Consider the following 55,909-nt stretch of genomic DNA (forward strand, 5'->3'; position numbering starts at 1 on the left):
GCCAGCGCGGGTCGCCGCAACGATTTGCAATATGCTCTGAACTACTTAAAGTAAAATCGCCATTAGCTGCATCAGCAAAACGCGGCGCTACCTTGATTGCAGTTCCAGAGTGGTCACGACCGGCATCGTCACTAGTATCATAATCAAGGAACCCACCGGGAACAGCACTATAATAATAGGTGTTATATCCAAGTGTATAGTTCACGTTTCCATAATTTCCGGCGTTACATATACGTCTGAAAACACCTTCAGTTCCTGTTGAAGAACTTACAACGCAATCTGCAAAAATAGTATTCTGCATCTCCAAAGTAAATACTGCACTATTACTACCTATTACATTATTAAAGAAACGATTGTTACCGATACGGTAAAAAGTACAATTATTCATTTTTCTAAGTGATGAGCTCCAACCGGAACCACTAAAGTTCGACGGAGTACGTCCTCTCATTTGCACCAAATAACCATTTCCGGCAACTGGATAGTAAATCGTACTATTCGTAAAAGATAAATCCTTAATCCAACCTTGCCCATTAAACGCAATAAAAGTAGTGCTGCCATCTTTGATACTGACCAGGCAATCATCAACAGACAAAGCTGCCAAAGCATACCCATTGTTACAATAATATAAAGGCACAGGCATATGGGTCAAATTACAAGATTGGAAAACATAAGGTTGCTGCACTATACCCGCTTCCGCTGCGTTGAACATAATCAAACCTCTACTATTAGAAGCGGTATATGTACTTTCGTCAAAATCGAAATCAATGAACTTGACCTTAAGTCCTGCTCCGTGATTTATAAAAGAAGCATTTCCTTTCATGGTTACCTTCGCATGGTTTACTTTGTCGCCACGGATAGTCAGTGTTGTCGTACCCAAATCAATGTTGCCGTCCATCTCATAGTTACCGCCTGCCACCAACTCATAAGCAACCTCTTCTTCACCTTCTTCAAGAGGAGCAATAGGATTCTCATCAAAATAAGTCGTCAGATTCGTACCGGACGGGATTATTTCACGCAATGGCACCAAAGTATTATAAGGCATCTCTGTAGCTGCAACGGCGTCACTATTATTATACTTGTCATTCCCCAATGTTTTAACTACCACTTTATACCTCGTATCCGCGGTAATATCACGGGTAATCTTACATTTGTCCACAATCTCATTTTCCGGACCAATAACAACCGGATTATCCGGATCATCCACATTATAGAACGTCACCTGATATCCTCCGGCTCCAAGTACTACCGGCCATGTAACTTCAAGAGACGTAATGTCTACATTTCTCGTAAAAGTCCAACCTTCGGTTGAGGGTGATTCTAAGGTTACTCCCTGAACTCCCGGTGAAAAGGTTCTATCATCTTTGTATCCATCGACACAAGAACTAAAAAGAAGCATAGCCGCTCCAAAAGCCAGACCAGTCCTTTTTACCCGTAAGAATAAATGTTTACTCTTCATAGATTAAATTTTAATTTAAACAAAATAATATAATTACATCTTCAAGATCTATTGTCTTATTCTCTCTCTTAATCATATTTGCTACATCATATTTCCTCCTATCGTTATTATAATTTTATCTGATTCATATAAAGGACGGACAGATATATTTAATGTAATCCACCAAAAATCTGCTGGTTAATACCATAACGGAAATAATGAATTTAATAGAAAAAGAATGGTTACAGGCTTGATCCGGGACGTTTTTAAAAACAAAAAAAATCCGAACTTAATATATAAGTCCGGATTCTTAATATGATAAAAATTCCAATCTAATAACAAAGTGCACTACTGTTGGAACACCTCTTTCAAATACTTTATGTTCGTTCCGTAATTCTTCTTCACATTCCGCACGTCCGCTTTATCTCGTGAACGTTCCACAACCAGCCATCCGCTCCATCCCATCTTATCGAGTGTCTTTTTTACCTTATCCATATCTAGTCTCTTATTAAAAGGCAGAGTTACCCCATCGGTATCTGTACAGTGAATCTGGCAGATTCTCTTTTTCCCCAGAATCTTGAGCTCTTTACACAAATCTCTTCCATTCTCTAATGCATTCTGGAATTTAAAATAGATTTTAATACCGGGGGAATTAATTTCTTTCAGTAATTTTACATCTCCTTTAGCGTCCAACTGAGTTTCAATACCAATAACAACTCCTTCAGAAGCAGCCATATCCCCTACTGTTTTCAAACGCTTCACCACTTCTGCACGCAGTTCCGGTTTCGCTTCCCAACCTACCTTTATTCCACCTAACGGAAGAAAAGCGACTTTGGCATTCATCACTTTCATTGCATTCAAGCAATCCTGTACCAGTTCCTTATAATTGGTACGTTCCAGGAAAGACTGTCCATAGAATCCGGACATAGCCACAGAAGGAACTTCCAATTGGAACTTCCGGGCAGTTTCACGAAACAATTGCTGAAAATGAGGTTCGCGCAGTTTGTTATCAAACATTTCCCTTTTACCAAGACCGCCCATGTCCAGTTCCACACCATCACCATTCAACTCATGTACCAACTGGAACGAACCTATCTTCTGACGCTTCAAAATCATCCAGTCACATACGGCAATCTTATAACGTTGTTCTTTTTGCTGCGATGCAGCAACAGCCAACAAAGGAAAACATTCCATCAATATCAGTATCCAAAGGATATGTCCGAATAAATTCTTTTTCATTTTAATTCTATTATATACTATTTGTATAGTAGACGAATAAAGGAAGGTTTTGTAATCGCTTATGTAACAGAGAATAAATAAAAGAAGAAAGAGCAGATAAACAAGAAAACAGTATTATGACGGTATCCGACCCGGATAGTGACGCTATTCCATCCATATAGTGACGCTATATCGCGCGTATACCGTCACTCTTTTTATGGGGGATAACAGCAAAGATAAATGTAAAAAAATGGGCTGCCGGACTCTGAAAAGTCCGACAGCCCTGTCAACCCAAAAACGATACCTATGAAACACTGTGTGTTACTTCAAATCAAAAAATATGCGTTGACCATGAACAAGTTCATCATGTGTGATATGATATTTATTGAACTTCTTTCCATTCAATAACACCTTATTAATATATAGAGTTCCCGGTTGAGTACGATTAGTCTCAATCACCAATTCTTTTTCTTTATACCATTTCGGGTCCAGACGGATAATTACCTTATCAAATACCGGAGTCGTCAATGTATATTCAGGCAGTCCCGGGCAATCCGGATAGAAACCAATCATGTTGAAGATAGCCCATGAGGACATTGTTCCTGTGTCATCATTCCCGGGAATACCGTCCGGTTTCGTTGTGAAATACTTGTCCAACAGGCGTTGTGTCTCTTTCTGCGTACGCCATTCTTCACCTTTAAAGTATGAGAATAAATGAGGATAGGCAATATCCGGTTCATTAGCCGGATCATAAAGGCCCTCATCGAAAACCATCTGTAACTTATCAATAAAAGGTTTCTTTCCGCCCATCAACTTGGCAAGCCCATATACATCATGAGGTACATAGAATGTATAGTTCCAGGCACTCCCTTCATGGAAACCGGGATTCGGTTCAAAATTCTCTCCTTGTCTCGGATTAAACGGACTATAGAAAGTACCGTCAGGAAGAATCGGACGGAATGTGCCGAACTCCTTGCTATAATAATGCTTGTAGCCTAAAGAACGCTTATAGAACATTTCCGCGTCTTTCTTTTTACCTAAAGCCTCAGCAAAGCGTGAAAGCGCAAAGTCTGCAATATAATATTCCAACGCATGGGATACGGAGTTGTCATATTGTTCACGAAGAGGTACGTATCCTTTTGACATATAATCATCATTATCCGGACGCATCAGGTTTTCCGCTCCCGGCAATGTGGCAGATTTGTACATGGCTTCATAAGCCAGATCAACGTCAAAGTCACGCAACCCTTTCATCCACGTGTCTACAATTACCGGAATACTGGGATCACCCTCCATTGTCAATGTCTCTCTTCCATATAATTCCCATTTAGGTAACCAACCGTGTTCCCGATACATATCAAGCATAGTACGAACCATTTCCATTTGACGTTCCGGATAAACAAGGGTCAACAATTGGTGAACATTACGATAGGTATCCCAAAGAGAGAATACAGTGTAACGGTCGCCCTTTGTTGTCATAATCTTATCACTTTCCATTGCCGGGTATTCTCCATTGACATCTTGCAGGATATTCGGATGAATCAGCAAATGATAAAGTGCCGTATAAAATACTGTTTTCTGTGCATCTGTTCCACCTTCTACAGTTATACGTGACAAGTCATCGTTCCATTTTGCACGCGCGTCAGCATGAATCTGCTCAAAATTCTTTCCCGCTTGTTCACGGTCTAAATTCAGCCGGGCATTCTCTATACTGACAAAAGAAACGCCCATCTGCACTTCCACTTGTTCACCCTCTTCCGTATCGAAAGAAAAATAAGTGCCGATATCATCACCTGCTATTTCTTTTCCATAACGGGTATACAGTTTGTACTTTCCCTGATCCGGATCCCATTCGGCTTCCACACCTGTCATCGGACGTTGTTTCTTCCAATATCCGGTCGCGGCAGGAGTCTTTTTTACCCGCATCACGAAATAAATAGGAAATACAGCTTGAGGATTATAGCAGAATGTACCAAGCAATTTTACGCCTTCCACTTCGCTATCGCTTACACGGCGAAGCATAGCACCGCTTTCATTTGTCAATCCTTCTCCTAAATTCAGCAATATATGGCTTTTACCTTTCGGAAAAGTAAAACGGGCGATACTTGTACGTGGAGTGGCAGACACTTCCGTCTTAACATTATACTTGGTCAGATAGTTAGAGTAATAACCCGGTGAAGCCTGTTCATCCTTGTATTTACTGCCGTATTCTTTATAATCCACATTCAATTCTCCGGTAGTAGGCATCAATAATAAAGAGCCTAACTCAGGACAACCGACTCCACTCAAATTTACATGAGCATATCCGGTAAAGAAACAGTTTGTATATTCATAAGGCGTAGACCACCATCGAGCGTCTTTGTCGTATGTATTCTCTGAAGACCCCATCACGTTGAAAGGAACCACAGACATCATACCATTCGGACAGATTGCACCTGGATTGGTAGTTCCGAAATTTGTAGTCCCAATAAAGGGATCTACATAATCTATCAAAAGATTCTTATTAGTGGGAGGGCTTCCCCCTTCTCCCGCATAAACGGGAAGAAGGGCGAAAGCAAGTGTGTAAGTTAATAAAATACGTTTCATACCTTTATTAAATGATACTTGTCCGTTTAGTAAAGTCGATAATCTCTTTAATGTATCCGAAAGCCATGCCTACAACGGTATCTGCAGCACCATAATAAACAACTACACGTTCGCCGTCTTGCAAAGCAGCACAGGGGAATACTACATTGGGCACATCGCCTTGAAGTTCGTAAGGAGCAGCCGGGCCAATCAGATATTCGCGGGTACGGTAAAGAACCTTTTCCGGATGGTCTTTATCAAGTATGGCAGAGCCCATTGCATAGCGGAAACCATTACAAGTAGTGATAACACCGTGATAGAAAAGCAACCAACCTTCATCTGTCAGGAAAGGTACTGAACCTGCACCGATTTTTGTACACTGCCAGGCGCTTTCCGGAAATGGAGTCACTTTCATTACACAACGATGTTCACCCCAATATTTCATGTCCGGGCTGTAGCTGATATATATATCACCAAATGGTGTATGGCCATTATCACTAGGACGGCTCAACATAGCATATTTGCCATCTATTTTTTGTGGGAAAAGTACGCCGTTACGATTGAAAGGCAAGAAAGCATTTTCACATTGGAAGAATTCCTTAAAATCAAAAGTATAAGCGATACCAATAGTAGGGCCATGATAGCCATTGCACCAAGTAACCCAATAACGGTCTTCAATCCATGTCACACGAGGGTCATATTTATATTCCGATTCAATCATCTCTGTGTTACCAGCCTTGAACTGAATAGGCTCGTGATTAATATCCCAATGAATACCATCCTTACTGAATCCGGCAAAGATATTCATCTGTACAGCTTTATTGTCACAACGGAATACGCCGGCAAAACCATCACCGAAAGGTACAACAGCACTATTGAAAATACTATTGGACGAAGGAATATGATAACGTCCGATAACCGGATTTTGTGAATAACGCCACATTACGTCCGTACATCCGACAGGACGATCTTCCCAAGGAATTTGAATCTTATTCATAATCAATGTTTTTTATATTATTTATTTTTTTGAATCGTCATACGTGAAAGGTATGAAGTAAGTAATCAGAAAAGCAGGAATAGTCGCAATCAGGACATAAATAAAGAAATTTCGGTATCCCAGTAAATCACTAAGATAACCACTGGCCATTCCCGGAAGCATTACTCCCAAGTTCATGATTCCCGATGCAAATGCATAATGCGACATCTGATGTTTTCCCGGAGCAATCTGTTGCATCATAAACAACGTCAGTCCGACAAAACCAAAACCATAACCGAAATATTCCATGGTTATACAAGTTCCTATCAGATACACGTTAGTAGGCTGTACAACTGCCAGGAAAGTATATGCGACAAACGGAAGATTAAATATACAACAAAGAGTGAACAGTGTCTTCTTTAATCCGAATCTGGAAACATAAATACCTGCCAGTAAAGAGCCGAGGACGAAAGCAGCAGAGCCAAAAACTCCATTTAACGTACCAATCTCCGTCAAGGATAACCCTAAACCGCCGACATCTCTTGAAGCGCGCAAGAACAACGGCGCAATCTTCATGATAAATCCTTCTGCCAGGCGATATAGAATAATAAAGCAGATATAATAGAAAATATGTTTCTTCGTAAAGAAGTCTGCAATCACCGCCATCAATTCCCTTCCGACCTCTGATGAAGTTTTCTTTGTTGTTGACGGAACTTGTGAAGAGGGTAAAACTTTTATATGGTAGATGCCAATCAGCACCATTATAGCTCCAATCACTGCAAAAATAATCATCCAGGCAGACGTATATGCCCCTTTGTTCGCATCAATAGAAGCTCCTTCTATTGCCCCGAAATGTTCGGCCAACGCACCTGCCATGGCAACCAATCCACCGTTAGCAACCAATTTGGCTACATTATAAAAAGCGCCCTGTACTCCTATGTATTTTGCCTGGTCTTCTTTATTCAATTCAGCCATGTAAACACCGTCACAGGCAATATCGTGCGTTGCCCCACTAAAAGCAATTATAGCCATTGTAGATATACTTATGGCAAAAAAGTAGTCAAAGAATAAAGAAAAGGCTACTACTCCAAACAATACTCCACTCAACAACTCTGTGACTAATACGAAGAATTTCTTCGTCCGATACATTTCAAGAAACGGACTCCATAAGAATTTAAATGTCCAAGGCGCCATAATAAGGGAAGTCCACAATGTGATTTGTGTGTCGGATATTCCCAGATCCTTAAACATGAATACGGAAACCAGATTAATGGCAATAAAGGGAAGCCCCATTGCAAAATAAGCGGTAGGAACCCAGCAAGCCGGGCTGATAGTGTTTCGTTGAGAAGCAGTTTTATTCTGTTGCATAAATCATAGTATATAGATGAAAAAATTCATTTTTCTAACCCATCTATATATAATACAACTAAAAGGGGAAAACTACTAACGTCTCCCCCCTACTTTTTTTATTTTATTATAACTTCATCTATAAAAAACCATGAAGGATGCCCTACACCATAATGCCAGGTCGGGCATTCTTTCGTACCTGTAACTTCTACTTTTACATAGCGTGTCTTTATAGGCGTCGCAGATTCTGTCTTAACTCCGCGGAATCCGACCTTGCCGGAACGTTCTTCAGGTAAATCGTTCGTTCCCCAAAATGTATATTGTTCTCCATCCGCCGAATAAGAATAGGTAACTTTCAAAGGAAAGAGAATCCAAGCCCCTATCTGATGTAAGAAATCTGTTTCTATACTATGAATCTCCTTTTCCTCTCCTAAATCCAGGATGAACGCACCATCAGTTCCTTCCCAGCCTACCCAACTGTCTACAAAAGTAGCTCCTCCAAACAGTCCGTCTACTAATGCCGTCTTTCCTATTTCTGCATATTTTCCGGTAGGCGGAATAATATAAGAAACTTTAGCTCCTAATGCCAAACTCCGTTCAGTCTGCGGCATATAGCGTTTACGGTATAGCTCGCAGTACTCTACCGGCGAATTAGAACGTTCATTTAATGTAGGAACATTAAACTCTTTCACTCTCTCTTCAAAAAGTGCCAACTTCCTGTCTATATCGGCCAAATCCTTTTCTGTTTCCGTGCGCGCTATCTCTAATTCAGAATATTGAAGCGGTAAACGGGCACGTTGCACTCTTTTCAAGAATGTATTATCCGCTTCAACTGCTTTTTCCGCCAAATCAAACAAATCATTATAACGACGAATCAAAGTCGGTTTCAACATTCCATATTTATGTGAGACAGGCGAATCATAAATCCATAATCTTTGTCCACTGCCAATCAGCGCGCCTTCCATCACCTTTATATATTGATAGAGATATGGTGCAGCTTCACCATAATAACCATGCAGAAAATGTTGCATTAATGAGTCAACATCAGCTTCCGGATTCCACATCAACTTCGATACCAGATAAGCACGTAATTCTGCAAAGTCTCCGCCCCTGCTTCCTGCAATCTGAGAGAAGTGCATGGTGGCGTGATTCTTCTTGAAAAGGCGGATATTATCCTGTAAGATATGGAAATTAGGGAATGGAGCCAGATAATTATCGAAATTTATGCCGTAATCCCAAACAAAGATATTATCAGTTATAGCCGACCAGCCTTCCATCGCTTTCACAAATTGCCTGCCTGAAGCATTTTCAGTCAGCGTCACTTCACGGTCACAATCAATGTCACAAAGCATTATATTCACATTGGGCAAAGGTTTCACGTGCTTCGGTGGATTCATTGTATATAAATAGGCCAATGTGGAGAACTCCTTATCCGGGAAACGGGCAGCCAATTTATTCAAGAAAGTTATTATACTTCCTGATAATGCCTCTTCCCTATCATCAATAGCCTTACATGCATCACAAGTACAATTCGTATAGTTACCATCATTCTGACTAACAGACATGATGTGTTTATCGGGATTCGCCTTGAAAATAGAATCAACACGTTGTGCCACAATCTCAAAAACTTCAGGATTGCTCAGACACCATTGACTGGCTTTTCCCGGATGACGTTTTCCTTTAAAATAAGAATAATATTCGGGATGCTCTTTCCCATAAACAGAAGAAGGCAATAATTTATCAAAAGTATGTACCCAGTAACCGGCAGCAAACACCTCATCAGGTTCTTCCAAGCGATTCCACCATTTATAGACGGAATCTGTACGGATGGCATAACACTGTGTCTGGCGATAACGGAAAGCCGGATTATCTGTTTTATTAATTAAAGGCAGAATTATCGTTTTTTGAGGAGTAAAAGAATATTCATTTTCTCCCCAGTAATCAACACCTAAGTATTGTTCTAATAGAGATACAATTCCATAAACAACACCGTTGTCCTTACCTGAAACTCTCAAGATACCATCTTTGGTGGAAATAGAGAATCCATCCTCTGTCACTTCTTGAGCAGTCTCTCCACCAATAAGGATATCTCCTTTTTGTGGAGTCTGATTTATGACAATAGGCAAAGTTTTACTTGTAATCTTTTGAAAGAAAGATTGAAAGAGATTAGCCGCTACCTTATTTACTTGGATGTCTTCTTTTAATATAATCTTTACTTTCGTTTTTCCGTCTTTTATTAAAAGCGTTTGGGCATATGCAAAGGACGTGCATATCCATGCACTCAAAAAGAACATTAGCGTTCTCAAAACCGGTTTTAGATTCATGTTTCTCATGATTATTGTTAATGGTGTTATATAAAGAATACAACTAGATGAACTACAAGACTAAACCAAAGCCTGTTCTTTTAATGCTTATTAAGAATTTAGAGGTTAACCTTCCTATATAATTAAAACAATCCTCAAACTCTGCATATTTCTTTACTATCAAGTACACAAAAAGTTCTCTTTATAACTTTGATAAAGAGAACTTTTATTCATTTAAGAAAGACTCGTAAAATCAATCTTACATTACCTAATTCTTATAACTACTCATTTTTCAATTCATAGACATTAAATTCTGTAATATCTGTTCGTCCGCTTGTAGCAATCGTAAGAATCTGATATTTCAAATAACGAGTAGTTATAGGAGAAATAAATGTAATATTCTGTGCAGAACCAGATGTAGCTAAAGTACTTAATGATTTCCAAGTAATGCCATCTGTAGACTGGAATATTTCTACTTCTCTGGGAGCATACGCATTCCCCCAATGGTTTGTTTTTATACCGGCTAATACTTTAGCTTCTCCCAAATCAACAGTAAACCAAAACCCTACATTATCACGGGCAATATCTGAATTTCCACCGTCAATCAACTTATCTCCTGAACCTTCAACCCCTTCTTCTACATTAATTATCCAACCTGAACGGTCACTAATAAGTTGGCCATTAGTAGGAATACCACCTTTTAAATTACTATAAGCAGCTTTATTTATAACAACTGGCAAGGTACTCAAGCTGTTGCTAATTACTGTGTTTTTATCATTGGTGGTTACATTGCCAATTGATACATTGAAAGAAAAACTTGTTTTCTCCATGACACTGGCAAATATCGCCGGTTCAACTGTTGCAGTGATTTCTTCAGAAATCATCTGACCTTCTTTAAGGGTTACTTGTGAGGAACTTAAAGTAATCTGGTTTGCATCAAGCCCTTCGGTTTCACTATTTACATTTAATGTGACAACCATATCAGTGGAGACTGCTTTCTGTGTTTTTACAGTAAAAACCATTTTAATTTCATCTCCCCCAACCCCATTCGCATCATGGGTTAGATTGAACTTCTTTACATCTCCTGACAAATAGTCATTTCTCTGTAAAGACACATACGTAGCATTCCACTCATTAAAAACTTCTTCGTCATCACGACAGGAAGAGATGAAAGGGACAAACAAGCCGAGTAGAGTTGCTATTGATAATGATTGAAATATATTTTTCATATACACATACAATTAAATTATTACTATTTCCATTCGGTAGCCTTATCCGTAGACAAAATACCGTCAATCCATGTAGGAGTAGCAGAAGTAGTTAAAGTATGCCCTTTACCGGTTGCATCTTCAAACACATTACCCTGTCCTTCATTGAAACGCCAATAGGCTTCCAATCCCACAGACTTAGGACTAACCTGAGTCATATTATTCTGAATCTGAGAAGCAGTACGAACTACAGACCAGATACGTGCCTCACTCATCAATATTTTACAGTTTCCCCATCTACTATAAGAATCATCACCTAAACTGAACCAATTTACATCGGAGAAAGTTGTTGCTCCTGTTGGGATACTCAGTACCCCCGAATCAACTCCGTTTATGTAAAGTCGATAGCTGGAACCATCACAAACCAATGCCAGATGTTGCCATTCGTTTGGCTTGAAAGAATTACTTGGATTCAAATAAAGTCGGTTGCGTCCTACAATCTGTACTAATGAGTGTGCCTTATAATTTTCATTATCACTTTGAGGGTCCTCAAAACGTAAAAGTATAAAGCTTGCATCATCTCCTCCGTTCTTAAATACTGCACGGTCACGGTCAGCTGTGTTAGCTACCTGGAAACGAACCTCTATCGTATATTGGGAATATGTTTCAGGGGATTCTGTGAATTTATTAGCTTTTAAACTAGGAGCACCAACGAACATCGGAGCTGAAAATTCGATAATACTTTCTGCCAAAATAACAAAAGTTCCAGTATTTTCCATCGGTGAAATACTTCCATCTTGTAACACCAGTTTAACAGGTAGTGCGTATGATTCTCCCGATTTCATCATTTCTTGGCTGAAAGCCTTCAAGGCAATAGAGAGAGCATCGGTCGCATATTGTCCGGCTTTCACTGTAATAGTCTCCGGTAATGTATAATAGCCTTCCGGCAACATTATATATCCTGTACCATTAATGTGATTATAAGCATCCAATACCGATTGGTCTGTGACCAATTTATAATGATTGTCTGTAGAAGAAATATTACTAAGGTGTACATTTAAAGTCGTAAAACTTTCTCCAGTAGCCTGTACTGTCACTTTCTGGCTTGTGCCCGAAAGCGCTTCTTCAATATAAGCGTGTGTATCCAAGGTATCATATTTCGCATCTCCGCAACTTACGATACTTCCTAATCCTGCTATTACTGCGAAGAAGCATAAGATTTTTATATAATTCATACGTTTCATAGTTTACATTAATTTTTAAGTAATGAATGTGATGAGGGATTCATGATTTGAATAGCATGACGTATATTTTTATATTCAGGTGAAGTTCCATACTCTGCTTCCATATGATAGGTTCCTGCACCACCTTTGCGGAAACCATTACTTGGTTGCCAGCGCGCCATTCCTTCGAGAGATTTCATTTTATTACCATAACGATCAGTGTAATCATATCCGCCGTTCATAGCAGCGTCGGTAGCCTCGAAATTCTCGGTCATGATGGTCATCTTTGTAATTTGTTCTTCAGACATGACACTACTATATGTTTGAACAAGCCCTGCACCTGCCACACCACCTGTAATAAGACGTTTGTCAAGTTTTGAATCACTACCAGGACTGCTGTCATTGTAAGCCTGAATGATAAAATAGTCAAAATATAGCCCGACTTCAGGTCTACCCGTTATGCTCTGTGGTTCACCGTCAATAACTAATAATTTGCCGGTTCCTGATTTCGGACCGAAATATTTGCCTAGCTCATCAACGAATGCAAACATTCTATCATCTTCGTCTACGATATTACCAGGATTACCGAAATTGGGTTCATAGTCGATATCAAACCCATCGTAACCATATTTGTTTACTGTATCGGCAATGGCACTTGCATATTTGCGAATGGATGCTTCAATTGCTTCCTTATTTGATTCATCGGAAGGCCATCCCCAAAAATCGTTTACAGCTTCTTTTTCGGATGAAAATCCCATATTTTCCCAATTATCACGAATATTCTGCGGAGTAATTTGATCGCCCACACTTCTGATAATAAAACACATAGTAAAACGAGTTCCTTTAATTTGTTGGCAAAATTGTAGATCTTTTTTTTGAGCTTCTGTTATGTTCGACCAATTTCCCCAAATAGAAACAATATCTACACTATCAGGAATACCGGCTAAAGAACTTTTCATAAAAGCACCTTCACCACTCCAACCACCGAACCAACCGAAAGCAACTTGATGATCAGTTTTTTTATAAGCCCTTAAAGCTGCATAATATTCATCTGACACGATTGATTCCGGAAAAGTTTTTGGTTCCGACTCCGTCCAATCACTACAACCTATCAAAGATGTTGTTGCCAATGATATGAGTACAATGTATAATAAATAAATTTTCTTCATAAAAGTCCTTTTTATGCATTATATAAATTAGTTCTTTTTCGCCCATTTCAGATCAGTGGCTTCATTATCAGCACCGCCAAGTTCTGCAACCCCTTGATCATAATTGGCTTTATTATTCTGCGCCTCTGTATAAGGGAAACTCAAACGACGCATACCACGCTGGCTGCTCACGCCACAGTCAGATAAATTGTCGATACAAGGATAAAGTTCCGGATAGCCTGTACGACGATATTCAGCCCATGCCTCGAGTCCCAGTGGATAATTGGCAATCCACTTTTGAGTAATGATACGCTGGAAATTCTTCCCATTTACATTGTCAACTTCGCTATCATCCCACTTCACACTAACGGTATTAGTAATCGTAGCAGTAGCGTTTTGTACAGCGTCACTTTCATGTGATACCACTGGAGCTTCATCTATCTTCAGATATTCGGTAGCTGAAACCTGATACTGCTCCATAGACAAATTGATGCCGTCTTCATAGTAAACTTTTGCCGTTTTAGTGCCTACATTCCAGCCACGCAATTTTCCTTCAGCACGTAAAAAAGCTGTTTCAGCAGCACAGAAAACCATTAATTTAGAAGTTGCCGTATAGGCAGGAATAGAGAAACCTGCTGCGTCTGCCTTTTTAAAATCAGCATCGCCTGTACGCATACCTACATATTGATCTGTTTTTCCGGTAAGAGTAGATTTATTAAAAAATTTCGACATACGCGGGTCATCATATGCGTTCATATAATCTACAATATTTGCATTCACCCGCAAATCTCCCCAACTGACAGCGGCCAGCTGATATGGATTACTTTGTGTTCCACAAGAAAGCATGGCATTGTCCGAATTACTTTCAATCAAGCCAGCTTTATGTATTACTGCAGCTTCAGCCGCTTCCTTAGCAATACCAGGCCATGTTCCGCTAATTCGCATTGCAACACGTAAGCGCATTGAATTTGCCAATTTCGCCCAACCGGAATAATTTCCCTCAAAAACAGGATCATTAGCTCCTAATGGTGCATTACCATTAGTCTCTACATAATAATTATACAGAACGTCAGCAGCATTGGCTAAATCACTTAATATATTTGTGTAGATCTGTTCCTGAGTATCATAAGAAACATAAAAATTACCTTTCTTCACTTGGCTATAAGGCATCGGTCCATAACAGTCTGCAACACGGAGCATTGTTATGGCACGTATCATGCAAGCAAAAGCATAATAATGTCCCGTAGAATTTGTCGCTTCTTGTATCTGAAAAAAGTTTCCATATATTTTTTCAAACGGAGTATTCCAGGGAGTAGCATTCCATGCATCACTTTGATTGAATGTACTAAAATTAGTTCCACTCCATGTGTTAGAACAACACAAGTAACCGCCTAACTGTCCCACCATCTGGTCTTGCATTTGAGAGTCATTCTGCTGAATATTCACAATTGTTTCAATCATAGATTTCATCAGAGTAGCCGGGTCAGCATCATGGATTTGATATTGATTCGTGTTATACTCTTCAAATTTATCAGTACAACTTCCTGCCAGCAACAAGAGAGCGGCACCGACCGTGATATTTCTTAAATATTTTCTCATAACATTAGCTTTTTCTTTTAGAATTGAACTTTCACATTAAAACCGAAGTTACGCAAGCTAGGTTGCATAAAGTAGTCTACATTCATATAATAGTTACTGGAAGTAGATGCAGACAATTCCGGATCAAACGGAGCTTTACAGTAAATCATCCATAGATTACGTCCTACGACACCCAAAGTAACATTTGCTACATTTTTAAACCACTTTCTTGGAAGTGTATAATTCAAGCTTAATTCTTGTAAACGTACATTGGTTGCACTATATAAGTAGTAACGACCATAACCACCTTCACCTGTACTGATAGTCTGATAATACTTCTGGGCATCAACCTTACCATTATTGATGGGCGTACCACCATTATCACGGACAGAAGCAGATACTTCAGACACTCCATAATAATCCAAAATACCTTGAGTAGCCGAGTAAGCTAATCCACCTACACGTGCGGACAACACAACCCCCAAGTCAATACCTTTGTAAGTGAAATGATTGATCCATCCTAAATTGAAGTCAGCATCCAGATTGCCGACTTTCACTGGAGTATTTGATGAAGTAATCCCCAGATTACCATTCTGGTCAACTTTTATATTACCATTATTATCCTTGGTCAGTTGGTTATATACATAGATATCGGTCATAGAACCGCCTTCTGTCAGAATAACACGGGGAGCTACATTTTCTTTACCTAACCAACCTACATTCATCTCGTCCATCTGAATAGCCTCTCCGGTCACCGGATTAACACTACCACTAGCTAACCGTTTCACCTTGTTGCGATTTAAAGTAAAAGTTGCATTAGAAGACCAACCGAAACCTGCCCATTTATCACTAAATCCTAAAGCCAGTTCAATACCTTGATTCTGCACATCACCTGCTTGAACTATTGCTTGTTTATAACCGGAAGATGACGGAATATCCACCTTAAATGTCTGATTCAATGTATTGGAACGGTAATAAGTAGCATCCAGGCTAAAGCGATTCTCCCAGAATTTCAAATTTAAACCAATTTCCCATGATTTTGTTTTTTCCGGTTTCATGTTTTCCATCGGATAAACGGTTGGATTTGCCCAATTATGTGTCTGGCTATTGTATTCATATCCGGGATTAGTAAGGAAGCGATCGAAAGAAGATGCTACCACTGTATAGGAACCACGTACTTTAGCATAAGTTATCAACTCCGGAAGTTCAACCATTTCTGACAGTAAAGCCGACAAACCAACTGATGGATAGAAGAATGATTTTTGTTTGGAGAAAGCTAATTTAGAATCCCAGTCATTTCGTCCTGTCAATGTTAAATACAACTGATTTTTCCAACTTAATTCTGCGCTGGCAAAAATGCTCTGAATTTCATCTTTATATCCGGTAGGATCCGGTTTGTAATTAGAAGAGAAATTTATATTATTAACCTGAAAGAAGTTCGGAATGACCAAGTCACCGGCAAAATACAATTGATCCATTGAAGTATGGTAAATGGAAGCCCCCACATTAGCAGTCAAATGGAAATCACCGAAAGTCTTGTCTATATTAGCCAAAACATCTGCATACAAAGAACGTTCTTGCCTCATGGCATCCTCGAAACCACCACTTACTCCACAAAATGTGGTTAATGTAGAAGCTGACTTCTCATTCTTGTTCCGATAGTCAGAGTTGTCCAGATTCACACGTCCTACGATGTTAATCCAATCTGTCACCTTCCATTTCAAAGAAGCGTTCAGCATATAACGTTTTTTATCGGAAGTACGGATTATACGGTTCTGTACCCAATACGGATTCTGTAATGACAAACTTGCGTCTCCATAAGGCCAATACTGTTCCATATAACCATAATTTGTGTTGTAACGTTCATACAAACGGATTTCATCAAAATTATCTCCGCGGGGAAATAAATACAATGCAGGAAGTGGATTATAATACTGCCCTTGGGAAACCATGTTTTTATTATTTTGAATAATATATTGCGCACCAATATCCAAAGTCAATCTGTCATTCAGGAAATTCGTAGTATTACGTGCTGTAAAATTATAACGATTATAAGAGTTGTTAGGAAGAATACCACCAGAATTAGTAGTAGAAACTGAAAGATAAGTCTGATTCTTTGAATTCCCGGTAGACAAAGCTACTGAGTTGATAACATTCGTACCAGTTTCAAAAAAATTAGATGGATCATATCTGCGGTCTGTCAGTTCTCCCCAACTAAACAATCCAGAGCTTGTACCATAGCGATTCTGCATATCAGGCATAATATATGCTTTGGAAAAAGTAGTGCTATTAGACACCGTAATCGTAGTTTTCTCAGTCTGCCCTTTTTTAGTAGTAATCAAAACCACCCCATTGGCAGCAGAAGAACCATAAAGAGCAGCTGCAGAAGGTCCGGTCATCATACTGATACTAGCAATATCGTCTGGATTTAAGTCTGCTACGGCATCCGACCCACCCATGTCACCAAATAATCCTTCACCACCGCTTTTACCTGTATTGAAGATAGGTACACCATCAATCACATATAATGCATTATTGTCTTTAGTTAATGATTTCATACCACGCATTACGACACGTGCTGCACCACCAGCGCCAGTAGCACCACTACTGATTTGAACCCCTGCCACCTTTCCAGCTAACGAATTCATAAAGTTAGCATCCTTTACAACTGTTATTTCGTCGCCTTTTACCTCTTGTACATTATAACTTAATGCCTTTGTTGCACGCTTGATACCCAAGGCAGTAACAACCACTTCATCCAGTGTTTGAGTATCTTCTCCCATTACTATTTTCAGAGGCTGTGCATTGGCCAGCGTGATTGCTTGGGAGAAATGTATCTTATTTGAATATTTTTTCTGAATAAATATGGTTTATTCCTTTTGTAACTGATAATAGATACTATGAAGGACACTTATCACTCTTGATTATTCACAAATCATTTTGTTGTTCTATATGAAAGGACAAGGGCTGTACATGCAATTTGCATGCATTATCTTAGTCTATAGATTGAACTCAGTTAATAATTGAGCGTTTCTGATTCTTTCTTCCTTTTCGAAGTAGGCTAAATAGTTCTCCGTAACAGCTAAATTTGAATGTCCCAAGCTTTCAGAAATATATGATGTTTTAGCACCGGCGCGTTTGAGTACTGTAGCAAATGAATGCCGTGCAGTATAGGTTGTCAGTTGTGCAATGCCCATACTTAAAGCTATCTTTTTGAGTCTTCTATTGCATTTAGTAACGATACGTCGTACCAATCTGATTCTTTCAAATGCATTTTCAGTTCCTTTAGCATATTTAAAAATATATGTCTGCGGAGTCAATTGTGGATTTCCCCATTTATGAATGATTCTCCACATTTCAGGAGTTATGGTCGCATGTATCTCTTTGTTATGTTTCGTCGTTCTGGATGTTTTGGAACGCACAAAGCATATTTCTCCATCTACAATATTCGAATATTGAAGGAATAATAAATCCATAAAATTAATTCCATTGCATAAATAAGAAAATACCCATAGGTCGCGGAATTCCTCTACTGTTTTTGTCCCGTCTTGATATGACATTATTTTTTTTATTTCTGGGAGGGTAAGTGCTAGTTTACGTCCGCAGCCTTCAGGAATTTCGTATCTATTTTTTCCGAAAGGAAAAGACGATTCTTTTAAAAATCCGTCACGTACCGCACGATTTAATATACATTTTAAAGCTCTAAAATAAATACTGATACTTGAATAGCTTTTGCCTTCTGAAAGCCAATAACGCTCGCAGTGTTTGAGCCAATCAACCGTTATCCTTTCCAACGGGATATATGTACCACCAAAATTCTCTAAACTTTTCAAAGCACTTTGATAATTTAAATAAGTACTAGCCTGCTCATTATCTTTCAATTCTTTCATCTTTAAGTAGAAGGCACTATGCAAATTCATATCTTTTATTTGCCTTCCTAGCTTTATATTCAAAGCTTCAATGCTAAATTCCCCTTTCTGTATCAATTCGTTAACTTGTTGTTTAATAGTAGAAAAGCTGCTTTCAATATCTGACCGTATTTCAGTTAATAACCTACTTTTAGCTTTTAGTAATCTTTCCCACTCTTCTTTTGACAGTTCCTTTCCGGTCGAGTAGTATTTTTGTTTTCTTCTAAATACTACTTGAACTTTAACAGGGAACAATCCACTCTTTTTGGCTCTTCTGGTATCTAATATGGTTAATACTGAAACTCCATCTCTTGAAAATTTGAACATAAAATAAATGTTTATATCTATACATTAATTTAAGCATATAAGAATTGTATGCAAAACGCATGCAAAGATAATAAATCAGCCTAATTATAATGAATACATAATACTCTATTTATCAAATATTTATGTGTAATATTTTCAATTAAGAATTTGATTTTTTTATTTTTCTCAAAAAAAATCTTATCTTCGTTTAGTAAGGTTGCAATATAAAATGTACTACTATTGAATAAGCGCTTATGAAAAAATGTTTTAAGTGTAACCTTTAAATTTAGTGATTATGAGAAACAGAGATACATGAAACCTTTGTATAGGAAGCGATAATATTACTTATCGTTTTATTAAATTTTATCTAAAAACTATTTCTAATTAATAAGAATAAGATGAAAGAAATTATAAAACACAAGTTTCCGTACTTGTTATTCTTCCTTTTGTTGTTTTCGTCTTTTGCTTCAGTTTATGGGCAAGAACGAACGGTCACTCTTAATCTATCAAAAGTACCCCTAAACACTGCATTGAAAGAAATTGAGAAGCAAACTTCAATGTCAGTAGTATATAACACAAATGATGTCGATATCAATCGCATCATATCTATCAAAGTATCAAAAGAGTCTTTGAATAATATAATGAATCAATTATTCAAAGGTATCAATACCAGTTTTTCAATAGTTGATAACCATATTGTACTTTCTGCTAAAAATATCAAAGTAGACCAACAGAAAAAAACACCAATTGCCGCAAGTGGTACTATAACAGATGCAAAAGGTGAACCGTTGATCGGAGTTAGTGTCTTAGTAAAAGGAACTTCAAATGGTACTATTACTGATATGGATGGAAATTTCAAAATACAGGCTGCAAAAGGTGATGTACTTGAAGTATCCTATATTGGTTATGCCTCCCAAGCAATCACGCTGGCCAATGCACAGCCTCTGAAAATAGTAATGGGAGAAGATACTCAAACACTGGATGAAGTGGTTGTTACTGCCTTGGGTATCAAGCGTTCTGAGAAAGCACTGAGCTATAACGTTCAGCAAGTGAAAGGTGACGACTTGACGGCAGTCAAAGATGCCAACTTTATGAACTCACTGAATGGTAAAGTTGCCGGTGTAAATATACAGCGTAGTGCATCCGGTGTAGGTGGTGGTACTCGTGTTGTGATGCGTGGTAACAAATCTATTGCAGGTCAAAACAATGTATTATATGTAGTAGATGGTGTTCCTATCGGAAATAAGGCCGATCGTTCCGGAGATGGTACAGGTTTCGGCGGAGCAACTTCCGGTGAAGGTATCGCTAACTTCAATCCGGACGATATCGAAAGCCTATCCGTATTGACAGGTCCGTCGGCTGCCGCATTGTATGGAGCCAATGCCGCTAATGGCGTTATCCTGATTAACACCAAGAAAGGCACCGAAGGTGCAATGCGTCTGAATGTATCTTCTTCTGTCGAGTTCGCAAATCCCTTTGTAATGCCGGAATTTCAAAATACGTATGGGAATCTGACAGGTGATTACTTCTCTTGGGGCGATAAAATGGAAAAACCGTCTTCATGGGAACCCAGAGACTTTTTTAATACCGGAGCTACATTCAACAATTCGTTTAATCTCTCGATGGGGACGGAAAAGAACCAGACCTATATCTCCGCATCGGCCGTCAACTCTACCGGCATGGTAGAAAATAACAAATATCATCGGTATAACGTAACATTCCGCAATACGGCTAAATTTCTAAAGGATAAACTGACTTTGGATGTATCCGCCAGTTATGTGCGCGAGTTCTACAACAACATGATATCCTTCGGTACATACTTTAATCCTATAGTAGGGGCATACCTCTATCCGAGAGGGATGAATTTTGAAAGTGAAAAATATTTTGAACGCTACAACAATGAGTTGGGGTATAATAAACAAAGCTGGCAACCGGGAGGCATGGGTATGGACGTGCAAAATCCTTATTGGATTGCTTATCGCAACTTGCGTCCTGAAGCAAAAGACCGCTATATGCTCTATGCCAATCTGAAATATGACATTACGGAGTACTTGAATGTCGCAGGTCGTGCCCGCATTGATAATACATATTCCGAATCGGAAGACAAGCGTTACGCTTCCACCATCAGCACCTTTGCGGGAGACAATGGCCGATATAGATACTCCAACGAGTTCTATAAACAGAAATATGCCGATATTATGGTAAACTTCGACAAGCAATTTGCCCAAATTTACCACGCTACGGTCAATGCCGGCGCATCTTTCGAGGAATATGATACAAAAGGTCATGGTTATGGCGGCGATTTATTGCTTGTTCCCAATAAATTTACTTATGGAAATGTAAATTCAGCCGTTGCCAGTGTTTATGAGACAGGAGGCGATTCGCGTACACAAAACTTCGCAGCTTTTGCTTCGGCAGAGCTTTCATGGAATTCGGCTTTGTATCTCACACTGACCGGCCGTGCCGACAAACCGTCGCAACTGGTGAACAGTAAAGAAGAATGGATTTTCTATCCGTCGGTGGGTCTTTCGGCTATCGTTACCGAGCTTTTACCGAACAGTCTTCGTGAAAGCATACAACCGGTATTAGGCTATTTCAAAATCAGAGGTTCTTATACCGAAGTAGGTTCTCCTATTCCATTTACGGGCCTGACACCGGGAACCATTACCCATAAACTGGAAAATGGTACAGTAGCTCCTTTCGAATATTATCCTTTAAGTGATTTGAAGGCAGAACGTACCCGATCCTACGAATTGGGTATCGACTCCAGATGGTTTAACAACACCGTTACTTTAGGGGTTACGATATATCAGTCTAACACGTACAACCAGTTGTTGAAAGCGGATATGCCGGGAACCAGCGGATATAAATATATGTATGTGCAAGCCGGTAATGTGCAGAATAGAGGTATCGAATTGACGCTAGGTTACGACCAGACATTCGGTGACTTTAACTACAATACGACTTTCACCGCCACTTCCAACAAGAATAAGATAAAGAAACTGGCTTCCGACGTGAAGAATCCTGTCAGTGGCGAACTGATGGATTTGAGTGATATCAAACTCGGTCGTTTTCGTCTTCGTGAAGGTGGTGAAGTGGGTGCTTTGTATGCCGACCGCCGGGTGGAGAAAAACGATGAAGGTTATATCCCTTACACTCCCGGACAGACCATAGCGACAGAAAACACCACACCGTTCAAGATTGGCACAGTCAATCCGAAATGGAATCTAGGTTGGAGACATGGATTCAACTACAAAGGCATCAATGCCAGTGTCATGTTTACCGCAAGAATCGGCGGCAACGTGATTTCTAAAACTCAAGCTACGCTTGACCGTTTCGGCGTATCAAAAGCATCTGCAGATGCGCGGGAGGCAGGCTACGTGATGCTGGGTAATATAAAGATGAAGCCGCAAGATTATTATGGAACAATCTACGATTTAGACTCCTATTATGTTTATTCAGCTACCAATATCCGTTTGCAGGAAGCCAGCATAGGCTATACGCTGCCTAACAAATGGTTTGGAAATGTGGTGAAAAACGTGAACTTCTCTGTATATGGAACCAATTTATGGATGATTTACAACAAAGCTCCATATGATCCTGAACTAACTGCTTCAACCGGTACGTTCGGTCAAGGTTACGACTATTTTATGTTGCCTAGCAGTCGCACTTACGGATTTAGTTTGAAATTTGGATTCTAATTATTGATATTATGAAAATGAAGAAATACTTATTATTAATCTTTTCGCTAAGTTTCTTAACTGCTTGTGAAGATTATGTTGACATAAATAAAAGTACTACGGGTGTGACGGATGGAGATCTGGAAGCAGGCGGATTGATATACGGCACACAGTTGATGGATATGCAACAGCGGGTTATTCCTATCGGCTCGCCGAGTAAGACAACCGAACCGGGCAATGACCTGGCAGTTACAGACGTGATGTCATCCGGTCAGTATATAGGTTATTTCGGGATGAATAACAACTGGAGGTTGGGCACGGAAGCAACTTGGGATTTTGCAGACAATCGAATGAACTATGCATACGAACAGCTTTACATGAAAGTATATCAGCCTTGGGTGCAGATATACCAAAAAATCGGGACGAGCGATGAGCCTGAGAAACAAGAAATTATGGCCATATTTAATGTAGTGAAAGTTGCAGGTTGGTTAAGAGCTACCGATTGTTTCGGTCCTATCGTATATACCAATGCAGGAAACGGTGACATCGCTCCGGCACTCGACAAACAGGAAGATGTGTATAAGGCTATGCTGAAAGATTTGGCTACTTGTGCAGATATTCTCAACAAAGCGACTTCGAAGATTATGCCCAAATATGATTTAATCTATGATGGGGACCCCGTGAAATGGACGAAACTTACCAATTCGTTAATGCTGAGAATGGCTGTCCGCGTTCATTTTGTGAATGAAGCTCTAGCAAAGGAATACATTGCGAAAGCATTGGACCCTAAGAATGGAGGCGTGATTGAAAGCAAAGCTGACGAAGCTAAAATCGGTAATACAAGCAAGTACCCGTTACTCAATTCTTTAATCGCCACAATTGATTATAAAGAAAACCGTATGGGCGCCACGGCCTGGTCTTACCTCACCGGTTATAGCGATCCGCGTTTGGAAAAGTACTATACGCAAGGTACATATAACGAAATAAAAGGATATTATTGCATTGCTCCTGGCAATACTCAAGGACAGGGAACGGGTAGGAATAGCGCCGAATTTGCATCTTCTCCCAAAGTGGAAAATGCAGATCCTTTGTATTGGTTCAGAGCCTCCGAAACTTATTTCTTAAAAGCTGAAGCGGCATTATATGACTTGATAACAGAAGACGTAAAGAACTTGTATGAAGCGGGCGTGAAAATGTCTATGGAAGAATGGGGCATTACAGATGCAGCAGCTACTGCCTACTTAAGCAAAGGCAGTGTAAAACCGGCAGCGTTAACTACGAGTGATTATCATTATTCCAATTATTCTAATCCCTACGGTTTTGACATCACTGCCGGAAACGTTTCTCCCAAATGGGATGCCGCTGCTTCGGAAGAAGGAAAATTGCAACAGATCATTACTCAGAAATATCTGGCTCTCTATCCTAATGGAGTAGAAGCGTGGACGGAATATCGCAGAACAGGTTATCCTTATCTGGCAGATCTCTTTGACAGCAACTTACCCAATAAGATAGGTGCAGATGCAAAAGCCCGGACACCGGAACGTTTCAGCTTTTCAACAAAGGAACATCAGGGCAACCCTAATATGTCGTCTCTTTCTACCTTGCTAAATGGTCCGGATAAAGGGGGTACTAAACTTTGGTGGGTACGTTCTGGCAGGCCTGTCCAGTAATAACCATTCAGTTACTTGTTTTAATAATCAATGAACAACAATTAATATTATGAGATTACGCAATTATTTATACATTGGTATTGCAGCTTTGAGCTTTGTAGCCTGTTCTGATTGGACAGAGACAGAGCGTGTGACGTTCCCCGAACAAGAAGATATAACACGCCACATCCCTTTTATTGAAGCACAGGGAGAGGAGGATTTAATGCCTTCGCAACGTGAATATTATCGCCAACTCAGAGAGTACCGTAAAACTCCTCATGTGAAGGGTTTCGGCTGGTATGGAAACTGGACCGGTAAAGGTACGAATCCTCAGAATTATCTGAAGATGTTGCCCGATAGTGTAGACTTTGTTTCGCTGTGGGGAGCCAGAGGTTACTTATCTGACGAACAGAAAGCAGACTTGAAATTCTTCCAAGAGGTAAAAGGTGGGAAAGCCCTGCTTTGTTGGATTGTTCAGGATATTGGTTCCGCCATTACTCCACAAGGTAAGGATATGCACCAATACTGGGTAGAAGAACTAGGTGAGGGTGATCCTGTAAAAGGAAGTATCGCTTATGCAAATGCTATTTGTGACACTATTGAGAAATATAATATAGATGGTTTTGATATTGACTACGAACCGGGATATGGACATTCGGGAACCATAGCTAATGGTCAGGAAATAAGCCCGAAAGGTAATACAAAAATGCAAGCCTTTATAGAAACTTTGAGTGCCCGTTTACGTCCTGCAGGCAGAATGCTGGTAATGGATGGGCAACCGGATCTTTTGTCTACAGAAACATCTAAATTAATAGATCATTATATCTATCAGGCTTATTGGGAAAGTAATACAAATAGTGTTATCAGGAAAATCAATCATCCGCATTTAGAGGATTGGGAGCGTAAAACCATTATCACAGCTGAGTTTGAACAAGGTTGGAGAACCGGTGGCATTACCTATTATTCCAGTTCTGTGCGTCCTGAATTCAGGTATATTAATGGGGCACAACTCTTTGATTATGCAACGATGGACTTGCCTAGCGGCAAACGAATCGGTGGCATAGGCACTTATCACATGGAGTATGATTTTGCCAACGAACCTTCTTACAAGTGGTTGAGAACTGCTCTTTATTATGGTAACCAGGTTTATCCCGGCAAATTTGAATAAACTTTTAATCAGAAAGAAAAATGAAAAAAATAGTTATGACTCTGTTCGGTGCATTGCTTCTAGCAGGTTGCCAGAACGAATTATATACGGAATCTCAAAAAGATAACGGAAGCGGTCAAGGTGCATATATTGCCGCTGAGGGTCCTATTCAGATTTTCGTAGAAGAGGGTAGAGAATATTTCATCAAAGATGTGAAAGTCGGATTGACGGTAAAGGAGGACAAAGCATTCGATGTTCCTTTAATCGTTGGTGACCAGACACAACTTGATGAATACAACAAGAAGAATAACACATCCTATCTGATGTTACCGCCCGAAATGTATGAGATACCGACTGTTATGAACTTCAAACCCAATCTGGCTATGCAGTCCATACCGGTTTCATTGAAAAATCTGAAATTTTCATTGAAAGGAGATTATGCATTGCCTATCCGTTTGTCTAATGGCTCTGCCTATCCGATTCCGGGTGAAGAAGAAGCGTTGCTTATTCTAGAGAAACGTACGCGTACCAAAGTACTTCTTATGAATGGCTCAGGAAGTGAGAGTGACAAAATGTTCCCACAGGACTTTAAGGTGAAACAATGGACTATGGAAGCTATGGTTAAGCGTTCTGCATACAATGCCAACAATAGGTCTATCGGGGGAACAAAACTGGTTGCCAATGCCGGACCTCATGATGAAATTTACACTCGGTTTGGAGATGTAACCATTGATCCCAATCAATTGCAAATAAAAACGGGTTCTGCTCAAATAGATGTTCCGAAGAATAAATTTGCCGCTAAACCCAATGAATGGTATATGCTTACGTTTGTGTATGACGGTAAAACAACTTATGTGTATGTAAATGGCGATCTGGTAGCATCCAGTGAGATTAGGGACGGAGAGTATGGCCTGATTGGTTTCTGGATAGGGGGCGCCAACGAATATATCCGCGAAGTTCGTTTCTGGGATATCGCGCGCACTCAACAGCAAATCAAAGCATTTACTTGGAAAATGGTAAATCCGGACGAAAAAGGATTGTTGCTTTACTATCCGTGTAACGGGCTAAAACGTAATCACGAGACCGGTGAAATCACAGAAGATGATACTATGATATGGAACTGGGCTACTTATTACGACGGCGATAAGGATAATCTGAATCTTCCGATGAAAGGCAGATTTGATGATAACGGTGGCAAAATGTTTGTATTCCCTGCCGAATAATAAAGACTAAGATAGAGAATTAAAATCTCTTAAACCAAGCACATCGTTCAATCAACTGTAGAAAGAGCGATGTGCTTATCTAGGCTCACATTATTTTCATGGGTAACAATAAAGGCATGCCAGCTAACCCGACATGCCTTCTATCTCAACCACTTTTTTCTTCTATAAATATCTCTATTTTATTTCTTCTTTATCAACCGAATCACTCGTCCGTTTTTCTTATAATTGAAATGATTGGTATGCATCAAAACATTAAGAATTTCATCCGGCGTGCTATCAGTTGAGAATTCACCGGTAAATCGTTCTGTTTTCAGAGCATCATCCTCATAGACAAATTTAATATCATATAATTTTTCCATGACATTGGTAATTTCCAATAGTGAATGTTGCTTGAACATCAGTTTGCCGTTAATCCACAAAAGAACATCCGTAGGTTGGTTATACTCAATCAGTTCAGCCTGATATGTATCCGTATTCACATTCAATGTTTGCCCCGGTTTCAGCAAATAGCCATTATCCTCTGTCCGTGGAGAATCCACCCGAACCAAACCTTGAAGTAATGTAGTCACTACCCTATTCTCTTCATTGCGTGCACGTACATTGAATTTGGTACCTAGCACACATGTCTTGATTTGCTTGCTGTTAACTATAAACGGAGCACGCTTGTTATGAGCTACCTCAAAATAGGCTTCACCCGACAAGTCAACCTGACGGTCCGAGCTCCAGAAAGAATTATGATAAACCAGTTTTGAAGATGCATTCAACCATACCTTACTACCATCCGGCAGCACAGTCTGCGCCCTTTGTCCCGCCACAGTCAGCACTTCATAATCCGAAAGTTTATTGGATAGCAATCCCCAGGTAACTCCGCCCGCAAAAACGAGTCCGGCAAGGAAAGCAGCGGCCACAGTACTATAACGTCCCCAACGGATTGACATATTCTTCCGTCTGGCCTTCTTCTCTTTCTCCCGGATAGCCGACTTGAATTTATCTAATGACGCCTCTGTATCTACAGCATTCATCATCGCTACCCGGTCACCTACGAAAAGAGTGTAGTAAAGCTGTTCCAGAATTTTCCGGTTCTCCGGAGTCTCCTTGTACCAGGCTTCCACCCGTCCAGCTTCCTCATCATTACATTCACCTCGTAGATAACTCAACAAGATTATTTCATCCATGTCTATTCAATCTTTTTACAATAAAAAATATAATACCTTTGTAGTAATACAGTTGGCAGCACAAATATACTAAACTCAGAAAGAAAAAAATATTTTTCTCCCCTTTTTATTTCTTTTCTCTACTTCTTTCATTATTTTTGTCTTACAAATTAAAAAGAGAATGTCACAATCTCCAATATTTCTAGATATTAACAATAATAAATCTGTCATCAACGCTCTGAAAGCAGGCGAAGAAAAAGTTTTTGACGCAGTATACCGTCATTACTTTCGTCGATTGTGTGCATTCTGCTCACAGTACGTTGGTGAACAGGAAGAAATTGAAGAGATTGTACAGGAAACGATGATGTGGTTATGGGAGAACCGTTCAAGTCTCATGCCGGAGCTGACACTGAAAACTCTTCTCTTTACGATAGTTAAAAACAAAGCACTAAACCGTCTTTCCCATTTCGAAATCAAACGGAAAGTGCATCAGGAAATCGTGGAGAAATATGAAGGTGAATTCAATAATCCTGATTTTTATTTGGAAAATGAACTTCTACGATTATATGAAGAAGCACTGAAGCAGCTCCCTAAAGAATACCGCGAAGCGTATGAAATGAACCGCAATCAACGGTTAACTCACAAGGAGATAGCCGAAAGGCTCAAAGTTTCTCCACAAACAATCAATTATAGAATCGGACAGGCTTTGAAGCTACTGCGAGTGGCGTTAAAAGACTATCTACCCTTATTCTTACTTTATTTCGGAACTGATTTTATGAAAAGGTTCTATTAATCCTGATATTACACAGTATGAACAGTGAACTCCTTGTTTATAAGGCCTCTGCAGGTTCGGGCAAAACATTTACCCTGGCCGTAGAATATATTAAGCTACTCATTCTTAATCCGTATGCCTATCGGCAAATTCTTGCTGTGACCTTCACGAACAAGGCCACGGCAGAAATGAAAGAACGTATTCTCAGCCAGCTTTATGGTATCCAGACAGGTGACAAAGATTCTGAAGCCTATCTCAATCGTATCAAGGAAGAGACGGACAAGACGGAACAAGAGATACGTGAAGCAGCCGGTATTGCTCTCGGCTATATGCTACATGACTATAGCCGTTTTCGGGTAGAAACAATCGACTCATTCTTCCAGTCCGTCATGCGTAATCTGGCACGTGAACTGGAACTTAGTCCGAACCTGAATATAGAACTGAACAATACCGAAGTGCTTAGTGACGCAGTAGACAGTATGATAGAAAAGTTGGGGCCAACTTCTCCTGTCCTTGCCTGGCTGTTAGACTATATCAACGAGCGGATTGCCGACGATAAACGTTGGAACGTATCGGACGAAGTAAAGAGTTTCGGACGCAATATCTTCGATGAAGGCTACATTGAAAAAGGAGAAAAACTTCGTGAGCGACTGCGCAACCCGGATACTATCAAAGAATACCGTAAACACCTGAAAGCCTTGGAGACTGAAGTTCTGGAACAAATGAAAGGCTTTTACGAGCAATTTGAAGGAGAACTGGACGGACACGCATTGACTGCCGATGACCTGAAAGGCGGTTCACGCGGAATCGGTAGTTACTTCCGCAAACTCAACAATGGAGTTTTAAGCAACGACATATGTAATGCCACAGTGGAAAAATGCTTGGAAGACGCCAAGAACTGGGCAGCAAAGACTTCCCCCCGCTATGCGGACATCATTAATTTAGCATCTTCCACTCTTATGCAAATCCTGGAAGATGCTGAAAAACTACGTTCCAAAAATAATCTGTTGTTGAATAGTTGCCGACTATCTCTGCAACATCTCAACAAGGTGCAGCTCCTCGCCAATATCGATGAAGAAGTACGCCAGTTGAACCACGATAACAATCGCTTCTTACTATCAGATACCAACGCCCTACTCCACCAATTAGTGAAAGACGGCGATTCCTCTTTTGTATTCGAAAAAATAGGAACGAATATCCGCAATGTCATGATAGACGAGTTCCAAGATACCAGCCGAATGCAATGGGGCAACTTCAAACTGCTTTTACTGGAAGGATTATCCCAAGGGGCAAACAGCCTGATTGTCGGAGACGTAAAGCAATCCATCTACCGTTGGAGAAATGGTGACTGGGGAATTCTCAACGGTCTGAACGACCATATCGAACATTTCCCGATTCGTGTCAAGACATTGGCTACCAACCGAAGAAGTGAAACCAATATCATCCGATTCAACAATCATATCTTTACGGCTGCTGCCGACTATCTGAACGGAGTCTACAAGGCTCAACTCGGCAAAGACTGCGAAGACTTGCAAAAAGCCTATGCGGACGTAGTACAGGAATCTCCCCGAAGCGTGGAAAAAGGATATGTAAAAGTCTCTTTTCTCGAACCCGATGAAGAGCACGACTATACCGAACAGACACTAATCAGCCTGGGAGCAGAAGTAGAACATCTGCTTGCCAATGGTGTGCGGTTGAATGATATAGCCATCCTTGTACGAAAGAACAAAAGCATCCCCCGTATCGCCGATTATTTCGACAAAGAGTTGCATTACAAAATAGTATCGGATGAAGCATTCCGCCTGAATGCTTCCTTGGCTATTTGTATGATGATGGATGCTTTGCGCTATCTCTCGGACGAAAAGAATAAGATAGCCCGTGCCCAACTGGCAGTGGCCTATCAGAACGAAGTCTTACAAAAAGGACTGGACTGGAACACGCTCCTGCTCCTTCCTGTCGAGAACTATCTCCCATCCGCATTCCTTGAAAGGATAAAAGAACTGAGACTAATGCCTCTCTATGAATTGTTAGAGGAACTATTCAGTATCTTCGAGATGAAAAACATCAAAGATCAGGACGCTTATCTGTTTGCCTTTTTCGATGCGGTAACGGATTACCTGCAAAAAAACTCTTCCGAGCTTGACGCATTCATCCGTTATTGGGACGAAACACTATGCAGCAAAACGATTCCAAGCGGAGAGGTAGAAGGTATCCGAATCTTCTCCATACATAAATCCAAAGGATTGGAATTCCATACAGTGCTCCTTCCTTTCTGCGACTGGAAATTAGAGAATGAGACGAATAACCAATTAGTATGGTGCGCTCCTCAGACAGCGCCGTTCAATGCCTTGGATATTCTTCCTATCAATTATTCCACGCAGATGGCGGAATCCATATACGGAAACGATTATCTGCATGAACGCCTGCAACTATGGGTAGACAACTTAAATTTGCTGTACGTAGCTTTTACCCGTGCAGGAAAGAATCTTATCATTTGGAGTAAAAAGGCTCAAAAAGGTACAATGTCCGAACTATTGGCAAACGCACTTCCTGTCGTAGCCCTTAAAGAAGGAATAGATTGGGAAGAAGACTGCTATGAGCAAGGTAAACTATGCCCTTCGGAAGAAGAGAAAGCAAAGACTTCTACCAATAAACTCACTCAGAAGCCGGAAAAGTTACCTGTTCAAATGGAATCCATGCGTCATGATATTGAATTCCGCCAGTCCAACCGCTCGGCGGATTTCATACAAGGAATTGAGGAAGAGGAATCCGATGACCGTTTTATCAATCGTGGACGTTTGCTGCACACCCTATTCTCCGTTATCGAAACAGCCGGGGATATTGAGCCCGCCATTGACCGGCTTATCTTTGAAGGAGTAATCAGAAACGAAGAAAAAGAAGAAATGGCACGTGAAGTCGCGCAAAAGGCTTTCTCATCTCCTGAAATACAAGACTGGTATTCGGGAGAATGGACACTGTTCAACGAATGTGCCATCATTTATAAGGAAAAAGGAATATTACAAACCCGCCGCCCCGACCGTGTGATGATGAAAGACGGTCAGGTCGTTGTTGTCGACTTTAAATTCGGTAAAGAGAATCCCAAATACAATAAACAAGTGAGAGGATATATGCAACTGCTCACAAAAATGGGATATAAGAATATTACCGGATATTTGTGGTATGTAGACGAAGAAAGAATAGAAAAAGTATAAAGCAACCTATAAACTGACCATATACAAAATCAATATGCAAACATTTCTCCAACTAGTCGCTCACGATTTATATTCCAAGATAGGAAACGACCTGTCACGTACGGTACTCGTTTTCCCGAACAAACGTGCCAATCTGTTTTTCAATGAATACCTGGCAGGAGAATCCGACCAACCGATTTGGGCTCCTGCCGCAATGAGTATCAGCGACCTGTTTCAGAAACTATCCGTACAGAAAGCCGGTGATCCTATCCGATTAGTTTGCGAGCTTTACAAAGTATTCAAGGAAGAAACGGAAAGCCAGGAAACACTGGATGATTTCTACTTTTGGGGAGAGTTGTTAATCAGCGACTTCGATGATGTAGATAAGAATATGGTGGACGCAGACAAACTCTTCAGCAATCTGCAAGACTTGAAGAACCTGATGGATGACTATGACTTTCTGGACAAAGAGCAGGAAGAAGCTATCCAGCAATTCTTCCAGAATTTCTCTATCGAACGCCGGACGGAACTTAAAGAGAAATTTATTTCCCTTTGGGACAAGCTGGGGGCTATTTATCATCGCTATCAGGAGAACCTGACCGAACTAGGTATTGCCTACGAAGGTATGCTCTACCGGAATGTCATCGAGCAGCTCGATACCGACCGGCTCAAGTATGACAAATATATATTCGTCGGTTTTAATGTGCTGAATAAAGTAGAACACCAATTCTTCAAACTGCTGCAAGACGCAGATAAAGCCATGTTCTATTGGGATTATGATGTGTTCTATACCCAACAAATCAAGAAGCATGAAGCTGGAGAATTCCTCAAGCGTAATCTTAGAGACTTCCCGAACGAACTTCCGGAAAGCTGTTTCGATTCTTTCAAATCACCCAAGAAAATACGCTATATCTCCGCTTCCACCGAGAATGCGCAAGCACGCTTTCTCCCCGAATGGGTGAAAGGTATTGCCTATGACCAGTCACAAATTGCAGAAGAAAACGAAAAGGAAAATGCCGTAGTGCTCTGTAATGAAGCACTGTTACTACCCGTACTCCATTCCATTCCGCAAGAAGTGAAGAACGTCAACATCACTATGGGATTCCCATTGGCACAAACTCCCGTCTACAGCTTTATCAACGCAGCGATGGAGTTGCAAACCAATGGTTATCGTACTGACACAGGCCGGTTCACCTACGAATCAGTATCAGCCATATTGAAGCATCCCTATACCCAACAACTATCCACGCATGCCATCTCACTGGAAGATGACTTGACAAGGACAAACCGTTTCTATCCGCTCCCATCGGAACTAAAGCAGGATGATTTCTTAGCCAACCTCTTTACTCCCCGTAGCGGTATTAAAGATTTGTGTGATTACCTTGTCGGATTAATTAAAGACATCTCAACCATATACCGCAAAGAAGGAGAATATAACGATATTTTCAATCAACTTTATAGAGAATCCTTATTCCAAAGCCATCTTAAAATCAACCGTCTTTATAGCCTGATTGAAAGCGGAGAATTAAGCGTGCGCACCGATACATTAAAAAGACTGATTAGTAAAGTGCTGACTTCTTCCAATATCCCTTTCCACGGCGAACCCGCTATCGGAATGCAAGTAATGGGAGTACTGGAAACACGCAACCTCGACTTCCGCAACCTGATAATGCTATCTCTCAACGAAGGACAACTACCTAAATCCGGTGGGGAATCCTCATTCATTCCATACAATCTCCGGAAAGCCTTCGGAATGACGACTATCGAACACAAGAATGCAGTATATGCCTATTACTTCTACCGTCTGATACAACGGGCAGAAAACATCACTCTTCTCTATAACACCTCTTCGGATGGTCTGAACCGTGGAGAAGAATCCCGCTTCATGCTGCAACTATTAGTAGAAGGCTCTCACGAAATCACCCGTGAATACCTGGAAGCCGGACAATCTCCCCAAAGCACCCAAGAGATACAGATTGAAAAAACACCGGAAGTACTAAGCCGCATCCATCGTGCTTACGATAGCAGTAATCCAAAATCTGTAATCCTTTCCCCCTCTGCCCTCAACGCCTACCTCGACTGTCGGTTGAGATTTTACTACCGGTATGTGGCAGGACTGAAAACGCCGGATGAAGTCAGTGCGGAAATCGACTCCGCCCTGTTCGGAACGATTTTCCACCTCTCCGCCCAACTGGCATATACCGACCTGACAGCCAACAGGAAAATGATACAGAAAGAAGACTTGGAACGCTTGCTGCGCGATGAGGTCAAACTGCAAAGCTATGTTGACCGTGCATTCAAGCAAGAATTATTCAAAGTGGCTCCCGAAGAGAAACCCGAATACAACGGCGTGCAACTCATCAATTCCAAAGTCATTGTCTCCTATCTGAAACAGTTGTTGCGTAATGACCTTCAGTACACTCCTTTTGAAATGGTCGCCATGGAAGAAAAAGTTTCGGAAGAAATAACCATCCAAACCGGACAAGGGCCGTTCACTCTTCGTTTAGGGGGAACGATAGACCGCATGGATGCGAAGGAAGGCACTCTGCGAATCGTTGACTACAAAACCGGTGGAAGTCCTAAAACGCCCGCCAACATAGAACAACTGTTTACTCCGTCGGAGACACGCCCGAATTACATCTTCCAAACATTTCTATATGCCGCCATCATGAGTCGGAAACAGCCGTTAATGGTAGCTCCCGCCCTGCTTTATATCCACCGTGCAGCATCCGAGAGCTATTCACCTGTCGTTGAAATGGGAGAACCCCGCAAGCCCAAAATGCCTGTGAATAACTTCGCCTTCTTTGAAGACGAGTTCCGCGAACGCCTGCAAGCACTATTAGAGGAAATTTTCGATGAGAAAGAAGCTTTTACTCAGACAGAAGATCTAAAAAAATGTTCGTACTGCGACTTCAAAGCAATCTGTAAACGATAGATTATTTTCAGAATATAATTTGGGCACGGATTACACGGTTAAAGATAATTGGAAAAACCGTGAAATCCGTGTAATCCGTGCCTGAATATATATATATATATAAGTCTCAAAGCATCATCTCTCAACAGAGAAATGCGTTGAAACTATTATTTTTCCAGCAACGGAATTGAGAAGCTAAACGTAGAGCCTTCTCCCTTCTTTGAAGTAAACCAAAGTTTACCACCATTCTTGACAACAAAGTCCTGACACAACAACAGTCCGAGTCCTGAACCTTCTTCATTGTTTGTACCGAAGGTACTATAATGAGTGTCCGTATGCAGCAACTTCTTCTGATTCTCTTCATCAATACCGCAACCACTGTCCTTCACGCTGACGATTGCCATGCCATCTTCTTCCGTCAATGACACTACCACTTCCGCACCCTCGTTACTAAACTTGATCGCGTTGCTGATTAAATTACGGATCACCGTCTTAATCATATCAATATCAGCCCGCACAGCTACTCCCGTCACAGGTACATCCTGCACAATCCTAATATTCTTCAGACCGGCTACCATCGTGAAGATTTCACTCACCCCTTCTACGACCTCTACCATATTGATATCCTGATAAACCACCTTCAGCTTGCCAATCTGACTCTTCGTCCATTTCAACAAGTTATCAAGCAATGAGAATACATCCTCAGTCGTTTGGTTAGCCATCGTCAGCAGTTCATACATCTCCCCGCCGATAGTATCACTCGGCAGATTCAGGATCAGCATATTCAGCACCATCTTGATAGACCCCATCGGCGAGCGTAAGTCATGCGCAATCACAGAATAGAGTTTGTCACGTCCCATGATTGTCTTGCGCAACTCTTCCGTTTGCGCCACGATAATCCGCTTCGCGGCAACCAATGAAATCTGGTGCGTCACACGGATAATCAGTTCTTCCTTATTGAACGGCTTCGATATAAAGTCATTCCCACCCACCTGGAATCCCTTCACGATATCCGTAGTGCTATTAAGTGCCGTCAGGAAAACAATCGGAATCTCAGCCATTTCCGGGTCTGCCTTCATCTGCTGCGCCACTTCAAACCCGCTGATATCGGGCATCATGACATCCAACAATACAAGATCCGGTTTTTCCTTCTTTACCTGTTCCAATGCTTGCGTACCATTGCCGGCAGTCACAATATTGAATTTCTCATTGGTCAAAAGTACCTTCAGCAAAAGCACGTTTGAGATCACATCGTCCACAATGAGTACTTTATATTCAGAAGGATTAATTTCCATATTCATAATAATCGCGTTATAATAGTTTTTTTTACACATCAAACTTTCTTAAAATACTCAATCATGCGCTTCAACCCATCTTCCAGTTCGATGGTCGGTTCCCAATCGAGTTTTCTTTTGGCCAGCGCAATATCCGGCTGCCGTTGTTTCGGATCATCGTCCGGCAAAGCCTTGAATACAATTTTTGAAGAAGAGCCGGTCATGCTGATTATTTTTTCCGCCAAACTGAGAACCGAAAATTCATTTGGATTTCCGAGATTCACAGGCCCGGTAAATTCATCTTCCGTATCCATCATTCTTATCATTCCCTCAATCAAATCATCAATATATTGGAAACTGCGTGTCTGTTTCCCGTCACCATAAATGGTAATGTCTTCATTATTCAATGCCTGCAAAATAAAATTGGAAACCACCCGTCCGTCATTCGGCAGCATCCGCGGCCCATACGTATTAAAGATACGGATAATCTTCACACGTACTTTGTTCTGACGGTGATAATCCATAAACAAGGTTTCCGCACAACGTTTTCCCTCATCATAACAAGAACGGTATCCTACCGGGTTTACATTTCCCCAATAAATCTCCGGTTGAGGATGTACAATCGGATCTCCATACACTTCGCTGGTAGAAGCCTGCAATATTTTGGCATTCAGCCTCATTGCCAGTCCCAGCATGTTGATAGCTCCCATTACAGATGTCTTGGCCGTCTGGATCGGGTCATGCTGATAGTGGATAGGAGATGCCGGACAAGCCAGATTATAAATTTCATCTACTTCAGCAGAATAAGGGTAAGTGACATCATGCCTTACTACCTCAAAATGATGGTCATTCATCAAATGGGCGATGTTATCTTTCGAACCCGTAAAAAAATTATCAAGGCATATCACTTCGTGACCGTCGTTTATAAGCCGTGTACAGAGATGTGAGCCTATGAATCCGGCTCCCCCACTTACCAATATTCTTTTCATTATATGTTTTTCTATTGTTTACTAAAGAGACAAAGCCTCTCCGTTTTGTTTATGGTCACAAATGTAACCGATTTGATTAATATACACAATTTTCGGGAAGGATATTTTCTAAAAAAGAAGAATTAATAACCTTGAATTCGCGAGACTAAGTTTAGTATAAATCTCATATTGCAAATCTCGGATTATTTATAGAAATATTATATAGATACGATTCAGGCACAAATCAGACAAACATAAAGACGTATTTCGGGAGAAAAACGCTCCATATCTGGAATGATTTGTGCCTAAATGGTTAAATGTTGAAATCCTGTATATATATAGCTATCAGATTATAACACTTTGCGCTCCGTTTCCGTAGGCGCCACCTCGTCAGGGATGCTGAACTCACGGTTGGCAAAGAGGTCGGCAAGTCCTGAAATTTGTTTCAGGCGCAACAACTCGTCACGATCCATACCGATATTCTTCATGATCCACTGGTCGGACATGCCCGCCTTGTCGAGTTCCGCAACAATGTTGCACATCAATTCGATGTTATGCATCCCACGGGCACGGTTATGCCGTATCGTCGAACTCATACGGTTCGACAAATCCTTGTCTATCACTACAATCGGGAGCAGCCCGTTCTCGCGCTTGTAGATACGCTGTGAAGTTTTCAATACCGTATAGCGGTGATAGCCGTCTACCAGGATATAACGGTCTTCATCCTTATTATAATAACATACACATGGCATCGTAAAGCCATCTTCCCAAATAGAAAGTTCGAGCAACTTCATTTCAGGCGGCGCAACGACATTCGGATTATAATCGTTCGCATATACTTTTTCTACCGGTACCGCCTTTACCTCGTAAACAGGGCTTTTATCTACACTCATGATACTATGATTCTATATTGTTCCATAATTTGACTTCTCTTGCTCATCTCTTCCTTTGTCGGCGAGAATCCCATATACTTACAGGCATGGTCATTCTTGATGATGCAGACGCACATCCGCTTGTAGGTAGGTATCTCCCTGAACTCGGGAATGTCAATATCATCCTGATATTCCATACGCACCGGCTTCTTCAGCGTCTTATAATTGCTGTTGTCCATAACGATAATCGGCACTTTGGCATCAATCAATTTTTTGATGGTGGACTCACTCAGGCATCCGCCTTTCGTCCGCCAGAAGTTCACGCTCACCGACAGTTTGCGGAGATAATTCTTCCGTGCCCGTTCAGGCAGGGTGGACAGCAGGAAGTACATGAACTCACGCCACGTATATCCTTCGGGAAGTTTCACCGACTGCCATCCCATGGCATGCGTACCGCCATACATTCCGGTAAAGTTGACACCGTTCACCCGTCCTATCATCTTGCCCCACGTATTGGGGTCGAGCACCCGGTAGAGCTGAAGGCTCTCCTGCGCCTCATTGATAAAAGGACTTGCCACACGCTGACGTTCCAGATTGACACCCGCACGGTAATAAAGGTCATACAACGTATTATAATCCCATTGGAATTTTCCGTTGGCCGTCCATACGTCCGTCGTTTTCCAGTCGTAGATAGGATAAGCGTTATAAATGTCATTCCCTACTTTCGACGTCCATTTATACTTGTGATACATCTGGAACTTGCGGCTCATATAGATACAGCGCCACCGGTTGAAACTCTCCTGGGTGCGGATACCGATCAGGCAACAAGTACGCACCGCATCTTTTTTATTATGTATCCATTGCGCGAAACGCATCTGGAATTCATAATCCCACATCGTTGTGTTATAAAAAGGAAAATCATCTTTGGTCATCGCCTTTTTAGGCATGGAGCGCACCCATAGCTTCTTCTTGCTGTCCTCCCAGGGACGCCAGAATGACTGGTACATGGACGTACATGTGGCCACGCGGAAAGGAACACAAACGCGATATACGTCCAGAATGTCCTTATTCGCCTCCAGTATCCGGTCTACATAGTCAATGGTCATTTTATATTGAATCTCGTAGTCCATATGAAAGACCCCGAGACGTATCTTCAGGTTATTCTTGCGGATATAGTCGATACACATACTCAAGAGTACCCCGCTGTCCTTCCCCCCTGAGAAAGACACATAGATATTATCAAATTCGTTAAATATAACTTTCAGTCGTTCTTGTGCTAATTCATATACATTCTTCGTTCCCGCTATTTTCTTTTTCCCCATATATCATCTATACATTTTAACATACCGTGTCCATTTCTTGTCCAGGGATGTAAATTCAAACTTCTCGAATATCTCTTTGTCTTGTATCAGTGTGATTGAATTGAGCAACCAGCTTTCCGGTTCGAATTTCGCTGTGACGGCAGGCAACAGAAGAGACAGTATTTCCTCCCGTTCGGCACCTTCCGCCTTCACATAATAATTATTGATTACAGCTTTCTTCCGGTTCTTCTGCTCCACCGGAATGAATCCCACCACTTCCCTTTCTCTCAGCGCAATGAACCACACATACTCTTCGCTTGTTTTGAAAGGGTAATTATTATTGGCGCGTATTACTTCAGGATCCATAACCATCGGTGCCAAAAGCCGATACAAGTGTTTGTCTTTTCCTTTTAATTGTATTATCTGTATCATATCATTCAAAAATGGACATACAAAAATAAGGAAAAAATATCAATATAGTCACTTCTGTTCCTAAAACATTTGTTTTTCATGTTATTATCATTATATTCAATATTTTTAATGTCACGCATTTACCATTCCTCTTTCGCGTTTGAAGTAGGCCAGCACGGTGGCAAAACTGAGGTATTTCTGCCCGGGAGAGTGCGACCGGCTCCTGAATTTATAACGGGAGCATATAACCTCACATGCCAGTTTATATTTAAAAGTCTGATGCAAGCGGCGATGCAGATAATCGAACATCCGGGAGAAACAAGCAAAAGCGTCCCTCACTTTATCGTAGGCAATCTCCCGTGCTTCACGATTTGCCTTCTCCAGATGTTCCATCTCGCTCTGAAGGTATTCCAGTTGCTTCACCTCTTCTTCCGTGTTTTGTATTGTGCACTTCATTTGTTCCAATTTCTCGTTTTGGTGAATGAGTTGTTCCCGTTTCAATTGTAAACGTTCCTTTACTGTTTTTGATTCTTTCAAAATTATAAGTTTTAGTTATACATACATACTTCTACTTCGCTGCCAGTCAATCGGCGACAAGGTCATATAAAATCTATTTACGTATGCAAATATAGAGAAGATTGTTTAAATAATTAGATTTTCTTTTAAAAATATTCATACTAACCGCACTTTTAAATTACCGGCATCAAAAACTCGGTTTTTCCCTACGGCGCAATAAGGCTTACTTTTACGGAGAATTAAAGATTGCGGACAATGATACGCGAAGAAAAGACGATGCCAGGCGAGGGAAAAATATAATGTATTTTAATACATTCTTTCTTTACTATATATATTAAGGGACGAAAAGGAGGTCGAAGTGAATTTACAGCAACAGCGCTCTCCCCCTTCAACAGGGCATTTGAGAGAAAATGGAAGTGGTCGGTTCAGGCGGTTCAAAAAAAACGTGCCAAACGGACGGGACACTGTCATATAACATTCATAAATAATATAAATTATGAGCAAACCAACAGCAGAAATGCTAAAAAAGGGATATCTCCTCTTCCCTAAAGTATTATTCGAGGAGCAGATGAAGGCGACCAAAGGCGCAACGGGAAGTTTCGATGCCTTTATCCTGGTATTGACCCATGTCAATTACAGCACCACGACGTGTTGCATACACAATCACACGTTCGAGTGCCATCGCGGCGAATCCGTGATGTCGCTCACTCATTGGGCGAAATTGTTCGGATGGAAACGCAGCCGTACACGGTATTTCTTCAATAAGATGTACGAAGAGGGTATTATCGAGAGAGTAAGCAACCCGTATATCACTCACATACGTATTCCCGATTACGATATGTTAGTCGGACAGAAACGCCGGGAGAATGCCCGCGAAGAAACGGACGGGATGACTTTTGAGGCATTTTGGGAGAAGTATCATGAGGTGACCCGCACACCCAAGCGCAATATCGGGCGCGCGCGCCGTGAATGGAAGAAACTGTCCGCCCGCGAACGGAGTCTCAGCCTGAAGAATATTGATGAATATTATGACAACCTGAAAGATACGAAGTACTGTATGCAGGCAAGCACGTATCTGTCGGACAAGGCGTTCATGAATGAATATGATTATTAAGAAAAGAAAATGAGTGAAATTTTAAACCCGCAGGATGCCGAACTCGAGGAAGTCGTACTCGGCGCCTGCCTGCTGGAAAGCAAAGCTATCACACTGGTTGCCGACATATTGCGACCGGAAGTATTTTACAATGAGGTAAACCGTGAGATTTATTCCGCCTTGCAGAGCATGTATCGTGCCGGAAAGGCAATAGACATCATTACCGCCAAAGAGGAACTGGCGCAACGCGGCAAACTTGAGTTCGTAGGCGGGGCTTACACAATAGTACGCGTCAGCTCCCGTGTAGTGTCCAGTGCCCATCTGGAATACCATGCCCGGATACTGAAACAGAAATATATCCGCCGTGAAGCGATTCTGGGATTCCACAAACTCCTGGCACTGGCAGCCGATGAATCAACCGACATAGATGATACGTTGGCAGACACCCATGCCCTGCTCGACCGGTTGGAGAAAGAATGCGGCAATGCCGAACATCTCCGTTCCATGGTGCAGCTTATGGAAGATACCGTCAGGCAAATAGAAGTCCGCATTGCTTCCAACAAGAATGGCGTCACGGGGATACCGACCGGATTTGCCGACCTCGACAGTCTGACGTGCGGCTGGCAGAACGGTGACGAGATAGTTTTCGCCGCCCGTCCCGCGGTAGGCAAAACGGCCGTTGCCCTGCACATGGCACGCGCCGCCGCCCTTGCCGGATACCATATCGCCGTATATAGCCTGGAGATGCAAGGTGAACGCCTGGGCGACCGCTGGTTACTGGCCGCCGCTCCGAGGGTCAATCCCGCACATCTCCGCAGCGGACAGCTTACTCCCGACGAGGTACAGCAGATACACGAAGCATCCATAGAGTTGTCACGCCTGCCCATCCACATTGACGATAATCCGTCAGTGAGCATGGATTATGTACGCTCTTCCGCAAAACTGCTGCACAGCAAAGGGCAATGCGACGCCGTCATCATCGACTACCTGCAACTGTGTGACATGAAAAGTGACCAGAACAACCGCAACCGTGAGCAAGAAGTAGCCCAGGCAAGCCGTAAAGCCAAGATGGTGGCAAAAGAGCTGAATATCCCCGTGATACTTCTCAGTCAGTTGAACCGCAACGTGGAAGGGCGTCCCGACAATCGTCCCAGCCTGAGCGACCTACGCGAAAGTGGAGCTATCGAACAGGACGCGGACTTGGTGCTGATGCTTTCGCGCCCCGCCCTTTCCGGCCGTGAGACTGACCGCAAGAGTTCATATCCCACCGAAGGACTGGGGGTGATAGATGTTGTCAAACACCGCAACGGAACGACTAAGGAGCTTTACTTCAGACATGATCCGAGCATGACAAAACTGGAAGACTACGTACCCGGAATAGAGTGGATGAAAAAGAATACAACCGCCTGATTGTTCCCAACCAAGCGGTCGTTTTCATGCAAACGACCGTATATTTACAGCAAAACGACCGCTCCTTTCTATCAAAAAGAGCGGCCGTTTCAACATAAAGGAGCGGTCATTCCGCATAAAGGAACGGTCATTCCGCATCCATATGCTCATGTATGAGGAGATAGCCGTCCGGCTCTCCCAGATAACGGACGATAAGGCGAACCTCCCGTGCACTGAACATCTTCAGTTTCGGATGAAAATCTCCCGCCGTCAGTTCCTCCATCAAAGGCATACAGTTACGCATCCAACGGCGAAGTTTCGCAACGGATACGGGGTTACTCAAATTCGGGAAATACATCCTCGCCAATTCTATCTTATCATAGCATCTCACGCAAAATCTGACTTCTTCCATTTTAACCGGATTGTTTTGTTATTAATGCTATAAAGGTAGTCTTTTCTCCGTATATCGGCAAGCATTCAGTCAAAAATAATAACCATCGTCCAGTGTCGTTCACTGGCGTTCACTCCCCTGTTCCGATGTGGTATCTTTGCAGTGTAATCGATTACAGGAATATGTTTTTCAAGTAGTAAGTTTCAAGTATTCATTATTAATTAAAAAAGAAAGAAGTATGGCACAGAAGTATGTAGTGGTGGAGCGCAGAAATCCGTTGAAACCACAAGAACCTGCTAAGTTTTACGCGATGGCACGTAGTAACCGCAAGGTGGATACGGACGAGATTATCAGTCGTATCTCAGAGCGCTCTTCCTTTTCCATCGGTGAGCTGAAGGGTTGTATCACTGAGTTTTTGTTGGAAATGAAGAATCAGTTGGCGTTGGGTAATATTGTTCTCTTGGGTGATATGGGAAGTTTCCGTATAACGATTGCCACCAGTAACGCGACCGAAACGGCGGAGAAGTTCAAGGCTGCCACTTGCATCAAGATATCGCGTGTCCGTTTCCATCCGGGAGCTATGCTTACGGATATGTGCAAGGCGATGAAGTACACCTTAATCAAACCGGGGAAAGAGGAAGATGCCGGTGGTGATACCGAAATTCCTGATCCGAATCCGGACGACGGCAACGATGGCGAAACGCCGGATCCGGCCGCATAACGGCAACCGGTCAGTCTCATTCTTTATTCATCACGTATCATTATTCACTATCTAAAATAAAAAAATCATGAAAAAGTCAATCTGGAAACAAATCCTGCAAGTTATTATCACAGTAGCCACTTCTATCGTATCCGCCCTGGGAGTAACCTCTTGTATGGCTCATATTTAAGCATACGGAAATCGACAGTATCATTATGAAAGAGCTGAAAGAGTTTTCATTGAAGGAAGAATATGTCCCGCGCGGCATTCAGTATATCGTCGTGCATTGCAGTGCTACACGGGTAACTATTCCCTTCACAGAGGAGCAATTGCTCCATTGCCACCTGAAACGGGGGTTCAAATGTATCGGGTATCATTTTTATGTGACAAAGGATGGAGTGCTCCACCACACCCGCCCGATGAGTGAGATCGGAGCTCACGCGCTGGGATTCAACTTACATAGTTTGGCAATCTGCTATGAAGGCGGACTGGATGAATCGGGAAAGCCTGCCGACACAAGGACTCCTTTACAAAAAGAGACGCTCCGGCGGGTATTGGGCGAATTGAAAGGGCTTTATCCCGAAGCGCGGATTGTAGGGCATTATCAGTTGAGCGCGGATGTCCACAAGGCTTGTCCTTGCTTTGACGCGAGAAAAGAGTATTCACAAATCTAGCCGGACATCCTAGTTACAAAAGGCGGGGGAACAGCATACGTTGTCTCCCGCCTTTTACATTCTACCAATAATCAGGTGGAAAACTCCAAAGAAAAAGTATCAAGGCAGGAAGAAGCGTCAGACACAATTCTTTCGGGCAAATAAAAAAATGCGACCAAATATTTTGCTGAAATTTGGTCTAATATTCCTTTTTATTAATTAAAAAGGAAACTGTTTACCAGACGTTTATTGTATTTCGGTCTCTTTTCTATATATTTGCGCCCGCATTTAGCATTTCTATAAACTACCTTATTCAAAAAACAGCTAGATAAAATAGAACCGATGGATAAAATAAACGCAGTAATTACAGGAGTTGGCGGATATATACCCGATTATATCTTGACTAATGATGAGATTTCCAAAATGGTTGACACCACCGACGATTGGATTATGGGACGCATCGGAATCAAGGAAAGGCATATCCTGAAAGAAGAAGGACTCGGCACTTCATATATAGCGCGCAAAGCGGTGAAGCAATTGATTCAACGCACGCAAACGAATCCGGATGATATTGACCTGATTATTGTCGCTACTACTACGCCTGACTACCGCTTTCCTTCGACTGCTTCTCTTTTATGTGACAGGCTGGGATTGAGAAATGCTTTCGCTTTTGATATGCAGGCCGTGTGCAGCGGTTTCCTGTATGCGTTGGAGACGGGGGCGAATTTCATCCGTTCGGGAAATTATAAGAAAGTGGTGGTCGTAGGGGCTGAAAAGATGTCGTCCATCATCAATTATACGGATCGGGCCACTTGCCCGATTTTTGGTGACGGCGGGGCGGCTGTCATGTTAGAGCCTACCACTGAAGATTTGGGTATCATGGATGCCGTGCTGAGAACAGACGGCAAAGGCTTGCCGTTCTTGCATATAAAAGCCGGTGGTTCGGTATGCGCCCCTTCTTATTATACATTGGATAATCAAATGCATTATATCTATCAGGAAGGACGTACCGTATTCAAGTATGCGGTAGCCAATATGTCTGACGCCTGCGAAGCCGTAATCGAAAGAAACCATTTGAGCAAGGAAAATATCGACTGGGTGATTCCCCATCAAGCCAACCAACGCATCATCACTGCCGTGACACAACGTCTGGAAATACCATCAGAAAAAGTAATGGTTAATATCGAGCGTTACGGCAACACAAGTGCCGGGACACTCCCGCTTTGCATGTGGGATTTCGAGGACAAATTCAAAAAGGGAGACAATGTGATCCTTACGGCGTTCGGAGCAGGGTTCGCCTGGGGAGCTATTTATTTGAAGTGGGGATATGACGGTAAGAAGGAATAAAAAAACAGGACTGTTCAGTTATAAAAGAAACCGCCTGATTCACTATGAGTCAGGCGGTTTCTTGTTTTTATTTCCTTTAGGAAGCGGTGCGTACGGTACTTTAACCTACGATTTTACAAAACATCATAAACTTGTAACTATCTACTAATAAACAGCTTATTACAATTGATATATATCGTAAAATATCATTCAAAATCTTTTGCTATCCCAATAATTGGGTGTATATTTGGGTGCTAATTTAATTACACCCGAATATGAATATCAAGAGAAACATCATCTTTTCTTTGGAGAGCCGTAAGAAGAACGGCGTACCAATCGTGGAGAATGTGCCTATCCGTATGCGTGTGATATTTGCCAGCCAGCGCATCGAGTTTACAACGGGCTACCGCATCGACGCAGCCAAATGGGACACAGACAAACAACGTGTAAAGCCGGGCTGCACCAACAGGCTGAAACAGAGCGCATCCGAAATCAATACCGACCTGCTGCGCTACTATACGGAAATACAGAACATCTTCAAGGAGTTCGAGGTTCAGGGAACCATGCCTACCACCGCACAAGTAAAGGAGGCTTTCAACAGCCTGCACAGCGAAAAGAGGGAGGAAGAACAGCAGAAACCCCTGACGTTCGCCCCTATGGAGGTATTCGGGGAGTTCATCAAGGAATGCGGGACACAGAACGGCTGGTCTGACGCCACTTATGAGAAGTTCGCCGCAGTGAGGAAACACCTTGAGAAGTTCGACAAGGAACTGACCTTCGGGGCACTGGACGAACCCAAGCTGACAAGCTATGTGAATTTCCTCAAGGACGTGGAAGGCTTGCGCAACACGTCCACCATGAAGCAGATAGCCTACCTGAAATGGTTCCTACGGTGGTGCACCAAGAAAGGATACTGCATGAACAACGCCTACGAGAGCTTCAACCCGAAGCTGAAAAGCGTCCAAAAGAAGGTGATATTCCTCACATGGGAAGAACTGAACAAGCTGAAAGACTACAAAATACCCCCGACCAAGCAATATCTCGAACGGGTAAGGGACGTCTTTCTGTTCTGCTGTTTCAGCGGGCTGCGCTATTCGGACGTGTACAACCTCAAACGGAGCGACATTCGGGACGGGTATATAGAAATCACCACCGTAAAGACTGCTGACCGCCTTGTCATCGAACTGAACAACCACAGCAGGGCGATACTTGACAAATACAAGGACGTGGAGTTTGAAGGACACAAGGCGCTTCCGGTCATCAGCAACCAAAAGATGAACAACTACCTGAAAGAACTGGGGGAGCTTGCGGAAATCAACGACCCGGTAAGCGAGACCTACTACAAAGGCAGCGAGCGTATAGACACCATTACACCCAAATACGCCTTGCTGGGCACCCATGCCGGAAGACGGACATTCATCTGTAACGCTTTGGCATTGGGCATCCCCGCACAAGTGGTGATGAAATGGACGGGGCACAGTGACTACAAGGCGATGAAGCCCTACATAGACATAGCCGATGACGTGAAGGCAAACGCAATGAGCAAATTCAACCAACTGTAACTATCACACTATGGACGAAAGAATAACATCAATGATACCCCGCTACGGGAAGCTCAACAAAATATACGCCGAAATAATGTCCGGCGGCAGTTTCTCTTTTGAGAAGCAACAGTTCATTTCCGATTTTTACAGAGAGTACGGGGACACGCAGACCTTTGAGGCGGCACTTATCAGCCTCATGCTTGAAATGGACGCCACACACTATTCCGTACTCCTGAACAGTCTGAAACGGGAGATTGAGAGCAACATCTCGACTTACAATGCCTGCAAGGAGTTTTTTGACCGTCTCGATACCGGATATGTCTGCCGACAGCATGAAAGCCGTTTTGACTGGGGTATTGACAGACAGATGAAAGTCACAAACGGATATTACCGGGAACTCATGAAAGCGAATGGTTCTTTGGAGGCAGTAGGTTTTAGGGAGCACGACCGTCAGGAAGAGGAACTGCTGGAAAGAAGGTACGAACGGTGCAAACGGGAATACGACAAGGAGTAAAGCCAAACTGAATGAACTGTACACGCAGAAGGAGCAGGCAAGGCGGGAAGCCCTGCAATGCCTGCAAAACCGTTGCGGGGACATTTGCAGGCTGGGAGGCTCACTATTGGCAATCCTTGATAAATACCTGACCGACCAAAAGAAAAAGGAAGGGGAAGAAAAGGAAATTCCCTCATCCGCTACCACCCCAGCAAGCCCGCCCGCCTATTTCCCCATGCGACTGCTGTCAGCCATTTATGAGAAATGCAACGACAAACAGTTTGAAGCCGTTCCCGAAGCGGATTTCTACGCCGGAATGAACTTGCAGCCATGCAGAAACAGACTGAAGATAAGACCGGGAGAAAAGGCGCGTGTATGCTACCTGATATTCCTCATGAGTGAGACCCTCTCCAATCAGGACAGAGAGAAGTGGAAGGATGAAATCATGAGATTGCTGGACATAGACATAAAATATTACAAATCCAAATACAAGGCACCCGTTCCCCGTACAGATTTAGCCAGTGACAGCAATCAGGAATTTGCCAAGGAAATGCGGTCTATATTCCGATAGCCGGTGATATGTCCCGACATTCCACGACACGACCACTTTTACCACCCAAAATAATTTCTACCACTTCTTATTACTTACTGATATTTAACAAGATAGCGTGATACCCCAATCACGCTATCCACATCCTTACCACCCATACCCGGAACTAACTTTGCACTGTTCGAACGAGGTAAAAAGCCCATGCGCAGGGCTTACAGTACAAACGTTAATTTCATTCTGATATGGAAATTAGAGACCTTTTATCAAAGCCCGTATGGCAGATGACGGGCGAAGAGTTCATATTCCTGAACCGCCATGCCTTGCAGGGAAGCGAAACGAAGCCAGCCCAGCCAGCAGCCGACAAGGACAAGGACAAGAAATACGTGTACGGGATAGGCGGCATAGCCCGGCTGTTCGGGTGCAGCATACCCACAGCAAACCGCATCAAGAAAAGCGGGAGGATAGACAGAGCCATTACGCAGATAGGGCGCAAAATCATCGTCGATGCGGACATGGCGCTGGAACTGGCAGGACGTAAAAGCGGGGGACGCAGATAGGGAGGTGCCATATGGAAAACAAGGAAAGAAACATCACGCCCGAAGAGGCGGTAATCCTATGGCATGCCTCGCGGCTCGACCTTTCGGAAGACTACGAGCAGGCACCCGAAATCCTGAAAGTGCAGGGCTCCGTCATCGGCACGCTGGGAAACTTCAGCGCGTCAATCGGGAAAGCCAAGAGCAAGAAGACATTCAACGTCTCCGCAATCGTGGCGGCTGCGCTGAAAAACGGGACGGTACTGAACTATACGGCAGAACTGCCCGAAAACAAGCGGAAAATACTCTATGTGGACACCGAACAGAGCTCCTATCACTGTGCGAAAGTGGCAAGGCGCAGCCTGCGCATGGCGGGACTGCCGACAGGCAGCAACCATGAGAACCTTGAGTTCCTCGTCCTGCGGAAATACACACCCGAAGAGCGCATAGCAATCGTGAAGGAGGCAATCTACCGGACTGAAAACGTCGGGCTGGTAATCATCGACGGAATACGGGACATGGTGTACGACATCAACAGCCCCGGCGAATCCACGAAGGTAATCTCCCTGCTGATGACATGGACGGGGGAAAGGAACATCCACATCCATACCATACTGCACCAGAACAAGGGGGACGAGAATGCAAGGGGGCACATCGGAACCGAGCTGAGCAACAAGGCGGAAACGGTGCTGCAAGTGGAGAAGGACAGCAAGAACCCCGACATAAGTACGGTCAAAACCGCACATATCAGGGCGGTGGACTTCGAGCCGTTCGCATTCCGCATCAATGAGGAAGCATTGCCCGAACTGCTGGAGGACTACCAGTTCAAGGACAAGGATGAGACAAAAGGAAATAGGGAGAAGTTCGACCCGTACAAGGACATCACCGAGAGGCAGCACCGCATCGCACTGGAAGCGGCATTCACCCTGAAAGACGAATACGGCTATCAGGAACTTGCGGAAGCTTTGCAGGAAGCATACGCCTCTGTCGGTGCCACACTCGGCGGCAACAAGGTGGTAAAACTCATCACCGTACTCAAAAGCAAGCGGATGATAGTGCAGGAGAACGGCAGGAAATACACCTTCAATCCCGACTTCCACTATTAGCGGCACAGACCGGAAACCACTTTACTTTAGTCAGGGCATATATATACGTCAGAGTAAAGTGAAGTGTTCCGGTTACTGATAAAAGCACTTTACTTTATTCCCGTACCATATATATACGGAAGTAAAGTAAAGTGGATACAGCCCGTAATATACGGAAAGGTACGGGCGAAAAGAAAAAAAACAATATCCACTTAAACAGAAATCTACATGAATACGAATGAAGCGAAACAGATACGCATAGAGGAATACCTGCACAGTCTCGGCTACGACCCGGTAAGGCGGCAGGGAGGAAATTTATGGTACAAGTCACCGTTCAGGGACGAGCGGGAGCCGTCCTTCAAGGTGAATACGGAACGCAACCTATGGTACGATTTTGGCGCGGGCAGGGGCGGGAACATCATCGCACTGGCGCAGGAACTCTACGCGTCCGACAGCCTGCCCTACCTTTTGGAACGGATAGCGGAGCAGGCGCCCGGCGTGCATCCGGTCTCCTTTTCTTTTGGCAAGCAGACACCCTCAAAACCGAGTTTCCAACAGTTGGAGGTGGTGCCGCTCTCTTCCCCCGCCTTGTATTCCTATCTGCGGCAGAGGGGGATAAATACGGAGCTGGCAAAAAGAGAATGCAGGGAAGTGCGCTATCTGACCGACGGCAAACCATACTTTGCCGTCGGCTTCCCCAACCGTTCGGGAGGCTACGAGATACGCAACAAGCTCTTCAAGGGGTGCATCGCACCGAAGGACATCACCCACATACGGCAGGAACAGCCGAGGGAGACCTGCTGCCTCTTCGAGGGCTTCATGGACTACCTCTCCTTCCTCACCCTGCGGCTGGAAAGGTGTCCCGACCTTGACGGGCAGGACTACATCGTGCTGAACTCGACTTCCAACCTATCCAAAGCAATCCGACCTTTGGACGGTTACGGACGCATCCATTGTTTTCTTGACAACGACAAGGCGGGAATGGAAGCCGTTCAGGAACTGCGGGAGGAATACGGGCTGCGTGTCCGGGACGCGTCACACATATACGGAGGCTACAACGACCTGAACGACTTCCTTTGTGGTAAACGGTCAGGACAAGCGGAACGACGGCAGGAGAAGCAGGAACCGGAGGGAGGACAACGGCAGGCAAGGCAGCCGAAAAACAAAGGCATCAGGATGTAACCGCACGTGCACCGGAAGGCTTTAAAAAAGCCATAGCTCATTAGGGCTTTTTCTTCACGCAATGCACGCATTGCTAAAAAAGCCCCAATGAGCAAAAGGGACGCCGCCCCTTTTGAAACCCCGGAGCCATGCGGCATGGGAACAAGGCAGGGGAAGTATTAACCGAAAAATGTATTACAGTTATGGGATATGCAGTTTTGCATTTGGAAAAGGCAAAAGGTGCGGACGGTGCAATGTCCACGCACATAGAGCGTACCGTCCACCCCAAGAACGCGGACAGTACGCGCACGCACCTGAACCGGGAACTGGTGCAGTTTCCCGAAGGGGTGAAGAACCGCACCGAGGCGATAGCGCACCGGATAGAAACGGCAGGCATCAGACGCAAGGTGGGCACCAACCAGGTGAAGGCAATCCGGGTACTGCTCACCGGAAGCAACAAGGACATGAAGCAAATGGAAGCGGACGGGCGGCTTGACGGCTGGTGCAGCGACAACCTGAAATGGCTCCGTGAAACATACGGGGAGCTGAACCTCGTGTCGGCAGTCCTGCACATGGACGAGAAGACACCGCACATACACGCCACAGTCGTACCGATAGTGACCGGGGAGCGCAGGAAAGCCAGACAAGAAGAACGGAACGGGAAAAAGAAATACAGAAAGAAGAACCCGCAGGACGTGAGGCTGTGCGCTGATGACGTCATGGCAAGGCACAAGCTGAAACACTATCAGGACACCTATGCACAAGCCATGAGCAAATATGGCTTGCAAAGAGGAATAGACGGTTCGCTGGCAAAGCACATACCGACCTCGCAATATTACAAGGAACTGATAGAACGGCAGGACAGCCTACAGGAGAACATAGAAAACCTGCTGGGGCTGGAAGAGGAAGCGCAGAAGAAACTGAAAAAGGTCAAGGGGGAAATCAACGTGCAGAAGATGAAGGGTGCGGCGGTGAACGCCACCACAGCCATAGCGGACGGGGTGAGTTCTCTTTTGGGAGGCAGCAAGGTCAAGAGGCTGGAAGCGGAGAACGAAAGTTTGAGGCAGGACATTGTGAAGCTGCAAAAGCGGGTACAAGCCGAGCAGAGGGAACAGAAGAACATGGAGAACCGCCACAACAGCGAGATAATCAGAATAGACCGGAGTTACCAACAGAAAATTGCAGGGTACGACAATAGGCTGAAACAGATAGATACCTATTTCCCTATCGTAACGGAACTGCTGCCCATAGCCGAACAATGCCGGGAAGTGGGGTTCACCGAGGAACTGACAAGGCGAATCGTCAGCCTGCAGCCCGTAGGGTTCAAAGGCAGGCTCTATTCGAAAGAACACAAGGAGAGGTTCAGGACGGAGCACTCGACGGCAACCGTGGAGAGGAACCCGCAGGAGAATGGGAAATTCAGGCTATGTATTGACGGTATGCCCATACTCGAATGGTTTAAAATGAAATTTCAGGAACTCAAAGAAAAATTGGGTATAAGCCGCACCCAAAAAGAGGAAAACACACCGAAGAGGGGATTAAGGTTATAAATATACTATATTATAAATATATAGTGGCAGTTTATAAAGCCTATCCATTTTTTTGCTAATTTTGCAATCGGAATTGAGCAGTGGCTCTTTTCGGTACATATTAAAAGAAGAAAGAAGCGTTATGCTCATCTTGCGTTCGAAAACCTGAGAAATTTTCAATGTATGACAAGAGAAGGCATAGTGGTTCTCACGCTATAGGCGTGGGCTGCTATTACCATATCTGTCATACAAGGTTTTCTCAGGACCTTCGAACAAAGGCATGGCATTGCAGTTCCACGCTTCGTGTTTTTATAAACTCATCTTGGAACTGGGATGATAAAGTTTTAAACTCATGGCACTGATAAATTGTAGTGAATGTGGAAGCCAAATGTCTGACAAAGCTCAAAGCTGTCCAAAATGTGGTGCACCCAATCCCAATGCATCTATGCGGATTCCGATGGGATTTTCCTTTAATCCATGCGCTTGGCATAGCGATGCACCAGCTGTATCGTCTTGCGTTACTTGTGGAAGAGCGATGTGTAAAAAATGTGTAGATTCAGCACCTTTTACATTAGACAATAAGCCGCAATGTAATGAATGTAGCTTGCAGATGTTAGCAGAGAACATAGCAGCTAATAAAAAAACAAAAGCCTGGTCTATTGTCAAACTTATATTCTTGTTGTTCTTCATGTCTATCGGACTTATGATGTATTTGTCAAATCCAAATGACATCATGAATGCATGGATTTATGCAGGTCTTGGCGGACTTCCCTCGGCATTGAAAACCTTTGTAACCCGTTCAGCAGAAGAAAAATGGGCAGATGAAGCCATGTCACGTGTAAATCCGAGTGAAGGATGTTTCCAACAAATGGTTGCTTTCATCATCAAAATAATCTTTGCTTTTGTTTTCGCTCCAGTTGCTGCTATTTGGTTTACGATAAAGAATAGTATCGCTATCGCAAAATCCAGTCGTGCTATCAAGGCAGACCAAGAGGATTACGATACGATTCAGTCACGTATGCAAGAAATGGAACACCCTAATGAAGAACTTGCCCCCTATATCGAGCAAGAACCACAAATGACAAGTCAGACTTCTGCCTATGCTCCGGCTCAACCTGAAATTCCGTCACAACAAGTCAATCCTAATCAAACATCTACTGATGCGATACATTCGCAACCCGCCCAGACTTTTCAAACTCCCCCGGTTGCACCGTCTTATCAAGTACCGACATCAACAAAACGGAACAACACCCTGATTATTGGCATTGCCATTGGTGCGATAGCACTTGTCGGACTTATAGCAGGATATTTCATATGGTATGTTCCTTATGCCAAAGATAGGGATGCGCTGCGCACTTATGTAGTTGCCAACAATGTATTTTTGCGTTCATCAAAAGTAGCAGGGGTAGAGTACAATATTTTATCCAAAGTGCCTTATGGCTCCGAACTGATTACCTATTCCAAAGATACGGAATGGGCAGAAATCAAGGTAAATGGTGTGGAAGGGTTTGTTGCCTCTCCATATTTGCTTGAATGGAACGATTTCAAATTGCTTAATGATGTATGGGGCAGCGCAGACACAAAGGAATACATCGAATCTTCCAAGTGCCGCCTTGCAATACTTGATTACTGCAAACGCAATCAACTTACTACCGGGAATGACGGTTGGCAGCTTTACACGTTGCAGAAAAATGTAAAGCCTAATAATGTTTTATTCCCCCGTTTGAATAATGGCTATGAGAAATTTACAGAATTCGCCTTTATCCTCAAAAACAACGCCACGCAAGAACGGCGGTTTGCCATATATTCTTTTGATGAAGAAACAGAGCAGCCTATCTTCCTATATGAAGAGAATGCACCGGAAGACGGGCAAATAAAGAATGTAAAATATAACAATGGAAGGAATGAATATAGCGTGACCTATACCGGAAATAATGCCGTTGCTCAATCTAAGGAAACATACACGCAACAGCAAAACCAAAACACCGTAAAAGAAATCCCATACGTACCGGTAGTTGAAGCAGAGGCAGAAAAACTTGTGATAGCGGAAGACGACGCACCGACTGGCGCAGGCGTGAATGATGTGGCTGTTGCTAATGCGGATGATAACAGCATATATGAGGTTGCCGAACAAATGCCTGAATTCCCCAATGGCGGAACGGCTGGTCTGATGAATTTTATCGGCAAGAACTTAAGATACCCCACTTATTGCCAAGAGGAAGGCATACAGGGCAAGGTTATTGTGGCATTTGTGGTAAACAAAGACGGTAGCACAAGCGATTTTAAAGTTTTATGGAGTGCGAATAAATATTTAGATAAAGAAGCACTGCGGGTTTTAAGTAATATGCCCAAATGGAAACCCGGTAAACAGAAAGGCGTACCCGTGAGGGTTAAGTACACCGTACCTATCAATTTTAAACTCTCATGAGAACTACATTAGGAGTATTTTTACTGTTAGTAAGTTGTGTATGTACATGGTTGGTATGCAGTTTTCATCATCAGAGGATTATCTCTAAAATTGAGAACGCCAACATTATAGTCATATCCAAACAAGATATGCAGCTAAACCTAATCGACTACAAAGGAGATACATTGTTTTGCGCTCCTATTGCGGTAGGGAAGGCATACGGAAACAAACAGAAGCAGGGAGATATGCGTACTCCGGAAGGGGTATTCCAAGTTGTTGATATTCAAAATGCGTCTGAATGGACACATGATTTTCACGACGGCAAAGGAGAAATAAAGGGGGCATACGGAAAACACTTCATACGCTTGAAAGTACCCGGACATAAGGGAATAGGCATTCACGGAACACATGCCCCTAAAAGTATCGGAAGTAGAGCGACAGAAGGATGTATCCGGTTAAATAATGACGATTTGGAACGGTTGGTAACCTTAATATATCCCCCACTAACAGTTGTTATCACTCCGTCCGCAATGGACGAAAGCCAAAATTTGAAGAAATAAAATATTTCAATAGTAGAAAGGATTATTTACCTTACAAGTAAGTTGTCCTTTCTATTTGTATTTCCCACTTTGCTATTAAATCAAAGCACCCGATTTTACATTGCTGGGTGTAAAATCGGGTGTTTTCTTTATAACTTGTTGATTTTCAATATTTATTGCGGTGCGTACGGGACTCGAACCCGTGACCCCATGCGTGACAGGCATGTAT

At 42.6% G+C, this 55,909-nt stretch carries 40 protein-coding genes and 2 pseudogenes (1 of these 42 only partly in view); 21 read left to right on the forward strand and 21 right to left on the reverse strand.

All coding sequences use genetic code 11. The features are described from left to right. The 12 genes from AB5443_RS06955 to AB5443_RS07010 form a co-directional block, all read right to left on the reverse strand. Window positions 1-1,456: the 5' portion of a DUF4992 family lipoprotein gene (locus AB5443_RS06955; protein WP_022140036.1), read on the reverse strand. Its footprint begins 17 nt before the window's first position; only the first 1,456 of its 1,473 coding nucleotides appear in the window; it begins with the start codon at window positions 1,454-1,456; the stop codon falls past the left edge of the window. A gap of 327 nt (window positions 1,457-1,783) precedes the next feature. Further along, on the reverse strand, window positions 1,784-2,674 hold the full coding sequence (locus AB5443_RS06960) for a sugar phosphate isomerase/epimerase family protein (protein WP_368113532.1): 891 nt from the start codon (window positions 2,672-2,674) through the stop codon (window positions 1,784-1,786). A gap of 300 nt (window positions 2,675-2,974) precedes the next feature. Next, the gene (locus tag AB5443_RS06965) at window positions 2,975-5,239 is read right to left on the reverse strand and encodes a GH92 family glycosyl hydrolase (protein WP_022140034.1); all 2,265 of its coding nucleotides are present in this window, start codon (window positions 5,237-5,239) and stop codon (window positions 2,975-2,977) included. Window positions 5,240-5,246: 7 nt separating this feature from the next. Continuing rightward, entirely contained in the window at window positions 5,247-6,215 is a 969-nt protein-coding gene (locus AB5443_RS06970; protein ID WP_368113534.1) for a 1,4-beta-mannosyl-N-acetylglucosamine phosphorylase, read from the reverse strand. 21 nt (window positions 6,216-6,236) lie between these two features. Next, window positions 6,237-7,562: an MFS transporter gene (locus tag AB5443_RS06975; protein WP_022140032.1), complete on the reverse strand. Its 1,326-nt coding sequence runs from the start codon at window positions 7,560-7,562 to the stop codon at window positions 6,237-6,239. Between the two features lie 98 nt (window positions 7,563-7,660). Next, window positions 7,661-9,865, reverse strand: coding sequence for a DUF4838 domain-containing protein (locus AB5443_RS06980; protein WP_368113535.1), 2,205 nt, complete (start codon window positions 9,863-9,865; stop codon window positions 7,661-7,663). 260 nt (window positions 9,866-10,125) lie between these two features. After that, entirely contained in the window at window positions 10,126-11,073 is a 948-nt protein-coding gene (locus AB5443_RS06985; RefSeq protein ID WP_368113536.1) for a DUF4999 domain-containing protein, read from the reverse strand. 23 nt (window positions 11,074-11,096) lie between these two features. Then, window positions 11,097-12,296 carry a DUF1735 and LamG domain-containing protein gene (locus tag AB5443_RS06990; protein WP_044656615.1) on the reverse strand — a complete coding sequence of 400 codons (1,200 nt, stop codon included), beginning with the start codon at window positions 12,294-12,296 and terminating at the stop codon, window positions 11,097-11,099. A gap of 8 nt (window positions 12,297-12,304) precedes the next feature. Beyond that, entirely contained in the window at window positions 12,305-13,444 is a 1,140-nt protein-coding gene (locus AB5443_RS06995) for a glycoside hydrolase family 18 (RefSeq protein ID WP_044656614.1), read from the reverse strand. Window positions 13,445-13,471: 27 nt separating this feature from the next. Continuing rightward, window positions 13,472-15,022, reverse strand: a complete 1,551-nt coding sequence (locus AB5443_RS07000) for a SusD/RagB family nutrient-binding outer membrane lipoprotein (protein ID WP_368113537.1) — start codon at window positions 15,020-15,022, stop codon at window positions 13,472-13,474. A 17-nt stretch (window positions 15,023-15,039) separates the two neighbouring features. Further along, entirely contained in the window at window positions 15,040-17,838 is a 2,799-nt protein-coding gene (locus AB5443_RS07005; RefSeq protein ID WP_368113568.1) for a SusC/RagA family TonB-linked outer membrane protein, read from the reverse strand. Window positions 17,839-18,000: 162 nt separating this feature from the next. Then, complete coding sequence (locus AB5443_RS07010) at window positions 18,001-19,236, reverse strand: site-specific integrase (RefSeq protein ID WP_283140004.1); 1,236 nt, start codon at window positions 19,234-19,236, stop codon at window positions 18,001-18,003. Between the two features lie 377 nt (window positions 19,237-19,613). Between AB5443_RS07010 and AB5443_RS07015 the strand changes: the two genes are divergently transcribed. From AB5443_RS07015 to AB5443_RS07030, 4 genes are read left to right on the forward strand one after another with little or no spacing between them, the layout of a single operon-like run. Next, entirely contained in the window at window positions 19,614-22,916 is a 3,303-nt protein-coding gene (locus AB5443_RS07015) for a SusC/RagA family TonB-linked outer membrane protein (RefSeq protein WP_368113539.1), read from the forward strand. Window positions 22,917-22,927: 11 nt separating this feature from the next. After that, complete coding sequence (locus tag AB5443_RS07020) at window positions 22,928-24,565, forward strand: SusD/RagB family nutrient-binding outer membrane lipoprotein (protein ID WP_368113540.1); 1,638 nt, start codon at window positions 22,928-22,930, stop codon at window positions 24,563-24,565. 49 nt (window positions 24,566-24,614) lie between these two features. Further along, a complete protein-coding gene (locus tag AB5443_RS07025) occupies window positions 24,615-25,712 on the forward strand; it encodes an endo-beta-N-acetylglucosaminidase family protein (protein ID WP_022139750.1) in 1,098 nt (365 codons plus the stop codon). Between the two features lie 20 nt (window positions 25,713-25,732). Beyond that, entirely contained in the window at window positions 25,733-26,914 is a 1,182-nt protein-coding gene (locus tag AB5443_RS07030; RefSeq protein WP_073345099.1) for a DUF1735 domain-containing protein, read from the forward strand. Window positions 26,915-27,093: 179 nt separating this feature from the next. Here AB5443_RS07030 and AB5443_RS07035 read toward each other — a convergent pair whose 3' ends face one another. Then, window positions 27,094-28,089 (reverse strand): FecR family protein, encoded by a 996-nt coding sequence (locus tag AB5443_RS07035; protein ID WP_022139752.1) that lies wholly within the window; start codon window positions 28,087-28,089, stop codon window positions 27,094-27,096. 160 nt (window positions 28,090-28,249) lie between these two features. Between AB5443_RS07035 and AB5443_RS07040 the strand changes: the two genes are divergently transcribed. From AB5443_RS07040 to AB5443_RS07050, 3 genes are read left to right on the forward strand one after another with little or no spacing between them, the layout of a single operon-like run. Then, a complete protein-coding gene (locus AB5443_RS07040) occupies window positions 28,250-28,861 on the forward strand; it encodes an RNA polymerase sigma-70 factor (protein ID WP_022139753.1) in 612 nt (203 codons plus the stop codon). 17 nt (window positions 28,862-28,878) lie between these two features. Next, entirely contained in the window at window positions 28,879-32,052 is a 3,174-nt protein-coding gene (locus AB5443_RS07045) for a UvrD-helicase domain-containing protein (protein WP_368113542.1), read from the forward strand. A gap of 34 nt (window positions 32,053-32,086) precedes the next feature. Next, on the forward strand, window positions 32,087-34,966 hold the full coding sequence (locus tag AB5443_RS07050) for a PD-(D/E)XK nuclease family protein (protein ID WP_368113543.1): 2,880 nt from the start codon (window positions 32,087-32,089) through the stop codon (window positions 34,964-34,966). A gap of 146 nt (window positions 34,967-35,112) precedes the next feature. Here AB5443_RS07050 and AB5443_RS07055 read toward each other — a convergent pair whose 3' ends face one another. The 6 genes from AB5443_RS07055 to AB5443_RS07080 all read right to left on the reverse strand — a co-directional run bounded on the left by AB5443_RS07055 (window position 35,113) and on the right by AB5443_RS07080 (window position 40,311). Then, window positions 35,113-36,246, reverse strand: coding sequence for a response regulator (locus AB5443_RS07055; protein ID WP_368113544.1), 1,134 nt, complete (start codon window positions 36,244-36,246; stop codon window positions 35,113-35,115). 32 nt (window positions 36,247-36,278) lie between these two features. Then, window positions 36,279-37,208, reverse strand: a complete 930-nt coding sequence (locus AB5443_RS07060; RefSeq protein WP_368113545.1) for a UDP-glucuronic acid decarboxylase family protein — start codon at window positions 37,206-37,208, stop codon at window positions 36,279-36,281. 329 nt (window positions 37,209-37,537) lie between these two features. After that, window positions 37,538-38,080 carry a ParB/RepB/Spo0J family partition protein gene (locus AB5443_RS07065; protein WP_022139768.1) on the reverse strand — a complete coding sequence of 181 codons (543 nt, stop codon included), beginning with the start codon at window positions 38,078-38,080 and terminating at the stop codon, window positions 37,538-37,540. Next, the gene (locus tag AB5443_RS07070; RefSeq protein WP_195664208.1) at window positions 38,077-39,381 is read right to left on the reverse strand and encodes a DUF3440 domain-containing protein; all 1,305 of its coding nucleotides are present in this window, start codon (window positions 39,379-39,381) and stop codon (window positions 38,077-38,079) included. The genes AB5443_RS07065 and AB5443_RS07070 overlap by 4 nt, the downstream gene beginning before the upstream one ends. A gap of 3 nt (window positions 39,382-39,384) precedes the next feature. After that, a complete protein-coding gene (locus tag AB5443_RS07075; RefSeq protein WP_022139770.1) occupies window positions 39,385-39,792 on the reverse strand; it encodes a hypothetical protein in 408 nt (135 codons plus the stop codon). A gap of 111 nt (window positions 39,793-39,903) precedes the next feature. After that, a complete protein-coding gene (locus tag AB5443_RS07080) occupies window positions 39,904-40,311 on the reverse strand; it encodes a hypothetical protein (RefSeq protein WP_044653827.1) in 408 nt (135 codons plus the stop codon). Between the two features lie 472 nt (window positions 40,312-40,783). On the opposite strand from AB5443_RS07080, the gene AB5443_RS07085 reads away from it, so the two are divergent. Both AB5443_RS07085 and dnaB read left to right on the forward strand, forming a co-directional pair. Continuing rightward, window positions 40,784-41,401, forward strand: a complete 618-nt coding sequence (locus AB5443_RS07085) for a hypothetical protein (protein WP_368113546.1) — start codon at window positions 40,784-40,786, stop codon at window positions 41,399-41,401. 9 nt (window positions 41,402-41,410) lie between these two features. Then, window positions 41,411-42,790: a replicative DNA helicase gene (dnaB, locus tag AB5443_RS07090; protein WP_368113547.1), complete on the forward strand. Its 1,380-nt coding sequence runs from the start codon at window positions 41,411-41,413 to the stop codon at window positions 42,788-42,790. A 127-nt stretch (window positions 42,791-42,917) separates the two neighbouring features. On the opposite strand, the gene AB5443_RS07095 is transcribed toward dnaB, so the two are convergent. Next, window positions 42,918-43,181, reverse strand: a complete 264-nt coding sequence (locus tag AB5443_RS07095; RefSeq protein ID WP_288361085.1) for a DUF4248 domain-containing protein — start codon at window positions 43,179-43,181, stop codon at window positions 42,918-42,920. Between the two features lie 217 nt (window positions 43,182-43,398). On the opposite strand from AB5443_RS07095, the gene AB5443_RS07100 reads away from it, so the two are divergent. The 10 genes and pseudogenes from AB5443_RS07100 to mobV all read left to right on the forward strand — a co-directional run bounded on the left by AB5443_RS07100 (window position 43,399) and on the right by mobV (window position 52,755). After that, window positions 43,399-43,881 (forward strand): HU family DNA-binding protein, encoded by a 483-nt coding sequence (locus AB5443_RS07100; protein ID WP_073345057.1) that lies wholly within the window; start codon window positions 43,399-43,401, stop codon window positions 43,879-43,881. A gap of 67 nt (window positions 43,882-43,948) precedes the next feature. Then, a complete protein-coding gene (locus tag AB5443_RS07105) occupies window positions 43,949-44,050 on the forward strand; it encodes a smalltalk protein (protein WP_022139776.1) in 102 nt (33 codons plus the stop codon). A gap of 25 nt (window positions 44,051-44,075) precedes the next feature. Further along, window positions 44,076-44,534, forward strand: a complete 459-nt coding sequence (locus tag AB5443_RS07110) for an N-acetylmuramoyl-L-alanine amidase (protein WP_022139777.1) — start codon at window positions 44,076-44,078, stop codon at window positions 44,532-44,534. Window positions 44,535-44,855: 321 nt separating this feature from the next. Further along, entirely contained in the window at window positions 44,856-45,860 is a 1,005-nt protein-coding gene (locus AB5443_RS07115; protein ID WP_368113549.1) for a beta-ketoacyl-ACP synthase III, read from the forward strand. Window positions 45,861-46,114: 254 nt separating this feature from the next. After that, entirely contained in the window at window positions 46,115-47,401 is a 1,287-nt protein-coding gene (locus AB5443_RS07120; RefSeq protein WP_368113550.1) for a phage integrase SAM-like domain-containing protein, read from the forward strand. Window positions 47,402-47,411: 10 nt separating this feature from the next. Beyond that, a pseudogene (locus AB5443_RS07125) lies at window positions 47,412-48,447 on the forward strand (hypothetical protein). A gap of 221 nt (window positions 48,448-48,668) precedes the next feature. Continuing rightward, window positions 48,669-48,983 (forward strand): DUF3853 family protein, encoded by a 315-nt coding sequence (locus AB5443_RS07130; protein WP_227186943.1) that lies wholly within the window; start codon window positions 48,669-48,671, stop codon window positions 48,981-48,983. An 11-nt stretch (window positions 48,984-48,994) separates the two neighbouring features. Beyond that, complete coding sequence (locus AB5443_RS07135; RefSeq protein ID WP_136010365.1) at window positions 48,995-50,065, forward strand: AAA family ATPase; 1,071 nt, start codon at window positions 48,995-48,997, stop codon at window positions 50,063-50,065. Window positions 50,066-50,272: 207 nt separating this feature from the next. After that, on the forward strand, window positions 50,273-51,226 hold the full coding sequence (locus AB5443_RS07140) for a toprim domain-containing protein (RefSeq protein WP_368113551.1): 954 nt from the start codon (window positions 50,273-50,275) through the stop codon (window positions 51,224-51,226). A gap of 182 nt (window positions 51,227-51,408) precedes the next feature. Continuing rightward, the gene (gene mobV / locus AB5443_RS07145; protein ID WP_368113552.1) at window positions 51,409-52,755 is read left to right on the forward strand and encodes a MobV family relaxase; all 1,347 of its coding nucleotides are present in this window, start codon (window positions 51,409-51,411) and stop codon (window positions 52,753-52,755) included. A gap of 381 nt (window positions 52,756-53,136) precedes the next feature. On the opposite strand, the gene AB5443_RS07150 is transcribed toward mobV, so the two are convergent. Beyond that, window positions 53,137-53,424, reverse strand: coding sequence for a hypothetical protein (locus AB5443_RS07150; RefSeq protein WP_234169476.1), 288 nt, complete (start codon window positions 53,422-53,424; stop codon window positions 53,137-53,139). 1,411 nt (window positions 53,425-54,835) lie between these two features. On the opposite strand from AB5443_RS07150, the pseudogene AB5443_RS07155 reads away from it, so the two are divergent. Both AB5443_RS07155 and AB5443_RS07160 read left to right on the forward strand, forming a co-directional pair. Beyond that, window positions 54,836-55,162 (forward strand): annotated as a pseudogene (locus AB5443_RS07155) (energy transducer TonB); the annotation flags it as partial. Then, window positions 55,159-55,701: a L,D-transpeptidase gene (locus tag AB5443_RS07160; RefSeq protein ID WP_227186940.1), complete on the forward strand. Its 543-nt coding sequence runs from the start codon at window positions 55,159-55,161 to the stop codon at window positions 55,699-55,701. The pseudogene AB5443_RS07155 and the gene AB5443_RS07160, both read left to right, overlap by 4 nt. Window positions 55,702-55,909 lie beyond the last annotated feature (208 nt).

The organism is Bacteroides sp. RTP21281st1_H5_RTP21281_210402 (genome assembly GCF_040918965.1).
Lineage (GTDB): Bacteria > Bacteroidota > Bacteroidia > Bacteroidales > Bacteroidaceae > Bacteroides > Bacteroides congonensis.

What these genes read in the sequence shown, in the direction of transcription:
- AB5443_RS07055 (WP_368113544.1), bottom strand. Translation starts at nt 36,246, where the DNA reads ATGAATATGGAAATTAATCCTTCTGAATATAAAGTACTCATTGTGGAC.
- AB5443_RS07160 (WP_227186940.1), top strand. Translation starts at nt 55,159, where the DNA reads ATGAGAACTACATTAGGAGTATTTTTACTGTTAGTAAGTTGTGTATGT.
- AB5443_RS07000 (WP_368113537.1), bottom strand. Translation starts at nt 15,022, where the DNA reads ATGAGAAAATATTTAAGAAATATCACGGTCGGTGCCGCTCTCTTGTTG.
- AB5443_RS07060 (WP_368113545.1), bottom strand. Translation starts at nt 37,208, where the DNA reads ATGAAAAGAATATTGGTAAGTGGGGGAGCCGGATTCATAGGCTCACAT.
- AB5443_RS07070 (WP_195664208.1), bottom strand. Translation starts at nt 39,381, where the DNA reads ATGGGGAAAAAGAAAATAGCGGGAACGAAGAATGTATATGAATTAGCA.
- AB5443_RS07150 (WP_234169476.1), bottom strand. Translation starts at nt 53,424, where the DNA reads ATGAAGAACAACAAGAATATAAGTTTGACAATAGACCAGGCTTTTGTT.
- dnaB (WP_368113547.1), top strand. Translation starts at nt 41,411, where the DNA reads ATGAGTGAAATTTTAAACCCGCAGGATGCCGAACTCGAGGAAGTCGTA.
- AB5443_RS07065 (WP_022139768.1), bottom strand. Translation starts at nt 38,080, where the DNA reads ATGAGTGTAGATAAAAGCCCTGTTTACGAGGTAAAGGCGGTACCGGTA.
- AB5443_RS07020 (WP_368113540.1), top strand. Translation starts at nt 22,928, where the DNA reads ATGAAAATGAAGAAATACTTATTATTAATCTTTTCGCTAAGTTTCTTA.
- AB5443_RS07025 (WP_022139750.1), top strand. Translation starts at nt 24,615, where the DNA reads ATGAGATTACGCAATTATTTATACATTGGTATTGCAGCTTTGAGCTTT.
- AB5443_RS07030 (WP_073345099.1), top strand. Translation starts at nt 25,733, where the DNA reads ATGAAAAAAATAGTTATGACTCTGTTCGGTGCATTGCTTCTAGCAGGT.
- AB5443_RS07135 (WP_136010365.1), top strand. Translation starts at nt 48,995, where the DNA reads ATGGAAAACAAGGAAAGAAACATCACGCCCGAAGAGGCGGTAATCCTA.
- AB5443_RS07115 (WP_368113549.1), top strand. Translation starts at nt 44,856, where the DNA reads ATGGATAAAATAAACGCAGTAATTACAGGAGTTGGCGGATATATACCC.
- AB5443_RS07040 (WP_022139753.1), top strand. Translation starts at nt 28,250, where the DNA reads ATGTCACAATCTCCAATATTTCTAGATATTAACAATAATAAATCTGTC.
- mobV (WP_368113552.1), top strand. Translation starts at nt 51,409, where the DNA reads ATGGGATATGCAGTTTTGCATTTGGAAAAGGCAAAAGGTGCGGACGGT.
- AB5443_RS07050 (WP_368113543.1), top strand. Translation starts at nt 32,087, where the DNA reads ATGCAAACATTTCTCCAACTAGTCGCTCACGATTTATATTCCAAGATA.
- AB5443_RS07140 (WP_368113551.1), top strand. Translation starts at nt 50,273, where the DNA reads ATGAATACGAATGAAGCGAAACAGATACGCATAGAGGAATACCTGCAC.
- AB5443_RS06985 (WP_368113536.1), bottom strand. Translation starts at nt 11,073, where the DNA reads ATGAAAAATATATTTCAATCATTATCAATAGCAACTCTACTCGGCTTG.
- AB5443_RS06980 (WP_368113535.1), bottom strand. Translation starts at nt 9,865, where the DNA reads ATGAATCTAAAACCGGTTTTGAGAACGCTAATGTTCTTTTTGAGTGCA.
- AB5443_RS07100 (WP_073345057.1), top strand. Translation starts at nt 43,399, where the DNA reads ATGGCACAGAAGTATGTAGTGGTGGAGCGCAGAAATCCGTTGAAACCA.
- AB5443_RS07095 (WP_288361085.1), bottom strand. Translation starts at nt 43,181, where the DNA reads ATGGAAGAAGTCAGATTTTGCGTGAGATGCTATGATAAGATAGAATTG.
- AB5443_RS07075 (WP_022139770.1), bottom strand. Translation starts at nt 39,792, where the DNA reads ATGATACAGATAATACAATTAAAAGGAAAAGACAAACACTTGTATCGG.
- AB5443_RS07085 (WP_368113546.1), top strand. Translation starts at nt 40,784, where the DNA reads ATGAGCAAACCAACAGCAGAAATGCTAAAAAAGGGATATCTCCTCTTC.
- AB5443_RS07110 (WP_022139777.1), top strand. Translation starts at nt 44,076, where the DNA reads ATGAAAGAGCTGAAAGAGTTTTCATTGAAGGAAGAATATGTCCCGCGC.
- AB5443_RS07045 (WP_368113542.1), top strand. Translation starts at nt 28,879, where the DNA reads ATGAACAGTGAACTCCTTGTTTATAAGGCCTCTGCAGGTTCGGGCAAA.
- AB5443_RS07035 (WP_022139752.1), bottom strand. Translation starts at nt 28,089, where the DNA reads ATGGATGAAATAATCTTGTTGAGTTATCTACGAGGTGAATGTAATGAT.
- AB5443_RS07105 (WP_022139776.1), top strand. Translation starts at nt 43,949, where the DNA reads ATGAAAAAGTCAATCTGGAAACAAATCCTGCAAGTTATTATCACAGTA.
- AB5443_RS06990 (WP_044656615.1), bottom strand. Translation starts at nt 12,296, where the DNA reads ATGAAACGTATGAATTATATAAAAATCTTATGCTTCTTCGCAGTAATA.
- AB5443_RS07130 (WP_227186943.1), top strand. Translation starts at nt 48,669, where the DNA reads ATGGAAATTAGAGACCTTTTATCAAAGCCCGTATGGCAGATGACGGGC.
- AB5443_RS07120 (WP_368113550.1), top strand. Translation starts at nt 46,115, where the DNA reads ATGAATATCAAGAGAAACATCATCTTTTCTTTGGAGAGCCGTAAGAAG.
- AB5443_RS07015 (WP_368113539.1), top strand. Translation starts at nt 19,614, where the DNA reads ATGAAAGAAATTATAAAACACAAGTTTCCGTACTTGTTATTCTTCCTT.
- AB5443_RS06995 (WP_044656614.1), bottom strand. Translation starts at nt 13,444, where the DNA reads ATGAAGAAAATTTATTTATTATACATTGTACTCATATCATTGGCAACA.
- AB5443_RS06960 (WP_368113532.1), bottom strand. Translation starts at nt 2,674, where the DNA reads ATGAAAAAGAATTTATTCGGACATATCCTTTGGATACTGATATTGATG.
- AB5443_RS06965 (WP_022140034.1), bottom strand. Translation starts at nt 5,239, where the DNA reads ATGAAACGTATTTTATTAACTTACACACTTGCTTTCGCCCTTCTTCCC.
- AB5443_RS06970 (WP_368113534.1), bottom strand. Translation starts at nt 6,215, where the DNA reads ATGAATAAGATTCAAATTCCTTGGGAAGATCGTCCTGTCGGATGTACG.
- AB5443_RS07010 (WP_283140004.1), bottom strand. Translation starts at nt 19,236, where the DNA reads ATGTTCAAATTTTCAAGAGATGGAGTTTCAGTATTAACCATATTAGAT.
- AB5443_RS06975 (WP_022140032.1), bottom strand. Translation starts at nt 7,562, where the DNA reads ATGCAACAGAATAAAACTGCTTCTCAACGAAACACTATCAGCCCGGCT.